We start from the raw sequence: 55,733 nt of genomic DNA, 5'->3' as shown, positions 1-55,733 counted from the left end.
ACAGCGTCGTTGAGGCCGAGGAAACCTTCGATGAAGGGTGTGTAGCTCACCACCTTGTTGCCATCGAGGCGCGCCATCATCACCCGGTAGCCATCCGGCTTGCTGCGGTTCCACGAGCCGTGCTCGGCGATGAACAACGCGTTGCGGTACTCGTCCGGAAACTGCTGACCGCCATAGAAACGCATGCCGAGCGGTGCCACGTGGGCACCCAGGTTCAGCGCGGGCGCCGTGTAGTCGGCGCAGGATTTCCCCTGTCCGAACTCCGGATCGGCAACGCTGCCGCCGTGGCAGTATGGATAGCCGAAGTGCTGCCCCGCCTTCGCGACGCGGTTCAGTTCGCATGGTGGCGTGTCGTCACCCATCCAATCGCGGCCGTTGTCGGTGAACCACAGTTCGCCGCTTTTCGGGTGCCAGTCGAAGCCCACCGTGTTGCGCACGCCGCGCGCGAATACTTCGAGTGCGCTGCCATCCGGATTCATGCGCATGATGTTCGCGTAGCCGTCCTTATCCCGGTCGCAGATGTTGCAGGGCGCGCCAACCGGCACATAAAGCTTGTCGTCCGGTCCGAAGGCGATGAATTTCCAGCCGTGGGACCGGTCTGACGGAAAACGGTCGCTCACCAGTACCGGTGCCGGCGGCGCGTCGAGCCGCGTGTCGATCCCCGGCAGCTTGACGATGCGGTCGACAGCCGATACGTACAGGTCGCCCTTGCGCCAGGCCACGCCGACCGGCATGTTCAGGCCGCTGGCGACCTTCACCGGCGTGCCGGCAGACATGGTGCGGCTGTCGTACGGTACCGCGCTGACGTGGCCCTTGCGCGAACCGACATAGAGCCGACCCGCTTCACCCAGCGTCATCGCGCGCGGATTGTCGACCTTGGCCCACAGTTCGATGCCGAAGCCGGGTGGCACGCTGAGATGTTGCGGGGCTTGCTGCGCTTGGGCGACGATCGGACTCAGCGCGAAGGCGCAGGCGGTCAGCAGGGTTCGGATCATGGGGTTCTCCTGTAGCAGAATCGGCGGACTGAACCGGATCGACCGATGCGGTCGCCCGGCGTTCCGCACAATGATTCCGTCGCAAGCGGAAGAGGAAGGACCAACGATGAAGCTGGTGAGCTGGAACATCCAGTGGGCGCGCGGTTGCGACGGTCGCGTCAGCACCGCACGGATCGCTCGCGCGCTGAACGATTTCGGCGATGCCGACGTGATCTGCCTGCAGGAGGTCGCGCGCGGCTACGACGATCTGCCCGGTCTGACGGGCGATGACCAGGTGGCGCAGTTCGCCGCGCAGTTTCCCGGTCACTCGCCGATCTTCGCCCCCGGTGCCGACAGTCTGCGCCCGGATGGCACGCGCAGGCAGTTCGGCAACCTCACGCTGAGTCGCCTGCCGGTGCTTGCCGCCTGGCGACATCTGCTGCCGTGGCCGGCAGACGGTGCCGTCCCGAGCATGCAGCGCGCGTGCGTCGAAGTCGTGCTCGACGGCCCGTCTGGCGGCTTGCGCGTGCTCAACACTCACCTCGAGTACTACTCACGGTTGCAGCGCCTGGCGCAGATCGAGGCGCTGCGCGCCCTCGACGCCGAGGCGCAGTCCCATGCGAAGGCGCCGCCGACGGCGAAGGCATCGGGCGCTGCCTTCGCAGCCGTGCCGCGGCCGGCAGCCGCCCTTTTGTGCGGCGATTTCAATTGCGAGCCGGGCAGCGACGAATACATGCGTCTGGTTGCCCCAGGTGCGTCGCCCGAGGCGCGCTGGCAAGACTTGTGGCCGCACTGTCACGGCACGGTGGCGCATGCCGACACGGTCGGGCTGCATGGCTGCGAGTGGCCGGGACGTCGCTTCTGCTGTGATTTTGCGTTGGCCACAGCGCCACTGCTGCCGCGGGTGCAAGCGGTCGAAGTCGATCAATCCACCGCTGCGTCGGACCACCAGCCGGTCTGGATCACTCTCGCCGACTGATTCACTGTTCCGGCCTCAGGCCCGATCGTCCGGTTCCAGCATGCGTTCGATCTGGTCGATGCGGTCGCGCAACAAGAGTTTGCGTTTCTTCAGGCGGCGCAGCAGCAACTCGTCGCTGGCCTGGGCGGCGTGAAGATCGGCGATTGCCTGATCGAGGTCGCGGTGCTCGATGCGCAGCAGCTCAAGCGATGCGCGCAGTTCGTCTTCTTCCATGGGCGGGGCCGAATCATGACAACCGGCGCGCGGCCTGCGCCGTTAAGGGATTGTGGATGTTAGGAGCGTGTCGCAACCGGCGCAAGCTCCCTTCAGCGCCGGGCCCTGCGGCCGTTAAATCACTTGAAAGGCGGCAGGATTGCCCCACCTGCAATACAGGTGTCTTGCAGTGCCGTATCGAACAGCCGGACAACCGTCAGGCTGCAAGCTGGTGAGCCGCACAAGCCAAGGAGATACATCATGCACATCATGTTCAACAATCCGCTGGTTTACGTGGTCGAGTATGCAGGGCTGGAAGCGGTCGAAGTCATCGACAAGCGCGTCGGGCGTGGCGCCCTGATCCGTGACGATGCAGCGAAGCGCTTCCGCGAGGAACTGAAGGCCCTGGTCGACCACGAAGTCGATCATGAAGTCGGAGCGGAAGCGTTCGACGCCTTCATGGTGCCGTGGGAGGCATTGCTGACCCAACCGGCGATCTATCACTGATTCGGTAAGATGCGTGCTCGTCCAACGAGCACGCAATCACTGACATCCGGATGAACAAGGCCTTCACGAAGGAAACCGACACCGAGGAAGAAGACCCCGAAGTCGTCACCGCGCTGCCGCCCGGCAGCAAGAACTACATGACGCTCGCCGGCTACGGCCGTCTGCGGGCCGAGCTTGACCAACTGGTGCGCGACGAGCGCCCGCGCATCGTTGAAACCGTCGCCTGGGCCGCCTCGAATGGCGATCGCTCGGAAAATGGCGACTATATATATGGCAAGAAGCGGTTGCGCGAGATCGATCGCCGCATCCGTTTCCTGATCAAGCGCCTCGAATCCGCCACGGTGGTCGATCCGCAGGACCAGCAGAACGCCGACCAGGTGTTCTTCGGCGCCACCGTGCGCTACGAGGACGAAGATGGCAGCGAACAGACGGTGCAGATCGTCGGTGTCGATGAAGCCAACGCCTCGGAAGGTCGCATTTCCTGGATATCGCCGCTCGCCCGCGCCCTGTTGAAGGCGCGTGAAGGGGACACAGTCCGCGTGCAGAGCCCGGCCGGGTTGCGCGAGATCGAAGTCACGGGAATTTCCTACCGTTAGGCGTACTCCACGGAGGTCGTCGCGCCGTTCACTGCACACCCACACCCCGTTTTTCAACCACAGGAAACCACCATGCGTCGCTTGCTGACTGCTGCACTGCTCGCCTTGATTGCCGCACCCGCCATCGCTGACATCACCGTCAAGGACCCCTGGGTCCGCGCCACCGTGCCGCAGCAGAAGGCGACTGGCGCCTTCATGCAGATCACCGCGCCGAAAGCCGCCCGACTGGTCGAAGCCAGTTCGCCGGTGGCCGGCGTCACCGAAATCCATGAAATGACGATGGACAAGGACATCATGCGCATGCGCGCCATCCCGGGCATCGACCTGCCGGCCGGCAAGGCGGTGGAACTCAAGCCGGGCGGCTATCACGTCATGCTGATGGATCTGAAGGCACCGATCACCGAAGGTCAGGACGTACCGGTGACACTGGTCATCGAGGGCGCCGACAAGAAGCGCGAAACCATCGTCATCAAGGCGACCGCGCGCGCGCTCGGCGCCAGCGGTGCAATGGATCACAAGCACTGAGCCGGGCTTCGCCGATCGCGCGGCGGGCGCGCAGGGCCGGCTATAGTCCGGCTTTGCAAACCGGATTGCGCACCGCATGCCTGTCAGCCTGACCGACCCTGCCGTCCTGATCGCGCTTCTGGTGGCCGCGCTGCTGGGCGGTGCGCTGAGCGCCATCTGGCTGCGCAGCCGCACGGCACTGGTGGTCGAACGTGCGCAGACAGAACGCGCAGCCGAACTGCTGACCGCGCAGGAACGGCTGCGCGCCGCATCGCTCGACATCGATCGCCTGCGCGCCGAACTGAAGGTGAGCGGTGCCGACCGCGCCACGCTCGACCTTCACCTGCAGCAGGAGAAAGCGATGCGCGTGCGCGCTGAAACGCAGGCGCAGCGTCTGCCGGCGCTCGAACAGGCGCTCGCCGAGTCGCGGCTCGCGCTCGACCGTGCGCTGGCCGAAGGCGCGAAGCAACGCCAGTCGTTGGCCGAGGCAGTGGCCGAACTGCGCACCCAGCTCGACGCCGAACGCAGCCAGACGACCGAAAAGCTCGCGCTGCTGGACGCTGCGCGCGAACAGATGGGGTTGCAGTTCCAGGAGGTGGCGAACCGCATCCTGGAAGAAAAGAGCCAGCGCTTTACCCAGCAGAACCACGACAACCTCGGTCTGCTGCTCAATCCGCTGAACGAGAAGATCAAGGCCTTCCAGGACCAGGTCGCGCTGACCTACGACCGGGAATCGAAGGAGCGGCTGACGCTGAAGAACGAGATCGAGCGGCTTGCGCTGCTCAATACCCGGATCAGCGAAGACGCGGTCAATCTCACCCAGGCGCTCAAGGGCAGCAACAAGTCGCAGGGCATCTGGGGCGAAATGGTGCTGGAAAAGGTGCTCGAATCGTCCGGTCTGCGGCGCGGTCACGAGTATGTTGCAGAAGAGAGCTATTCCGCCGATGACGGCAACCGGCGCCGGCCGGACGTGGTCATCCAGCTGCCGGAAGGCCGCCACATGATCATCGACGCCAAGATGTCGCTGCTCGGCTACGAGCGCTACTGCAGTGCCGACAACGATGCCGCGCGCGCCGCGGCGCAGCGCGAGCATGTGCAGTCGATCCGCGCCCATATCAAGGGGTTGTCGGACAAGAACTATCCGACGCTCGACGGGCTGAAAGCGCCCGATTTCGTGCTGATGTTCGTGCCGGTCGAACCGGCGTTCATGCTGGCCGCCACCAGCGACAACACGCTGTTCGAGGACGCGTTTGCGCGCAACGTGCTGCTGGTCAGTCCGAGCACGCTGCTGGCGGTACTGCGCATGGTGGCCAACGTCTGGCGACAGGAAAGCCAGGGCCGCAACGCCCAGCAGATCGCCGACCAGGGGGCGCGGCTGTACGACAAGTTCGTCGGCTTCGTCGAAAGCCTCGAAGAGATCGGCAAGCGCATCGACCAGACGCAGAAGGCCTATCAGGACGCACACGGCAAGCTGTCATCGGGGCGCGGAAACCTGGTGCGACAGGTCGAGAACCTGCGCCAGCTGGGCGTCAAACCGGCGCGGCAACTGCGCGCCGGCCTGCTGCCCGACGAGTTGGCGATCGAGGGGTCACCGCCGGATCCCGAGCTGCCCGACTGAGGCGCACGCAGCGTCGGAGCGGCCTCCGCCTGAGTGTGAAGGCCGGGCGTGCGAGAACGGTCGCAAGGGCGCCTGCCGGCGTCAACATTTAGCGTGGTCCGCGGCAGTTTTCAGGATTATTTGCGCACTCAGGAAACCTGACGCGCCCTTCACCCCACAAAGCAGCAGTGGCTTGCCTTGACCGGTTCGCGCGGACAGCGTCGGCCGAACGGCATGGCCGAGGTCTGCAGCATGGCGGGCAGACCGCAGGACGCCGCCCCATCGACGCGTTCGCCATGCGCGACAGACCAGGAGATTCCGAATGAAACACCGGATGCTCGCCCTCATCTTTGCGACGGCTGCGCTCGCCGGATGCGCCGCCGTGCCCCCGCACGACACCCGCGCCGACACGCTGCCCGGCGTGGCCGAAGTCAGCCCCGGCAAAGCAGGTGTCTATGTTTTCCGCACCGGCTACAGCAGTCCCGCACTGCCGATCGACGTGCTGCTCGACGGCGAGCCGATCGGCTCGACCGTGTCGCAAACGCATCTGTTCAGGGAAATCGAACCGGGCCGGCACACACTGGGCTCACAGCTTCAGTTCACGTCGAAACTCGAGTTCGACGCCAAGCCGGGCCAGATCGTGTATGTGCGGCAGGACCTGTGGCTGGGTTACCTGCAGGTCCACACGCGGCTGCGCAAGGTCCATCCGGACGATGGCGCACGAGCGGTGCGCACCACGAGGCTCGCCGTCTCCCGCTGAGAGGCCGTGCGGCGCGGACGGTCGCCGCGTTCTTACAGCGTGTCGCCCGGACGGCATGGACAGGATCGGCCATGACGCGCGCCGGACCTGTCTATGCGGGCACCCCGGCCGATTCGCCCGCGCATTCCCCGTCGCGGGTCCTACAGGGTGTGGGAGCCCGACTACATCGAACCTCTCCGCAAGAACTAGGCTGAAGTCATGGGCATCCGTTCGATGCCTGCCACCCCATGGAGGTCCAGAATGACTTTAACCCGAACAGCCGTTGCACTTGCGATCGCCGCATTTTCCGTGTCGGTCAGCGCCCAGCCGTCGTATCCGAGCAAGCACCAGAAGGAGGTGGTGCCGGAGGCGCAGCAATCCGAAAGTCAGAAGAAGTACAAGCCGGAACAGGATCAGGCTCGTCAATCGAAGGAATACCCGAGCGAGCATGCCAACGACGTGGTGCGCGACCGGGACACCAAGCAGAAGGCGTCCGAGCGTGCGGATGAACGCGAACGCCGCCCGGAAGGCCAGACCACCCCCGAACCGCGCAACTGAAGATAGAAGGCCCACGCGGGCCGCCCACCGCCAAAAGCGGTGTGCGGCCAGATTCCGTTGTCGTTCGCAACGGGCACGGAGGGCAAGGACGGCCCGCGATTCTCCGTGAGTCGTGCCGCTTCGCCGCGAGGCTTTTCCGGACTCAAAATGCGCCGTGCGATCGACGTCAGTCGCTTTCAGGATCGCCAACGAAACCACATCGGGCTCGGTGCATCGACCTGCGATGGGTGCCGTCACCGGGTCCGTGCGACCTTCCGGTCCAGGAAGTCCAGGATTACCGGGCCGATCTCGTGCACGTGGGTCTCCAGCGCAAAGTGCCCGGTGTCGAAGAAGCGGACCTCCGCGTCAGGTACATCGCGCTTGAAGGCCTCGGCGCCTTCGTTCAGGAAGAACGGATCGTTCTTGCCCCAAACCGCGAGGACCGGCGGGCGGTGCTTGCGGAAGTAGGCCTGGAACTGCGGGTACTGGGCCACGTTGTCGGCGTAATCGAGGAACAGATCCAGCTGGATGTCTACATTTCCCGGGCGCGCTGTCAGCGCTGCATCCAGCAGGTAGCTGTCGGGCGCGACACGGCTCAGGTCCTTGACGCCGTGCGTGTACTGCCACTTGATCGCTTCCGGTGTCACGAACTGGCGCACCGCTTCACGGTTGGCGGGGGAGGGATCCTTCCAGTACCTCTGGATCGGGATCCATCCTTCGGCCAGGCCCACCTCATAGGCGTTGCCGTTCTGTGAAATCAGCGCGGTCACGCGTTCAGGACGGGCGGCGGCAAGACGCCAGCCGACCGGCGCGCCGTAGTCGAACACCTGGAGCGCATAGCGCTCGAGGCCGAGCACGTTGGTGAAACCTTCCATCGTCTTCGCGAGCTGGTCGAAGGTGTACGTGTACTTGCCTTGCTCGGGTGCCTGGGTGAGACCGAAGCCAGGCATGTCCGGCGCGATCACGTTGTAGCGCTTCGCCAGCATCGGGATCAGGTCGCGGTACATGAACGACGAGGTGGGGAAGCCGTGCAGCAGCAGCACAGTGGGCGCGGCCGGATTGCCAGCCTGGCGGTAGAACACCTTGACGTTGTCGACCTGGGCGTAGTGGAACGTGACCGGCGGTGTGGCGGCGGCGCGATAGTCAGCGGCCTGGACGGCGCCGGTCGCGATGGCGCCTGCGGCGCCCGCTGCGGCGATGAGATGGTTGAGCTGCATGGCAATGATCCTCAGAGTGGGGAAGAAGGGCGGGGTCAAAAGGCACGACCCTTTGTACTTACGTTGTAACCTTGAAAAAGGCAAATAAAGGTTACAACCTATGTTGTAACCTGTCAAATGTTTATTTGCAAGTTACAATCATCCTGAGTCCAAGCTGAGACCTGCCATGAGCGAACACAACATCGAAGAGACGGCACCGCGTCTGGTTGGCGATAACCTGGCGCTGGACTTCATCAACACGGAGTACGGGCTGGGGCCACTGCACCGTGAGGTGCTCTCAAGCGACCAGAGCGTGGTGGATTGGCTCAGGATCGTCGGGGCCTTGCCCGTAGAGCCGGAGCGGGTACCCCGGGGTCTGCTGGCGCTTGCGCGCGAGCTGCGTGCAAGCGCGCGGGCCCTGGTGGAGGCTCGCCGAGTCGGCCGGTGGGCTGACCCGGCCGTCGTGAACCAGGTGCTGGCGCGCGGCCAGCGGCCCGCGGAGTTGCGGTGGGATGCGAGCGCCAAGGACTTCCGGATCGAAAGGCAAGCTGGAGCGCTCGATGCGTCCGGCTTGCTGCTCCCGGTGGCGGAAGCGCTCGCCCGGCTGCTAGTGGATGTCGATCCCACCCTCGTGCGTCAGTGCGAGGGTCACAACTGCACGCTGCTGTTCCAGGACATCACGAAGTCGCACCGACGACGCTGGTGCAGCATGGCCGTGTGCGGAAACCGGATGAAGGTTGCCGCTTTCAGAACTCGTCGTCATGCCGGGTGACGCCTGGACGGTTGAAGCCTCGAGCGATTCGAGGGAGTGTTGACGACCATCCAGAATTGACCCATTTGTGGGGGTAAATTGCATCGAAATCTGACCCACCCTTGATTGACTATCCCGCTGCATTTTTAGGCAGGGAGATCGACGCAGGCATAAACCGGTGGGTCAGATTTAGATGAAACCGCCGGGTCAGTTTTACGTGGAAATCAACAGTGGGCATATAAATTCAGTGCTTGCGCCAGAGTGGCCTGCGTGGGGCCGCCCAGTTGAGGTTCGTGCGCCGAGTCGGCGTTGGCACGTAGCTCGGCGAGCCAGTGCACGGCGTCGTCGTGCTGGCCGAGCGGGAAATCGCGCGTGAGCCGCACGCCGTTTTCCAGCGTGAGCTGCGCGCGCCACTTACCGCGGTACCTGAAAGGTTTTGCTGTCTTAGCCACGGTGCCCTCCCGGTGCCTTTTGGGAGCGCGAGGCAGGGTGGATGCCTTGGAATTTTCGAAGGCAGGGTGCAGCGAAGGTGGGTGGTGCAGACACTGGCAGATTCCTCATCGTGGGTGGTTGATGAGGGGTCTAGCCACAGCAGTCATACCTTCCGTGAGGCAGGCGGATGAATTCCTGTCGCACGGGTCGTTTTGGGAACTTGGTTGGTGCGATTTCTGCGGGAGACGATCGCTAGCCGCTGCGCTACCAATATCGCTACCAAAGCGGGCCTGAAGCCGTAAACGACAAAGGCCTTCTTGCGAAGGCCTCTGTTTTCAGCTGTTTGTTCTGGCTCCCCGACCTGGGCTCGAACCAGGGACCTACGGATTAACAGTCCGGCGCTCTACCGACTGAGCTATCGGGGAACAAAGAGGGCGCGATTATAGGTGGTGATCCTGCGCACGTCAAGCGATTGATACGTGACTTTCTTTGCGCTGACTGGCCGCCACTTCAGTGCGCTATCGATTTATGATCGCGTCACCTGAAGGTCACAACAACCTTCGCCGAAGTTCCGACTTACCGCTCGCCCCAAGGCACGAGGCCAGCCTGCCAGCGCAGATCAATGAACGAAAACGCGGTATTCATCAAGACTGAAGCGGGCGAGGATGCGGTTTCGAAACGCACCATCGTTCAACGCAACCTGCGTTCGGTGCTCATCATGATCGACGGGCGCACGCCTGTCGGCAATCTGGCGCAGCAGTTCGGTGATCCGCTGATCGTTGAAGGCCTCGTCGGCGAGCTTGAACACCGGGGACTGGTGCGCCGGGTGGATAGCGCCAGCGTCGAAGAAGACGCCGACCGCTCGGAACTGTCTTCCATCATGGTCGATATCGAAGATCTGGTCAGTCAGCCGATCACACCTGTTGCCGATGACATCCGGCGGGCACACGACCGATCGTCCGCGAAGGAATCGCCGGTGCTGGACGAATTCGCGATGGCCATCCCGGAACTGACCGCTCCGGCAGCGGCTGTCGCGGTCGCGCCGCCGCCGCCGGCTGACAGCGATGACGTCCGCGGTGCGATAAGACGCGCGATGATGACCAGCTCAACGGACGCCGGCGTCGAAGACCGCACATCCGGGCCGCTGAGGCGGCTGTTCGACCTGTTTGCGGGACGCGTCAGCGGGGCCGACCGCAAGGGCCCGCCGAGCTCGCTCGCCAGGCGGCTTGCGGTCGGAAGCCTGCTGCTGGTCGTGCTGCTGGTCGGTCTGTTCTTCTTCTATCCATACAGCAGGCATCTGCCGCACATGGAACAACTGGCGAGCGAGTTGCTCGGTCAGCCAGTGCGCATCGCATCGGTATCGCCCAGCATCTTTCCCGAGCCGTCCATTGCACTCGAGGGCCTGCGCGTCGGTGACGGCGGACAGCTGGACGTCGCCACCGTCAAACTCATCCCCCGCGTCTTGACGCTGCTGTCGGAACGTACGGTCATGCGCGAAGTGCGCATCGAGCGCGCAGGGTTGAACATCGCCTTTCTGCCCGAGTTGTCGAAGCGGCAGGACATCAACTGGGCATCGCGCTGGCTCAAGGTCGAGCGCATCAGCGTCATCGATTCCAGCCTGCTGCTGCTCGACGGATCGATCGGCAACCTGAATGGCACGCTGGACATCAACGAGGACGGCGCGCTCACCCGGCTGTCGCTGGCCAGCACGGATGGCGGACTGAAGCTGCAGGGCAGCATCGAATCCGGTGTGTGGAATGTCGCACTCACGGCGCTGGGCTGGCGTACGCCCGGTCAGCCGTCGCTGCTGCTCGACGTTCTTGAAGCGACGGGAACGCTGAACAGCCAGCGCCTGCAATTCGACAAGGTGGACGTCAAGCTTTATGGCGGGTATGCGGTGGGCAGCCTGTCCATCGGGCTCGCCAGCCCGGCCAGCGTCGAGGGCGAAATGACGACGTCGCGTCTGGCGGTTGCGGATTTGCTCAAGGTGTTTGCGCCCACGCTGCTGCTGACCGGCGACCTGTCTGCGGCGATCGCCGTCCGCGGCGAGGGCGAGACGCTGGAAGGCCTGCGGCGCACGCTGCGTGCGTCGGGCAAACTGGGTGTACAGCGCGGGCAGATCGAGCGCGTCGATCTGGTGCAGGCCGTGCGCATTCCGCGTGCGGATGGCGTGCGCGGCGGCAGCACGCGATTCGATGATCTCGAAGGCGACGTCGTGGCGGATGCCTCCGGCCTCAGCCTGACCGGTGCGACGATGTCGTCCGGACTGGTCGGTGCCCAGGGGGATATCCGGCTGGCCGACGGCCTCATCAACGGTCGTCTGGACGTCAGCCTCCGCGGAAGTGCCACCACGGTACGCGCGCCGGTCAGCATCGAAGGCAAGTACGCCGATCCGGTCGTGCGTCTGACACGTTGAGATTTTCGCAGCCCTGCCTTGTCCCGCATCGCTGAAAACTGCGCTGCCGACACGGTTGCTTAGCGCCCGCTGCGCGGTTGGCAGGGTGCGTTCGATCAATCAACGCCGGCTCAGGTGCCACAAGCTTCGCTGCGGCTGCTATCGTGTGCAGGTGATGTCCCGTTTCAACAGATTCCTGCTGACCGCTCTGCTCGTGATCGCGCTGCCGCTGCAAGGCGGCGTCGCTGCGGCGATGATGTGCTGTGTGCCGGTGCAGCAGCATGCGGTGGCGACCGCGCACGACGTTGCGACCGATGCACACGAACTGCCGGCGCACTGTGCAGAATCGGCTGCGCCTGATGAGGGCGCATCGTTGTCTCCCCAGCCCTGTTCCAGTTGCGCCGCCTGCTGCATCGCCGGTGCGCTGACTCCGGCTGCGCTTCCCCTGTTTGCCGACATCGCGTTCCACGAGCGACCGCTGGCTGATCTCGGCGGCCCGCCGTCCTTCATCGCCGAAAGCGCGGAACACCCACCCAGATCCGCCTCCGCCTGACGAAACGCTGAAGCCCGCATCCCGTGCGGGCATCGATTCACGTCCTGCGCGAGGCCAATATGCTTCATTCCTTTCCTGCGGCGCTGCTCGTCTGCGCAGCGCTTGCCCCGACGGCCGCGTGGCCGTCCGATGCGGCCGATCCGGCCGCCCCTGTGCCGCCCGTCGGCTATCGCTCGATGATGGACGGCTATCGCAGTCATGCGGCAGAGCCCGTTGGTTCATGGCGTGACGCCAACGACCGGGTCGGCCGACAGGTCGGCGCACATGCACATGCGGCAAATGCCGATCAGCCGATGGGCCCGCCGGTCGATGACCCGCATGCGGGTCATCCAGCGCCTGCCGAAGGTGCGCCAGCGCACGATCACTGCATGTCGGCGGCCGACGGCGCCACGCAACCGCCGCCTGCCCGCCCGACGAAGAAGGAGGACGGTCATGCGCATCATTGATCCATCGCGCTGGCGTCTTATGCCTCTTGCGGCTGTGCTGACGCTGCTGGCCGGATGCGCCGGCTTCAGTCCCGACGGCGGCTTCGGCGCGGTCGAGCAGACTGCGCGCGAGCGGCTCGGCAAGGATGTGAAGTGGACGCGCAGCGATGCGGAGCGCGCCGAAGTTGCCGAACGTGTGGCCGGCTTGCTCAGCCAGCCGCTGACGGCCGACGACGCGGTGCAGCTTGCGTTGCTGAACAATCGTGGCCTGCAGGCGGGCTTCCACGATCTGGGCATCAGCGAAGCCGATCTGGTGCGTGCCGGCAACCTGCCGAACCCGCACTTCTCGATGTTCCACGCCAGCAGGAAGGAAAACGGCGTGCGCGACTACAAGATCGAACAGGCCATCACCTTCAACCTGTTTTCACTGCTCACGCTGCCGCAGGCGATCGAGGTCAACAGGCGGCAGTTCGCACAGACCCAGCGTGCGGTGTCGCTGCAGGTGCTGCGGCTGGCGGCCGATGTGCGGCGCGCCTGGACACAGGCGGTCGCCGCCGGCGAAACGCTGCGCTACATGCAACAGGTCATGGACGCGGCCGAAGCCGGTGCCGAACTGGCACGCCGCATGCAGGCCGCCGGCAATTTCAGCGCACTGGCGCGGGCGCGCGAGCAGGGTTTCTATGCCGATGCGGCGCTGAATCTCGCCCGCGCGCAGCAGGTGCATCAGGCAGCGCGCGAACGTCTGACCCGGCTGCTCGGGCTGTGGGGTGAGCAGACCGCGTTCAAGCTGCCTGAACGGCTGCCCGATCTGCCCGCCGCAGCGCTTGATGCGCCGGACATCGAACGTGAGGCGATGGCATCGCGCATTGACCTGCAGATTGCGAAACTCGACGCCGAAGCAACTGCGCGCAACCTCGGACTGACGAAAACCACGCGCTTCATCGACGTGCTCGAGATCGGACCGGCGCGGGTGCTCGAAGGCCGGCGCGGCGAGTCCTACAAGAAGGGCTATGAAATCAGCTTCGAGTTGCCGCTGTTCGACTGGGGCACGTCCCGCGTGGCACGCGCCGAGCATATCTACATGCAATCGGTCGAGCGGGTCGCCGACGCGGCCATCAACGCGCGCTCCGAGGTGCGCGAAGCCTATGGCGGCTATCGCTCCGCCTTCGACATCGCGCGCCACTATCGCGACGAAGTGGTGCCGCTCAGGAAGCGCATATCCGACGAAAACCTGCTGCGCTACAACGGCATGCTGATCGGCGTATTCGAACTGCTGGCCGATGCCCGTTCGCAGGTGGCCAGCGTCAATGGCTACATCGACGCCCTGCGCGACTTCTGGATCGCCCAGGCTGATCTCGACATGGCGCTGATCGGCAAGCCCGACCTTGCGGCGCCCGCATCACCCATCGCCGCCACCACTGCTGGGGCCGGACATTGAGCCCCGGGGCAGCGGCGGCCTGTGGGAGCGGCGGCCTCGCCGCGATGGATGCTGCGATGATCGTTGATCAACGCGCCGATCGCGGCGAGGCCGCCGCTTCCAAAGGACAGCTCCCACAGGACAGCTCACACAGGGTCCGTTTCACCGAGCCGCTTTCCGCTGCATCGAATTCGAAGGACATGACATGACTTCCCGCAGAGATTTCTTCATCAACGCAGGTATCGCGGGCGCCGCGGTGGCGGCCGCCTCGGTCAGCCGTGTGGCGCTGGCGGCCGTGCCGGAACCGGTGATCGAAACTTCGGCCGATACGCGCGGCCCGTTGATGCCTTCCACGGGGCGCCCTTACAACCCGGTCGTCACGCTCAATGGCTGGACGCTGCCCTGGCGCATGAACGCCGGCGTCAAGGAATTCCACCTGGTGGCCGAGCCGGTGGTGCGCGAAATGGCACCCGGTTTCAAAGCCCATCTGTGGGGCTACAACGGTCAGTCGCCGGGCCCGACGATAGAAGTGGTGGAGGGCGACAGGGTGCGCATCTACGTCACCAACCGCCTGCCCGAGCGCACCAGCGTGCATTGGCATGGCCAGCGCCTGCCAAATGGCATGGATGGCGTCAGCGGCCTGACCCAGCCGGCGATTCCGCCCGGCAAGACCTTCGTGTATGAATTCACCGCGCGCCGCCCCGGCACCTTCATGTACCACCCGCACGCCGACGAAATGACGCAGATGGCGATGGGCATGATGGGTTTCTGGGTGACGCATCCCAAAGGGCGGCATCCGCACATCGCCACGGTCGATCGCGACTACGTGTTCCTGCTCAATGCCTACGATGTCGATCCCGGCAGCTACACGCCGAAAACCATGACCATGCTGGATTTCAACCTGTGGTCTTGGAACAGCCGCATCTTCCCGGGCATCGCGCCGCTGGTGGCGCGGAAGAACGACCGCGTGCGCATCCGCATCGGCAACCTGACGATGACCAATCACCCGATCCACATCCATGGCCACGAATTCGAAGTCACCGGCACCGATGGCGGCCCGGTGCCGAAGTCGGCCCGTTGGCCGGAGGTGACCACCGATGTGGCGGTCGGGCAGATGCGGCAGATCGAATTCATCGCCGACGAGGAGGGCGACTGGGCGTTCCACTGCCACAAAAGTCATCACACGATGAATGCCATGGGCCACGACATCCCGAACCTGATCGGTGTCGATCATGAGGGGCTGGCGGACCGCATATCCAAGCTGGTACCCGGCTACATGGCCATGGGCGAGCGTGGCATGGCGGACATGGCCGACATGAAGATGCCGCTGCCGGAGAACACGGCGCCGATGATGACCGGCGACGGCCCTTTCGGATCGGTGGAGATGGGCGGCATGTTTTCGGTGTTCAAGGTGCGCCGCGACCAGAAGGCGGGCGATTACGGCGATCCGGGCTGGTACGTGCATCCCCCCGGCAGCGTTGCGCATGAGGTCGATGGCGCGGCAGTGCCCTCGACCAGACCTGCCGAAGGCCACAACCACGGTGAGTCATCGATGCCACGGCAGCAGCAGCCGGAGCAAGAGATCGAAGTGCAGGTGCGCAAACCGGCAGGCGGCGCGCACGATCACCATTGATGCGGGTGGTCGTTCAGTCCGGCGGGTAGTCGGCGTCGTCGAGTGCTTCGCGGAACAGCGCTTCGTCCTTGGCCGACTCGATGCGTACCCGCTTGCCGGCGATGTCGATGTCGACGGTCGCTTTCGCATCGACTTCGGCAACCGCGCTGCGGATGCGGCCGGCGCAATGACCGCAGGTCATGTCCGGTACGGTGAATTCGATCATTTCTAGCCTCGCGAACAAAATGAAAACCCCTGATGATGGACCTTTAAGCGATGCGCAGGTCAAGTCATGGCGATCCGCTCGAAAACAGCGGTCGTCGCACTCATCTGCGATACACAGTGATGCGGAAGGATGCAGGCGATGAAGCGAGGTCCGGCATGAACGCCAGAGAACCGGATGCGGGCACGACGGCTCGCCTGCAGTCGTGGACAGCCGTGATCGAAGGCATGACCTGCGCCTCGTGCGTGGCACGCGTCGAAAAGGCTGTCGCCCGGCTGCCGGGCGTGGCGCTGGCCAGCGTCAATCCGGCGACCGAGCGGCTGACCGTCAGCGGCGAGCGCGTGCCCGACGCAGCGGCTGTGCGCGCCGCGGTCGAAAAGGCCGGCTACGCCGTCGCGCAGCACACGCTGCGGCTGAACATCGCCGACATGACCTGCGCGTCCTGCGTGGCGCGGGTGGAAAAGGCGCTCGCCAGGGTGCCGGGCGTGCTGTCGGCCGCCGTCAATCTTGCGACCGAGTCGGCAGAAGTGGTCAGTCTGTCGCCGGACGTCGCACCGCTGCTGGTCGCCGTGGCACGGGCCGGCTACCGCGCGTCTTTGCCAGCCGACACGCCTGCCCCTTCGGATGGTTCCGCACGCGGCCTGCCCGAATGGTGGCCGGTCGCACTGGCCATCGTGCTGTCGGCACCGCTCGCCCTGCCGATGGTCGGCATGCTGTGGGGGGGGCACTGGATGCTGCCCGGCTGGCTGCAGTGGCTGCTCGCCACGCCGGTGCAGTTCTGGCTGGGTGCGCGCTTCTACATCGCAGGCGGCAAGGCGTTGCGCGCCGGCGCCGGGAACATGGACCTGCTGGTCGCGCTCGGTACTTCGGCCGCCTACGGCCTCAGCGTGTACCTGTGGCTGACGGCCGATGACGGCGCCATGCCGCATCTGTACTTCGAGGCGTCGGCTGTCGTGATCACGCTGGTGCTGCTCGGCAAATGGCTGGAAACGCGCGCCAAGCGGCAGACCACCGAAGCCATCCGCGCGCTCAATGCGCTGCGTCCGGACACGGCGCGCGTGCGTCGCGACGGGCAGGAGGTCGAGCTGCCGCTGTCGCAGGTCGGCGTCGACGACATCGTCGTCGTGCGCCCGGGCGAGCGGCTGCCGGTCGATGGAGTGGTGATCGAAGGCGCGGGCGAGGTCGACGAGTCGCTGATCACCGGCGAAAGCCTGCCGGTGGCGCGTCAGGCGGGCGATCACGTGACCGGTGGCGCCATCAATGGCTCCGGGCTGCTCATCGTGCGCACCACGGCGATCGGCGCCGAAACGGTACTGGCACGCATCGTCCGACTGGTCGAAAGCGCGCAGGCCGGCAAGGCGCCGATCCAGCGCCTGGTCGATCGCGTCAGCGCGGTGTTCGTGCCGGTCGTGATCGCGATTGCGGCACTCACCTTCGCCGGCTGGTTGTTCGCCGGCTCCGGCGTCGAGCGCGCGCTGCTCAATGCCGTGGCGGTGCTGGTGATCGCCTGCCCGTGCGCGCTCGGCCTCGCCACGCCGACCGCCATCATGGTCGGCACCGGCGCGGCAGCGCGGGCCGGCATCCTGATCAAGGACGCCGCAGCGCTCGAAATCGCGCATCGTGTATCGGTGGTGGCATTCGACAAGACCGGCACGCTGACCGAGGGGCGGCCGCAGCTGGTGGCGGCCGAACCCGTCGCGATCACCCGTGACGAACTGCTGTCACGGGCAGCCGCGCTGCAGGCGGGCAGCGAACATCCGCTGGCGCATGCGGTAGCCCGGGCCGCGCAGGCCGAAGGGCTGGCGGTCCCGCAGGCGACGGATTTGGCTGCGGTCGCCGGTCGCGGCATTGGAGGCCTGCTTGCCAATCGCACGCTGCGCCTGGGCAGCACGCGCTTCATGGACGAGCTTGCGGTCGATGTATCGCCGCTGGCCGCGCGCGCCGCGCAGCTGCAGTCGCAGGGCTGCACCGTGTCCTGGCTGGCCGAGCTGGGTGCTGCGCCGCGGCTGCTCGGCCTGCTCGCTTTCGGGGACTCGGTGAAGCCGTCGGCGAAAGCGGCGATCGCCCGCCTGCAAGCGGGCGGCGTGCGCACCGTGCTGGTCAGCGGCGACAATGCGGGCGCCGCGGCAAACGTTGCCGCGGCACTGGGCATCGACGATGTGCGGGCCGAGGTGTTGCCGGAACTCAAGGCCGACATCGTGGCCGCGCTGAAGCAGGGCGGGGCGGTGGTGGCCATGGTCGGCGACGGCATCAACGACGCACCGGCGCTGGCGGCGGCCGATGTCGGCATCGCGATGTCCACCGGAACCGATGTGGCCATGGCGGCAGCCGGCATCACGCTGATGCACGGCGACCCGGCGCGCGTGGCCGACGCCATCGATATCTCACGCCGCACGTGGGCGAAGATACGTCAGAACCTGTTCTGGGCCTTCGCCTACAACGTGGTCGGCATTCCGCTGGCGGCGTTCGGGCTGCTGAATCCGGTCATCGCCGGCGCCGCGATGGCGTTCAGCAGCGCAAGCGTAGTCGGCAATGCACTGCTGTTGCGGCGCTGGAGGACCGGTGGCCGATGAGGGTCGCGTACATCGGCATGCCGGTCACGCAGGATGGCGGCCCAGCGCACGCAGGGATGCGTCGACTGCCGGCATGGCCATGCGCTGCGTCAAGTCGCGTGGCCGCGCGCAGCGCATAATCCGTCTGCAGCACCCCCTCCGAATGACTTTCTGCAGCGGCCCACCACCATGTCCGACAGCCAGGCGCTTCTCGAATCACGCCATTTCCTGACCCGATCCGTTCCGCTGTTCAGCCCGGTGAACTGGCTGGTCGCCGGCTGGCGCGACTTCCAGCGCTGCCCGCTGCCCGGTCTGCTGCATGGCGTGCTGGTGGCCGTATTCGGTGCTTTCCTGTGCTGGTGGATACCGGATCGCTTCTGGCTGCTGGGCGGGGCCTTCACCGGCTTCCTGCTGGTGGCGCCGGTCATCGCGACCGGGCTGTATGCCATCAGCCGTGCGCTGGAGCGCGGCGAGTCGGCGGATCTGGCCACCGCGCTGACGGTGTGGAAGCCGCGTGACGGTCGCATGGTGACTTTCGGCTTGCTGCTGGCGCTGGCCGGCACCGGATGGGTGCTGACGTCGGCTGCGCTGATCTGGTCGTTCGCTGCCGCACCGGTGGTGACCCCGGAAGACTTTCTGCGCGTCGTCGTGCTGGCCGAACAGGGCTGGCTGTTCGAGGGCTGGCTGCTGCTGGGCGGCCTGCTCGCCGCACCGCTGTTCGCTTCCAGCGTGGTGGCGATCCCGCTGCTGCTCGACCGGCAGATCGGCGTACTGGGCGCGGTGCTGACCAGCTGGCGCGTGGTGATGGCCAATCCGGCGCCGCTTGCGCTGTGGGGCGCGGCGATCGCGTTCTTCACGCTGTTCGGCATGGCGACCGGCCTGCTGGCGATGCCGGTGGTCATCCCGCTGCTCGGGCACGCCAGCTGGCATGCCTATCGCGAGCTGGTGGGCAGCACGGTGCCCCCGGCGTACTGAAGGTCGATCATGTCCGGCATCACCGAAGAACAATTCGCGCAGTTCGGCCTGACCTTCGGTGTCACGGCCTTCATGCTGTACATGCTGTTCATCCTGCTGCAACTGGCGCGCGAATCGAAAGCGGGGCGTTTCGGCACCTTCGTCATCCTGCTCGGCCTTGGCCTGGGCATGATGGGATTCGTTGCCAAGTTCGTCATCAAGTGGATTCTCGACAGCTGATCACCGGTACCTGCCAGGCATGAGCGAAGCACCCGCATCGACCGGCCTGACCGAGGCGGAAGTGGCGGTGCGCCGCGCGCGCGACGGCTGGAACGAACTCGCGGCCGACCGCTCGCGCGGCGTCGCGGACATCGTGCTCGAAGTGGCCCGCGAACCGATGTTCCTGCTGATGCTCGGTGCCGGTGCGCTCTACCTGCTGATCGGCGACCCGCAGGAAGCATTCGTTCTGCTCGGCTTCGTGCTGGTCATCATCGCGGTGACCGTGGTGCAGCAGCGGCGCACCGAAACCGCACTGGCGGCCCTGCGCGACCTGTCGAGCCCGCGTGCGCTGGTGCTGCGCGACGGCAAGGTGATGCGGGTGGCCGGGCGCGAAGTGGTGGTCGGTGACCGCATGCTGCTGAACGAGGGCGACCGCGTGCCGGCCGATGGTGTCGTGCTGTCGGCGCACGACTTCGCGCTCGATGAATCGATGCTGACCGGCGAGTCGGTGGCAGTGGCGAGGCTGCCGGTCGCGGGCGGCCCTGCGCTGCAGGTGTTCGCCGGCACGCTGGTGGTCAGCGGTCAGGCGGCGGTCGAAGTGAGCGCCATCGGCAATGCCACCGAACTGGGCCGCATCGGCAAATCGCTCGGCGCGATCAGCAGCGGTACGTCGCCGCTGCAGATCGAACTGGCGAAGCTCGCGCGCCGGCTGGCGGCGATCGGCGCCGTGCTGTGCGTGCTGCTCGCGCTGCTCTACGCCCTGTTGCGCGGCGGCTGGCTCGATGGTCTGCTGGCTGGCATCACGCTCGCCATGGGCGTGCTGCCGCAGGAATTTCCGGTCATCCTCATCGTGTTCCTCGCCTTCGGTGCCCGACGCATCGCCGCGCACGGCGTGCTGACGCGACGTCTTGCGGCGATCGAAACCTTGGGCCAGACCACGGTGCTGTGCGTCGACAAGACCGGCACATTGACGCGCAACCGCATGGCGGTCGCTGCACTGGTCGCCGGTGACGACACGCTGCTTCTCGATGCCGGCCAGCCGCTGGCCGAACTGCCGGAAACGTTTCACCGGCTGCTCGAATACGCGGTGCTGGCAAGCGAAGCCGATCCGCACGACCCGATGGAAAAGGCCTTTCTGAGCCTTGCCGATGCGCATCTGTCGAATACCGAGCATCTGCACCCGGACTGGCGGCTGGCGCGCGAGTACGAGCTGTCTCCCGATCTGCTGGCGATGTCGCATCTGTGGCAGGTGCCGGACAGCGCTCGCAGCGAGGTGGCGTCGAAAGGCGCGCCCGAGGCGATCGCCGACCTTTGCCATCTGTCGCCCGAGGCGCGCGCGCACGTTGCTCGACAGGCCGGCGTGCTGGCCGACCGCGGCCTGCGCGTGCTGGCGGTGGCGCATGCGCTGCATCCGGGCAGCGAGGCGCCCGCCATCCAGCATGATTTCGAATTCCGCTTCATCGGCCTGATCGGCCTGGCCGATCCTCTGCGTGACGGCGTGCCCGCGGCGGTGGCCGATTGCCGCGCGGCAGGCGTGCGTGTCGTCATGATCACCGGCGACCATCCGCGCACCGCTCAGGCCATCGCCGCGCAGGCCGGCATAGAAGGCGCGCATGTGCTGACCGGCCCGGAACTGGCGGCCATGGACGACGCCGCTTTCGCCGCCGCGGCTGCTCAGGGCGGCGTGTTCGCGCGCGTCAGCCCACAGCAGAAACTGGCCCTGGTCGAGGCCCTGAAGGCGCGCGGCGACATCGTTGCAATGACCGGCGACGGCGTGAATGACGCGCCGGCGCTCAAGGCGGCCCACATCGGCATCGCGATGGGCCGGCGCGGTACCGACGTGGCGCGCGAGGCAGCCGACCTGGTGCTGGTCGACGACGACTTCGCCGCACTGGTGCACGCCATCCGGCTCGGCCGGCGCATCTTCCGCAACCTGCGCCACGCGATGACCTACACGCTGGCGGTGCACGTGCCCATCATCGTGCTGGCTACCGCGCCGGTGCTGTTCGGCTGGCCGCTCGTCCTGGCGCCGGCCCACATCGCCTTCCTCGAACTGGTGATCGACCCCTCGTGTTCGGTGGTGTTCGAGTCGGACGAAGCCGACGCCGGCGTGATGCGCGAGCCGCCGCGCCCAGGCAGTGATCCGCTGCTGCCGTCCGCCCGCATCTGGATCAGCCTGCTGCTCGGCGCCGTGACGTCAGCGGTCGTGCTGGCGGTGCACGCGTTCGCGCGCGCGCAGGGCTTCGACGCGTCGGTCGTCCGCACCTGGGTATTCATCGCGCTGGTGAGCAGCGGCATCGCGCTCATCTTCTGCGCCCGCACCCACGGTGGCGCCTGGCTGGATGCCCTGCGCGGCACCGCACCGGTGGCGCGCGGCATCATCGCCGCCACGGTGCTTGCGCTGCTCGCCGTGACCAGCGTGCCCTGGCTGGCGGCGCAGTTCGGCTTCACGCCGCTGTCGCCGGTCCACTGGCTGGCCGCCTGCGCATTGGGTCTGGCGAGCTTTGTGCCGCTCCAAGTCGTGAAGAGCGTGATGCCGGGCGAAAAAAAACCCGGCACAACGGCCGGGTTTTGAACAACGAGGGTCAGGCAGACGCTTATTACATGCGGCGGCGAGCAGCCATGCCGATCAGGCCCAGACCGGCCAGCAGCAGCGCGTAGGTTTCGGGTTCCGGCACCGGGGTGGCGACGGCCAGATTGTCGAGTACGACGGCATTGCCCTTGAACGAGATCGAGCGGATGTCGGCCGAGGCGCGCGTGATGCCGACGAACTGGCCTTCGTTGACGCCGAAGTCGTCGGTGTCGATGCTCAGCGTGTGCGATTCGATGATCTGGTTGTTGTCACCGTAGGCCGAAATCACCAGGCCGAACGGCAGTACGCCGTCGGCGTAGTGATTGACGAAGGCACCGGCGCCGGCGGTCAGGTCGGCGAAGGTGAAGCGCAGTTCGCCGATGAAGCCGCTGGCGGCGAACGTGCTGCCGGCACCCCAGAGGCCGTTGCTGCCGAGTTCGGCAATGAAGGCACCCAGCTGCGAACCGTCGTCACCGGTGAAGGTGACGCCCGGCGCAACCATTTCCGGACCGCTGGTCAGGAAGCCGTCATACATGTCGAAATCGGCGACGATCGGGGCGTACAGGTCAGCCACGTCATTGGTCAGTGCAGCGTGTGCCGGCAGCATGGCGAACGAGGCCAGCGCGGTGGCGATGAATTTCAGTTTCATGTTGAGTCCTCTCGAAGTCTTGGGGTCACGGAAACGATGCTGGTTCGCTTCCGTGACGTCCGTGTGAAGGTCGTGTGTCTAACGGTGACCGATCAGGTCCCGATCACGCCGCCGTCGTCCTTGGTGATGACCACCACCGCGGAACGCGGCTTGATCGCACCGTTGGCGCTTTGCGTCGTCGGGCCGTTGATGCCGCTGTCCGGCCAGGTGCTGCGCGACGTGAAGCTGCCCGACCAGCTTTCGCCCGGGTGCTGGATGTTGACGAACATGGTCTTGTTGTCCGGCGTGGTGACGACACCGGTCACCTCGCAGCGGATCGGGCTGGTCAGGAAGCGGGTGACCTGACGCGTGGTCGGATCGGCGCAGTACATCGCATTGCCGCCGATGTTGGCGTAGTTGCCGGTAGCGTCGCCCGCCTGGTCAGTCTGGATCCACAGGCGACCGTCGGAATCGAACCACAGGCCATCCGGCGAACCGAGGTCGTCACCGATGATGTTGCCCTGGCGTGCCGGGTTGCTCGACAGCTTGTCGCCGCACTCGGCGAAGATGTCCCACTGGAAGCCGGTGGCTGCGACATCGCCGCCGTTTTCGTTGAAGCGGATGATGTGACCATACACGTTGTTGGCGCGCGGGTTGGCGGCATCGGTGACGGTACGGCCGCTGTTGTTGGTCAGCGTGAAATACACCTCACGCGTGGTCGGATGCACGGCGACCCATTCCGGGCGGTCCATCTTGGTCGCGCCAAGAATGTCAGCTGCCTGACGACACATGATGACCACGTCGCCCTGGTTGTTGAAGCCGTTTGCGGACGTCAGACCGTTCTGACCGTAGACCAGCGGCAGCCAGACACCGGTGCCGTCGGCGTTGAACTTGGCGACATACAGCGTGCCGCTGTCGAGCAGGTCGCGGTTGGCAGCGCGGTTCTTCGTGTTCAGCTTCTTTGCGCAGACGAACTTGTAGATGTAGTCGTTGATTTCGTCGTCGCCCATGTAGAGGGCCACGCTGTTGTCGGCTCCGACCACGCTCCATGCGCCTTCGTGCTTGAAGCGACCCAGCGCGGTGCGCTTGACCGGCATCGAATTCGGGTTCCACGGGTCGATCTCGACCACCCAGCCATGACGGTTCAGTTCATTCGGGTTTTCGCGGAAGTCGAAGCGCGGATCGGCTTCGTGCCAGCGGTAGCCGAAGCCACCCTGGCTGACGCCATAGCGCGCTTCGTGCGGCGTGCGCGGCTGAGCGGCCAGCTTGGCGGCCGTGGTGCCGAAATAGCCATTGAAGTTTTCTTCGCAGGCGAGATAGGTGCCCCACGGGGTGTAGCCGTGCGCGCAATTGTTCAGCGTGCCGAGCACGGTCATGCCGGCCGGGTCGGCTGCGGTGCGCAGCATCGGGTGGCCGGCAGCCGGGCCCGACACCTTACAGGGGGTCGCGCCGGTGATGCGGCGGGCGAAGGCCGACGGACGCTGCACCTTCATTTCGCCGCCGATCTTGCGCACCTCGACCACGCCGACACCGTGCGCCGCGAGCTGCGCGTCGACCATGTCCTGCGTGATGACATCGGTACCGTAGGTCAGGGTGTTGTTCAGCAGACCCGGGTCGACGTATTCGAAATTGGATACGAGCAGGCCGCGGTCGTTGCTCAGGCCGCTGGCACCGACTGCCGGGAACGGGAACAGGTGCATGCCGTCATTGTGCGAGCCCCAGGTCGTCAGTTGACGAGCCTTGGTCATGGCGGTCGACGGGTTCCAGTGCGTGTTGGCCTCCGGGCCGGCCTTGCCGATGGCATCCCCCCAGGAGATGAACACCTTCGCGGTGTAGCCGTTCGGTACGGTGATGCCGTCGGTCATCGGAACGATGTTGGCCGGCACGCCGTTGAAGCCGATGCCGCCATTCGTCGGCGACGGGCTGGGCACGTAGCCGGCAGCGAGGGCTTCAAGGCTGAAGCCACCCATCGAAGCGAGCACTGCCGTGCCGATGGAGCCCTTCATGAAGTTGCGGCGGCCGGTGAATTCGGCCAGGACGTCGCGAATGGTTGCATTCTCGGACGGGTTGATCGTGACGTTGTTGTCGGGGTGCAGATGAGCAGACATGTGTTCTCCTCGGATGGATCGAGATGGTGGTTCGGGGCATCTTCCGGACGCACGGATCGGTGCGCTGCATGGTCGAGCAGAGGGAGTGTGTGCGGCGCGTTTGACAGGGATAAGACGAGGCCGGCGTCCGGCAATGATCCGAACGGACTATCCAGGCCAGAAAGGGTAACGTCGCCGTGCGTGGTGCGTGGTGCCGCGGTGCGGACGCCGGACCCGCAACAAAAAGGGCGGCACCCGTATCGGACGCCGCCCCTGACAGGCGAGACGAGGACAGAAAGCTTACTTGCCCGAACGCAGCCTGCGACGAGCCACGCCACCGACCGCAAACAGGCCGGCCAGCATCAGCGCCCAGCTTTCGGGCTCCGGCACGGCGGGGGTGATGGTCACGCGGTAGGCCAGGAACATGGTGTCGATGTCCTTGCCGTCGTTGTAGGCGGTGCCGACCTGGAAGCCGTCGGTGGTGGCGAAGTCATTGTCGTTGGCGACGAACAGGAAGTAGTCGTTCGGGCGGCCTTCCTCAAGCGTCGGCAGCAGCACCAGGCCTTCCCACTTTTCGGACAGGTTGTCCAGACCGGGCTGCACGCCATTCACCAGACCGAAGCGCGCCAGTTCGGCGTCGTCGTTGATGTCCAGGAAGGGCGTGTAGAGCGCCGGCGTGATCGCCGGGTTCAGCACGCCACCCGGCGCGATCTGACCCTCGTAGCTTTCGTTCAGGATGTTGGTCGCGTCGCTGATGTCGATCACGTCGACACGGCGCAGATTCGATTCCTGTGTGCCGACCAGAAAACCGTTGCTGTCGCGCGGCAGGATGAACAGCTGGGTGTCGGACACGGCCAGGATTTCGCTCTGTGCGGCCACCAGCGTGCTCGTGCCCTGCTGGAACTTGGGCAGTTGCACCGCGTATTCGCCGGTCAGCGTGATCTGGTCCAGATCGCTGACGTCGTAGGTGAACAGGCGTGTGTTGTTGCGCGTGGCGGCATTGGCGAGATCCTGACGTGCCGCGCTCTGCAGGGCGACGAACAGCGTCTTGCCATCGGGCGACAGCGACAGGCCTTCGAAGCCCTGGTTGTTCGCGCGGCCGGCGGTCGGGTTCGCCGGAGACGGGCCGGTCTGACCTTCCGTGGGATTGTTCGAACTGTAGTCGGTCACGCCGTTGCGAATCGGGCGCACCGATGGCGCCACCGGCAGTGCACCGATGAATTCGCCGGCGGCCGAAAAGCGATAGATCGACGGGCCGTATTCGTCGCTGATCAGGCGTGAGCCGTCGGCCAGGATGACGATGCCTTCGGCGTCGAGCGACAGCTTGCCGTTGTAGCCCTGGGGCAGTTCCGGCAGCAGCGAAGTGGCCGGACGCGCGCCACCCGTGAGGACGCCACCCGGTACCGGGTCGATGCCGCTCAGCGGGCGCGAGGCGCCGGTCAGCGTTTCGTACAGCAAGGTCGATTGCGTCAGCGCGAGGCCGATCTGGTTCTGGCCCAAACCGGTGCTGCCTGCAGCGGCGGGCGTGAAGTCAACGGCGATGCGGTTGATGCGCGCCGTATAGTCGATCGTGCCGGCGACGTTGTAGCCGCGGTCGGGTGAGGCGTAGAAGATGCCGGAGTAGCTGTTGCCGGTGCGCGTCCAGGTCGAGGCATCGGCCACCAGGCCGGAAATCGAGCCGAAGGTTTCACCGTGTTCGTCGCGCAGATTGGCCGCCAGCCGGCCGACGCCGACCAGTTCGTGCAGCGTGAAGGACGTGCCATTCACGAGTGTCTGCGCGAAGGAAACCTGTACGCCGCCGAGCAGCAGCGCGCTCGCCAGCGTCAGGCGGGACAGATGGATCAGGGATTTTTTCATATGACCTCTTGGCGGGCGGCGCCCGTTGCTGTTGTAGGTGGAAAAGGAGTTTGGTCAGGCTGCGTGACAATGAGGTGACGCAGGGATGACAGCGGGGCCGGCGCCTTGCGGCGACGGCCCCGGTACTCGTCATTCAACCGCGATTCAGGCGCGACGGCGCGCCGCGAAACCGACCAGCGCGAGACCGGCCAGCAGCATCGCGTACTCGGCCGGCTCCGGCACCGCAACCACCTGACCGGCGCCATTCAGATAGACGGTCACGACGTCGTCGTACACGCGCCGCTGCGTTTCGATCAGGTTGTATTCGCTGTCCAGCACCGGAAACAGATACACCGGCGTGAAGGTGACCTTGGCGTAAAGGCTTTCGGTGCCCAGATATTCGACTTCGACCTCGAGGTGCCCGTAGTGCTTGCCGCCATCGACCAGTTGCAGCACGCCATCGACCATGGCCCACTGTTCCGGTGCGGACTGATCGGCCGTCCATTGGCTGAATTCGTTGTAGTCGAGTGCCGGGTCGCTCAGCAGGCTGCCGTTCTTCTTGCCGCTGCGCAGGCCGTCGCCCGACACGCCGACGTCGTAGTACTGCACGCCGATGCCGTCACCGTTGCTGTCGACAAAGCTGCGTTCGAACATTTCGCTGTGACCGGACAGCACGGCGGCGACGCCGAACTGCTCGAACATCGGGTGGTATTGGCGCATCGGCGTGCCGCCCTGGCCGGTGGTCAGCGCGTGATCCATGCCGACACCATGTTCGCCGTTGCTGAACGGCACGTGGTGAAACTGCACGAACACCACCTGACCGTCGGCGCGCGCGTCGGCCAGTTGCTGCTCGGCCCAGTTCCACTGCGCACTGCCCGGGTTGAAATCGGACAGATCGGTGCCGCCGGCCGCTTCGTACTGTTCCTTCGTGTAGTTGTTCTGCGTGTCGGTACCCGGACCGTTGTACTGCGTGCCGGTGAGCTTGTTGGCGTAGTTCTGCGGGCGATCATCCGGCAGGCCGTTCGAGCTGTCGAGCGTGATGATGGTGATCGGGCCGTAATCGACGCGGTAGTAGTTGTCGCGGTGTTCCGGCGTACCGTTGTCCGGTGCGTCGAAATAGACGTGGTACTTGTCGCGGCCGAACTTCGGGCCGAAGCGGCCGTCGGCATCGTTGCCGTAGCCGCCGTTGAGCGCACCGAAGTTTTCCCAGTTGCCCAGCGCCGGCAGGATGGGGTGGCTTGACAGGCCGCTGGCTACGCTACCCGCGTTCTGGCGGAAGAATTCATCCCAGCCCGGCTGATAGCCGCCGCCCTGAACCAGGTCGCCCGGCATCATCAGGAAATCCGGCGTACGGCTGTTCACCATTTCAACGTTGCGGCGATAGCCCTCGTCTTCGGTCAGCACGTAGTTCAGCGTGCGCACGCCGGCCTGCACGCGGGTGCCGAACTTCTGGTCCCAGGTGCCACCTACGGCAGCCGACGGACGGTCAAGGCCGCCCGCGGCCAGCGCGCCCGGCTGCCATTCGCGACTCGATACCCGACCGGCCGGCTCGGTTTCGGAATCGGACATGGCGATGAAGCGGATCGACGACCAGGCATCACGCGTCGGCGCCGTCTTGAAGGATGACTGGAACACCGAGCCGCCCTGCGTCACCGTGTACTGATAGGTGGTGTTGGCCTGCAGCGAACGCACGTCGACGGTGTGCTTGTAGTTGTCGCCGGCGATCAGCCATGAGCCCTTGTCCAGCCCGCTGATGCTCTGATTCAGTTCTGCGTTGGTGTAGGCGAGCGTGCTTTCGAGCGTCGGCAGGCTGTTCAGCACGATGGGCGACGCAAGGCCGGGGCCGCTGATGGCCAGCGAACCCGCATCGGCCGACGTGGTGAACCACGTGAAGTACATGCCGTCGCTCGACGGGTTCTGCAGATACGGATTGATGCGGAAATCGGCTGCGGCGGGCAGTGCGATGAACGATGCACTGAGCGATGCAATGAGGGCGGCGATGGGGCGCATGCGCATGATTCGGGCTCCGGGTCGGGGCGAGGACATTCCTCGCGGCGAGCGAAAGGTAGCGCCCTCACGTTACGGAATAGATCACGCTGAAAGGCCGAAGTTAGGCCGAAAGGACTACGTCGCCCGGAACCGCCCGCAGCCGCGGTTGTCTGGCGTCAAGTCGAGTGACGCACGGGCGTGCAACACTTTCCTCTTCCACTCACCGGGTTTCCGATCAGAGTGCTGCCGATCGAACTGTTTGTCGCCGGTCTGGCATTGGCCGTCAGCCTGATGCTGCGCCCCTGGCGCATGTTGCGTGGCCCGCTCGGGGCGCCCTGGGTGGCGTCATGGGTGCTGCTGTCGCTGCTGTGGGTGCTGCCGCAGAACCTGCCGGCCGGCATTTCGATCCAGCTGTCCGGCGCCTGTCTGCTGGTGCTGATGTTCGGCTGGCCGCTGGCGGTGATCGAACTGCTGCTGATTGCGCTCGTGGTGTGGCTGTTCGGTCAGCTGGGCTGGGCCGCGGTGCTGTCGCAACTGGTGTGGATCGGTCTGGTGCCGGCGACGCTGGCACTGGGGCTGGGCGAGGTGTTGCGGCGCACGCTGCCGCCGCATCCCTTCATCTACGTGCTGGGCCGCGCCTTCATCGGCACTGCGGCATGTCTGTTCGTCGCCGGCGTGGCATACGAGTTTGCGCACCACCTGATCGGCGGCGTGGCGATGGAACATGCGCTGGTGGCGCGCTGGCTGATGGCCTGGGGCGATGCCTTCATCACCGGCATGCTGGTGTCGATCTTCGTCGCCTTCGTGCCCGAATGGCTGGCGACCTGGTCCGACCGGCGCTACCTCGGACCCGGCGGTACCTGATCGCGCGGACGACGCCGGACGGTCGTCATGCAGTGAGCGCTCCGCCCGCCTGCAGCGCGCGTTCGGCACGCAGTGCATCGGCCAGTGATTGCTGGCCGTCGCGTGCCGCCGCCTCGATCAGGGTCAGGTCGATCACGTCGCGCTGGGCGTGGCTGCCACCGAAGCGGTGCGCGATGTGGCGGATAGGACGCAGCAGCTCGACTGTCTGCGCGTAGTCGCCGTCGGCGAACGCCGCCATCGCGGCAGTCGCCGCGCGGCCGACCTCGGCGGTGAACCCTGCGTTGTCCGCACCGCTTTCACCCTTGTCCGCGATGAGCGCCTGCTGCGCATCGGCGACCGCCCGGATCAGGTCGGTGCGGCCTGCCGCCGCAAAGGCCATCGTCGCATGCATGTCGTTGAAGGCGTAGCGGCCAGTGGTGGCGATCGGTGCCCAGCGGTCGGCCAGCGCCTGCCAGCGCGACCCGACATCGACACCGCGCAGAACCCTTGTCCGCGATGAGCGCCTGCTGCGCATCGGCGACCGCCCGGATCAGGTCGGTGCGGCCTGCCGCCGCAAAGGCCATCGTCGCATGCATGTCGTTGAAGGCGTAGCGGCCAGTGGTGGCGATCGGTGCCCAGCGGTCGGCCAGCGCCTGCCAGCGCGACCCGACATCGACACCGCGCAGATGCAGCCGCCACAGCAGTGCGGACTGGTCCACCAGATCGAATACCAGGCCGGGCGCGTCGGCGCACACCGGCCCGTCGTACAGCGCCAGCACGGCGTCGATGTCGTCGAGTCCGAGATGGAACAGCGCCAGATGCCAGTGGTTGTGCACCGACAGGAAGCTGTCCTGCGCCCACGCCTTCGGTGCGGCGCGCATCCACTCGATGCCGTCATGCCGCCGATTCTGCATTTCCATCACGTGCGCGACGGCGTGCTGTGCCCAGCCGTCGCGCGGCTGGCGCTCGACCGCCCGCCGGCCATAGCGCTCGGCACGTGCGTAGTCGCCGGTTTCTTCGAGGCCGAATGCCAGCATGCCGGCCACCGCATGCCAGGCTGGCATGTCGGTGTGCCATGCGGGCAGTGCGCGCGCGATGCGGTCGCGCAGCATGCGCGAATCGCCGAGCAGGAAGTCGGTCTGGTGGCCGGCCTGCAACGCCAGCGTATCGAGCGGATGATCGATGGTGAGGTCTTCGAGCACGCGCGCGGCGGCGCGCAAGCGGCCGTCGACCAGCAGGCCGACCGCCCTGACGTGGCGTGCTTCGCGTTCATCGGCGGGCAGCGCCTCTGCGCTGCGCCAGGCGGCCGCAGCGACCGGAAGCCCTGCCGGTTCCGTACCGAGCAGCATCAGGTAGGCGAGCAGCACGTGACCCATGACCATGTCCGGGCTGTCTTCGAGTGCTGTATTCACGGTGGCGACCGGGTCGCCGATGAAGCAGCGGAACTGGTGTTCCGCCAGTTCGAGCAGTTCGAGGCCGCGAGGGCTGGCGCCGCTGACGGCCAGGCCTGTGGTGGTGCGCAAGGTCATGGGCAGACTCCCGTATGGTCGGGCGATACCGGACTCCGTCAGGGACCTGCGCGCCCGTCGCAGGTCACCATGGCTGTCGTTACCTGTTGATGGTAGGCAATTTCGATGTCGGTATCGAGCCCGGTCAATGGGACGATCGACTGGCGCGTCGAGCGACGTTTGATCGGCAGCACTGCCGGCACGCCCTTGCGCGGATATGGCAACCCGATGCTCAGCGCCTGCCCGCAGGCAGGCGCTGAGCGGGCAGGGGTCTCAGAGGTTGCCGCGTGCCCAGGGGCCGGTGATGGCGACCGTGATGCCGGGGCGGTAGATATTGACGAACAGCACGCGGCCGGTCGGATCGAAGCAGGCGCCGGCGAATTCGGTGCCGCGGTAGTCGCCGGCGGCGACCTGCTTGCCGGCCGCACCGATCTGCGCGGCATCGAGCACGACGTTGTGCTTGCCGAAGATGAAGGCTTCGCCGGCCTTGTTGAGGCCAAGCAGGCGTGCGCCGGTGCCGAAGGCATCGGTCGAGCCGCCGCCGTCCTCGCACAGCACGATGCCGCCGCGCGGGCTGACGGTGATGTTGTCCGGGTTGTTGCCGACGGTCTGGCCACCGCTGACGAAGATGGCGCGCAGGCGCATCGTCGAAAGGGTCAGTTCCCACACGCATCCTTCGCCCTGACCCGGACGACCCGAACCATCGACGCCGGCAGCCGTGTCGATCATGAACATCTTGCCGCCGGCATACCAGATGCCTTCGCCGCGGCTCATGCGGACGCAGCCCTGACTGCGGGCCTGGAAAGTCGGGCCCGCCATGAAGGCGAGGCTGACGCCGCCCGGCTGACCGACCACGACGACCGGGTCGGCGTCCGGGTCGGCGATGTCCACCCATTCCAGTTCGTATTCATCGCCGATGTCGGGATTCAGCAGCCCCACGTCATTGGCCTGTTCCAGCGTGGCGGCGGTGGCCTTGCGCACGATGGTCTTCACGCGAGCCGCCTGCAGCGTGCCGCCGTTGTGCAGGCTGCCCGGTTCGCCGCTGGTGTCGCTGGGTAGATAGCGGAAGAAGCCCGCCACATTGCGGTTGTCTTCGGTTTCATAGACGTAGCCGGTGGTCGGATCGACCGCCACGGCTTCGTGCACGAAGCGCCCCATGCCGACGATGGGGTCGGCGATCGTTTCGGCCGGTTCGGCGCCGACTTCGAATACATAGCCGTGCTTCTTGCCGCCGATCAGCGAAAAGTCGAACACCGTCTCTTCGCAGGTGAGCCAGGTTCCCCAGGGGGTCGGTCCGCCGGCACAGTTGCCGAGCGTGCCGCCGAGCGAAGAGGTGGCGCCGGCCCACTTGTTGTCGCGGAACAGCAGATTGGTGGTGCCGCCCGCGGCGAAGCCGTCGAACGGCAGTGGCGCAGGACCGGCCGGGTTGGTCTGCACGGCAAATCCGCCCGCGCCATTGCTGCCGATGCGGATGGGCACGCTGCCGTAATAGGCGGTGATGATGCCGTTCACGCGGGTCGTCGAGTAGTTGTGCGGCGCGTTGATGGCGTCGTCCAGCGAGAGGGCTACGCCGCGCTCGTGGTTGCGCACCAGCACCAGTTCTGTGCTGCGCCCGGTGCGGCGCGAGGTCACCACGGCCATGCCGTCGGGAAGGTCCGGTGTGCTGCGGCCATCGTCCATGGCGTCAGCCGCCCAGCCGAATGACCGGTAGGTGAAGCCCTTCGGCAGCTGCAGCAGGGGCAGGCCGGTGGTCAGATCATTGACCGGTGCAATCAGGCCGTAAGGCGACGGGGCCGAAACGGTCTGCTTGGCGGTGGCTGCCAGCGCGTTGCTGCTGTACAGCGCGGCCATGACCCCGGTGAACTGGGTTGCGGCGGCGACGCCTGAGCTCTTGAGCAGCAGGCGACGGGCGGGCGAAAATTCTCTGGACGACATCTGCGTTTCCTTCTTCCGGGCGCGCCGCACGGACCATCCGGGCGATCATGCATTCGGAAGCTTGTACGCAGGCTGTTGCAGCGCGTTGACGCGCCGGACCTTCAAAATACGCCGATCGGACTATGCAGGCCGAAGTGCGTCCCGCTCGATCATCGATGGCTGGCCGTGCACCGATGTACGAGCCGCACAGGCAAAAGGTGGCGGAAGGTCTGAGGGCGAAAAGTCGGCGCCACGAGGCGCCCTACACGCCTTACTGGTGGTAGGCGATCTCGATGTCGGTATCGAGTTCAGTGACGCAGTCGAGCACTTGGCTGGTCAAGGTCTGGTCATCATCGCTCCACAGCGCTTCCGGGTCGTCCTCGCGCGTGGACAGCGGCGTGATGTCGAAGTCGATGAACTGGTCGCCGACCTTGAGCACGGTGACGCCCGAGGCGTGGTCCACCAGGGTCCAGTCGTCGGGCACCTGCAGTTCGGCGGTGAGGTGTACGGTCAATGTCTTCATTGCATTCTCCAGTTGGGATGGCCGCACTGTAACGCGCCGGTCGGGTGGTGGGGCGATTGATCTGCAGCGGATCCATGCCGCCTGACCGGCCGGCGCGCAGGCGCGTTCGGTACGATGCGCATCCGGGGCGCGCTTTCGGTTCAGCGATTGCCCGGTCCTCGAAAACGATTTTCCGGAGCTGGAACATGGCGGTGAACCTGATCGAACTTGAATCCGGCCCTGCGCCGACCGCAACCCTCATCGTGCTGCACGGCCTGGGTGCCGACGGCAACGACTTCGTGCCGGTGTGCCGCGCACTGGATCTCGATGCCGTCGGTCCGGTGCGCTTCGTGCTGCCCGACGCGCCGGAACGCCCGGTCACGCGCAATGGCGGCTACATCATGCGCGCCTGGTTCGACGTGTTCGCGCCGGGCTCCGGTATTGATGACGAAGCGGGCATCCGCGCGTCGCAACAGATCGTCGAGGCGCTGATCGCACGCGAAACCGCACGCGGCATGCCGGCGTCGCGCATCGTGCTGATGGGGTTTTCGCAGGGCTGCGCGATGGCGTTGGTGGCCGGCCTGCGCCAGACCGAGCGTCTCGCCGGCATCGCCGGGCTGTCGGGCTATCTGCCGCTGGCCGGCAAGACCGCCGCCGAGCGCAGCGTCGCCAACCGCGATGTGCCGGTTTTTCTGGCGCACGGGCTGAACGACAGCGTGGTCGACATCGACCGCGCGCTGGCAGCGCGCGCCGTGCTCGACGATCTGTCGGTGTCGTACGACTGGCACACCTATGATATGGATCACGAGGTCAGCCCGGACGAAATCGCCGATCTGAACCGCTGGCTGCTGAGGGTGCTGGCCTGATGCCCGGATGACGCCTCACCCCGGCTTCGGCTGACGGGCGGCCAGCAGCTGCGCCAGCTCGACCGCCGAGCGCACGCCCATCTTGTCGAAGATGCGCGCCCGATGCACTTCGACCGTGCGCATCGTCACCCCGAGATCCATCGCGATCACCTTGTTCATCTGGCCGGCCAGCACGCGCTCCATCACTTCCAGCTCGCGGCTGGTGAGCTGGGCGAGGCGCTCATCGATCTCGCGCGCCGCCGCCTGGCGGCTCGACCGCTGATGGTGAATGTCGAGTGCGGCCAGCGCACGGTCGACCAGTTCGTTGTCGTTGAACGGCTTTTCGACGAAATCGAAGGCACCTTTTTTCAGTGCGGCGACCGCCATCGGCACGTCGCCGTGCCCGGTCAGGAAGATGACCGGGATGTCGTGGCCGTTTTCGCGCAGCCATCCGAACAATTCGAGCCCGCTCATGCCGTCCATCCGTATGTCGAGCAGCAGGCAGCCGCAGCGCCCGATCTCGCCACCGGCGATCAGCGCCTCGGCCGATGACCACAGCCGCGCGACATGGCCACGCGAGCGGAACAGCCAGCCGAGCGCATCGCGGATGGCGTCGTCGTCGTCGACGATGAATATCTGGCTCGTGCTCATGTCGACAGTGCCTCGGCGTCGGCCGCCGGCAACTTGAGGATGAACACCGTGCCGCCGCCATCGGCCGCTTCGAACCACAGCCGGCCGTGATGCAGCTCGACGATGGAGCGGCAGATGTTCAGTCCCATGCCCATGCCGTCCGGCTTGGTGGTGAAGAAGGGTGCGAAAAGTTTCTCCGCGATGTCGGGCGGAATGCCGGCGCCGCTGTCGCGCACCGCCACCTGCACGTCCTCGCCGTCGGCCCGGGTATCGATCTGCAGCCGCCGCTTCTCCGCCGAACTGCCGGCCATGGCGTCCATGCCGTTGCGGATCAGGTTCAGCAGTACCTGTTCGATCATCACGCGGTCGGCCAGCACGTCGGCCAGATCCGGTGCCCGAGACGTGGTGATGTGGATGTTGCGCTTGCGGGCATCGGCTTCGATCAGCGCCACCGCGTCATCGACGATGTCGTTCAGCGTGCAGCGCACGCGCTGCGGTTCGGACCGGCGCACGAATTCGTGCACGCGGCGGATGATGGTGCCGGCGCGGCGCGCCTGCGTATTCATCTTCGACAGCGGTTCCCTGAAGTCGGACAGATGTCCGTGGCCGGTTTCGATCATGTTCAGGCAGGCCGTGCTGTAGCTGGAGATGGCCGACAGCGGCTGGTTCAGCTCATGCGCCAGCGTGGACGCCATTTCACCCATCGTGATGAGGCGGCCGGTGAATTGCAGCTGCTCCTGCTGCTGCCGGTACAGCGCCTCGGCCTGCTTGCTTTCGGTGACGTCGAGCACCGAACTCATCCAGCCGACGTGCCGACCCTCGGCATCGACCAGCGGTGCTTCGGAAATCAGTACATCGAAGCGTTCGCCGTCGCGCCGCATGAAGGTCAGTTCGATCGCATCGCGCTTTTCCGCATTGCCGGCGAGGATGCCGTCGTGCAGCGCCCGTATGTGTTCGGCGTGTTCGGGGGCCCAGTAGGGCATCGGAGGGCGCATCGCCATCAATTCCTCGGCGCTCCAGCCCACCATGCGGCAGAACGCCGGATTCACGTGCGTGATGCGGCCTTCGAGGTCGCGCGCGCGCAGGCCGATGATCAGCGAGTTTTCCATCGCGGTGCGAAAGGCGTGTTCTTCGCGCAAGGCGTGTTCGGCGGCGAGCCGGCGATTGAGGTGGCGACGCAGCGCCCACAGGCTCCACAGCATGGTCAGTGCCAGGCCGACCAGGGTGACCACCAGCAAAGCCGGCAGCAGGCGGGTTTCGCTGCGATAGGCGGCGACGCGCAGGCGCAGCCCGTGGCCGGGCGGGTCGAAAGCCACCGAATAGCCCAGGTCGCTGTTGCCGGACGACACCTTCGACTTGCTGGCCAGTACGCGCTCGGTGTTGTCGATCACCTCGACCGCATAGCGCTCGGCAAACCACCAGGGCACCGAGCGCACGAGCATCTGCGACAGCGAGTAGCGGCCGCGCATCCAGCCTCTGCTGGCGCCGAGCGGCACCAGCACGTCGAACTGCACCTCGCCGTCCTGCAATGCCCGCGGCGGCAGATAGACCGCCTGTCCGATCCGGTCCGCCAGTCGGGCCGGTGCGGCGAGTGCGTCATCGGCCGGGTCGATCGCGAGCAGACGTTCGACGCTCAACAAGCCCTGGCCGTTGCTGACGAGGCTGCGCGCGCGCAGTTCGAGGGCCGCCGCGTCAAAACTCTTCTCGGCGGCCTCGCGACCCAGTTGCCCGATCAGTTCCGCGTTGCGATCGAGGTGGAAACGCAAATCCTGTTCCATCCACAGCACGTCGCTGATCAGCGCGGCGCGCTGGTCCTCCTGATCCGTGCTGTGCAGCAGCCAGACCAGCGCCGCGATGGCGGCGAGGAACAGCAGCAGCGCCACGCGCGGCACGACCCAGTACCAGCCCGGCGCCGCGACAGGCGTGGCGCGAGTGCGGAATGCGGATGGAAACGAACGGCTGGTCATTTCTGCAGGGTCCGGAACGGTCCTGGCCGGGAGGAGATCGGCTTTCAATGATACGTCCGACAAAGGTTTCAGCGGCTTCGGATATCCACAGTAAGGTTGTTTCCGAGGTATTCATAAGGCATTGAACGGCGTCTTCCGTGCGACGCCGAAGTCGCATCGGAAATGTAAAAAAAATCACGCTCGGCTCAAGGTACCGGGCCGTTTTCCGTTAAGCCACACAAGTGGCAGGCTTACCTGTCGCGACCTGAATTCAGTGCAGCACACTCCGGGAGAGTGAAGTGACAAGAACAACGGTCTGTGCCCTGCACACGGTATCTGCGGTATTGCTTGGTGCGTGGAGTCTTGCACCGATCGATGTGCCGCTGTGGGTTCGTATGGTGGTTGGCGGTCTTGCCGTGTGCGCCATCGGGTGGACGGCCGTCGTGCTGTGCCGGCGCGAAGCCGTCGCACTGCAACCCACCGAACTTGACACTGCATCACCCGATCCGCTCACACACGCGATGCACGGCAGCCTGGTGCTGGTGTCGTCCGAAGCGGCGCCGATCTGGAAGAGGCAGATCAACAGCGTGCGCAAGCAGGCGGAGGTGGCCATCGGCGAATTGATTCAGCGCTTCTCGGGGCTGGTGGACAAGCTCGACGCCGCCGTGGCGGCTTCGTCGGGCAGCGGACTGTCGGCGGCCAAGGGTGGCGTCGATGGCGTGCTCAAGTCTTCCCAGCTGCAGCTCACCCAGGTACTCGACGGCATGTCGGGCGCGCTGAAGGACAAGAATCTCATGCTGGTGCAGATACGCGAACTGGCCAGTTACGCCGACGATCTGCGCGGCATGGCGAAGTCGGTGCAGCAGGTTGCCGATCAGACCAATCTGCTGGCACTCAACGCCGCCATCGAAGCAGCCCGCGCGGGTGAGGCGGGTCGGGGCTTCGCGGTGGTGGCCGACGAAGTACGCAAACTGTCCACCGCGTCGGGCGATACCGGCAAGAAGATTGCCGAAAAGGCCAAGCTGGTCAGCGACGCCATCCTCACCTCGGCACGGCTGGTCGAAACGTCGACCAGCCGCGACATCGACTCCTTCAAGGTTTCGGAAGCGAGCATCCAGGGTGTGCTTGGCGACTTTTCCCATCTGCTCGACGAATTGGCGCGATCGAACGAAGAACTCCGTCATCAGGCGGAAGGCATCCAGCAGGAAATTTCGGCATCCCTGCCGCACCTGCAGTTTCAGGACCGCATCGACCAGGTGCTCGCCCACGTCTGCGAAAGCTTCGATGAGCTCACGCAGTACGTGTCGGCCAGCCCGGCCGACCAGGCGCCCGACCTGCGTCCGCTGGTCGAGCACCTCGAGCGCCGCTACACGACGCAGGAAGAGCGCGACAACCACGGCGGCTCAGGCCGTGTGGCCAGCAAGTCCAGCGACGATCTCGTTTTCTTTTAGGAGCAGTGACACATGGCAAAGACAATCATGGTGGTGGACGATTCGTCGTCACTGCGCCAGGTGGTCAGCATCGCGCTGAAGAGCGCCGGCTATGACGTATTCGAAGCCTGCGATGGCAAGGACGCACTCGCCAAGCTCACCGGCCAGAAGGTGCACCTCGTGGTGAGCGACGTGAATATGCCGAACATGGATGGCATCACCTTCGTCAAGGAAATGCGCAAGCTGCCGGCCTACAAGTTCACGCCGGTCATCATGCTGACGACCGAAAACCAGGAGTCGAAGAAGGCCGAAGGCCAGGCAGCGGGTGCCAAGGCGTGGATGGTGAAACCGTTCAAGCCTGACCAGATGCTGATGGCCGTATCCAAGCTCTGCCTGCCCTGAACCGAGGCGGAGCGACGACATGGAAATCGAACGCACGGACGACGGTGACGTGACGGAACTGCAGGTGGTGGGTGAGCTCACCATCTTCGGCGCCGCAGACGCCTATGGGTTTCTGACGCGCGTGCTGTCGGAACGACGCGATCTGCGCGTCAACCTTGCCCGGGCCACCGAGGTCGACAGCAGTGGCGTGCAGCTGCTGCTGGCCGCCAAGCGCGCGGCCGAGACGCATGGCCACAGCTTCGAACTGGTGGCGCACAGCGCAGCCATGCTCGAAGTGATGGAACTGCTGCAGCTGAGCCAGATGTTCGGCGATCCGGTCGTCATGCCGGCGCTGGCAGCCTGAACAGAACCAGGACTTCAATCATGAATCTCGAACCCGCCCTTGAGGCCTTCTTCGCCGAAGCGGACGAACTGCTGACCCGGATGGAGGAATCGCTGCTGCAACTGGAAAGCGAGCCGGACAACACCGAACTGATCAACGACATCTTCCGCGCGGCGCACACCATCAAGGGCACCGCCGGCGTGTTCGGATTCGATGATGTCGTCCATTTCACGCACGAAGTCGAAAGTGTGCTGGACCGCGTGCGTGACGGTCAGATGATGGTCAGCAACGATGTGATCGGACTGCTACTTCGCAACAAGGACCATATCGGCGTGCTGGTGCACGCGGTGGCCGACAAGCGCGTGCTCGACGCCGCCCAGCGCGCAGAGGGGAACGCCCAGATGGCGGCATTGCTCGCCTTGCTGGGCAAACAGTCCGGCCAGCCCGCCGCAGGCGTGGTGTTGTCAGCGCCTGCCGACGTGAGCCGCAGCGAGCCGGTCATCGAAGACAGTTGCGAGAACGGAAACTGGCACCTGTCGATCCGGTTTGGTGCCGACGTGCTGCGCAGTGGCATGGATCCGACGTCCTTCCTGCGCTATCTGCGCACGCTGGGCGATATTGTCCATCTCGACACCCTGGTCGACGCCCTGCCTTCCTGGCTGGAGTTCGATCCGGAGTCCTGCTACCTCGGATTCGAAATCGATTTCCGCAGCGACGCCTCGAAGGCGGACATCGAGGGTGTGTTCGAATTCGTGCGCGAAGATTGCGTGCTTCACATCATTCCCCCCTATTCACAGGTTTCCGAGTACATCCGCGTGCTGCGTGCGTTGCCCGAGGACGATCTGAAACTGGGCGAAATGCTCGTGCTGAGCGGTGCGCTGACCCGTTCCGAACTCGAGCGCGGCCTGTCGCTGCAGTCGGAGGCCGCGGCGATGCACGCCGAGGTGCAGGCGACACCGCAGCCGATCGGCGAAATACTCATCGAAGGTGGTGCGGTCAGCGCAGGCGTGGTCGATGCCGCGCTGGCGAAGCAGAAGCAGGTCAAGGACACGAAGGCGCAGGAGGCTCGCTCGCTGCGCATCGACGCCGACAAGCTGGATCAGCTGATCGAACTGGTGGGCGAGCTTGTGGTGGCGAGCGCCGGCGTGCAGAACGTGGCGCAGATGCTTGCGCAGGGTCAGCTGACCGAAGCGAGCGAAGTGCTCACGCGTCTGGTCGAGGAAGTGCGCGACCAGGCACTGTCGCTGCGCATGGTGCAGATCGGCGCCACCTTCCAGCGCTTTCAGCGCGTGGTGCGCGACGTCAGTCGCGAACTGGGCAAGGACATCGAACTGCAGATCAGCGGCGGCGAGACCGATCTCGACAAGACGGTGGTGGAACGCATCGGCGATCCATTGATGCACCTGATCCGCAACTCGATGGACCACGGCATCGAAACAATCGATGACCGGCTGGCCGCAGGCAAGCCGGCGCGCGCGAAGGTGATGCTGAATGCCTACCACGAAGCCGGTGGTGTCGTGATCGACGTGGCCGATGATGGTGGTGGCCTGAACCGCGCCAAGATTCTGCGCAAGGCGGTCGAGCGTGGGCTGGTGTCCGGGGACGCCCAGTTGTCCGAGCGTGAAATCGACCGCCTGATCTTTGCGCCGGGCTTTTCGACCGCCGACCAGGTGAGCAATCTGTCCGGCCGTGGTGTCGGCATGGACGTGGTCCGGCGCGACATCGAAGCGCTGCGCGGCACGGTAGATATCGATACCGAGCCGGGCAAGGGCACGCGCATCCGGATTCGCCTGCCGCTGACGCTGGCCATCATCGACGGCTTCCGGGTCGGCATCGACAAGGCCAGCTTCGTGCTGCCGGTCGACATGATCGTCGAATGCGTCGAACTGGCCGGCGCCATCCGTGACGCTGCGCGCACGCGCGGCTACCTCGACATGCGCGGAGAAGTGCTGCCGCTGCTCTGGTTGCGCGAAGCTTTCGATATGGACAGCGCTGCACCTGAGCGGCGCGAGAACGTGGTGGTCGTGCAGTTCGGCCAGACCAAGGCCGGCATCGTCGTCGATCAGCTGATGGGTGAGCACCAGACCGTCATCCGGCCGCTGGGCAAGCTGTTCAGTGCGCTGCGCGGCGTCAGTGGATCGACCATCCTGGGCAGCGGCGAGATCGCCCTGATTCTGGACGTGCCGGGATTGATGAAGCTGGCCGGCAGCGCGGGTACAGCGGCGGCAGGCATTACTGAAATGCAGGGGCAGACACCGCGCCAGGTGGCGACGCCTGCCTGATGGTGTCACGCACGCCGTATTGACACGACGCGTGCGGGTTGAGGCCGGCCGGTTGGCGGGTGGAAAACAGGGATGCGGAAGAGCTTGGACCCGATTTCAGTGATGCATTGACGCTCGGGGTCGATTCGGAATGTTGTCAATTTAAGGAGTACTTGTCGTGTTTTCCAATATAAAGATCGGTGTACGGTTGATTGTCGCCTTCATGGCGCTCGCGATCATCACTGCGGTTGTCGGATGGGTGGGCATATCGAATTCGGGCAGGATCAATTCGATGGCGGATGATCTCTACAACAAGGAATTGCTCGGTCTGTCTTACATCAAGGAGGCGAACATCAACCTCATCTACATCGGCCGGGCGCGCGGCAACGCGCTGCTTGCCGAGACCGCGGAGGACCGCGAGCAGCGTCTGGCTTCGATCGAAAAGTACTCGGCTTCGATCCAGGACTACATCCAGAAGGCGAGGCCGTTGTTCTACACCGACGAAGCGAAGCGGCTGTTTTCCGTGTTCGACACCTCGTGGGCGACCTACCAGCAGGAAATGCAGCGCATGGCGGTCATGATCCGCAAGCAGCCCCTGGCGACCAAGGACGCCGAATTGACGGCCATGCTGGAAAGCGGGCGCCAGAATGCGAACGTGCTCGACGAGACGCTGACCGCGCTGACCAAGGTCAAGGAGGGCCGTGCCCTCGACGCGTCGAACGAAACGACGCGTATCTATGAAAGCGGTCGCATGAACATGATCATATTGATCGTGGGCGGCATGCTTGCCGGGCTGGCTTTGGGCTTTCTGATCAGTCGCAGCGTGACCAAGCCTCTGGGCGTTGCGGTCGATGTTGCAAATCGTCTGGCGGGTGGTGATTTGACGGTGTCCATCGACGTGACATCGAAGGATGAGACCGGGCAGCTGCTGCAGGCGCTGAAGAGCATGGTGGTCAAGCTCGAGTCGGTCGTGTCGGAAGTGAATGGCAGTGCGGACAGTCTGGCGAGCGCCTCGGAAGAGGTGTCGGCGACCGCGCAGTCGCTGAGCCAGGGGGCGAGCGAACAGTCGGCAGGTGTCGAGGAAACGTCTGCGTCGGTCGAACAGATGTCTGCGTCGGTCAACCAGAACAGTGAAAACGCCCGGGTGACCGATGGCATCGCGACGCAGGCTTCACGCGAAGCGGCCGAAGGCGGCGAAGCGGTGAAGCTTACGGTCGAAGCAATGCGCAAGATTGCCGAGCGCATTTCCATCATCGACGACATCGCCTACCAGACGAATCTGCTGGCGCTGAATGCGGCGATCGAGGCCGCGCGCGCCGGCAGCCATGGCCGCGGCTTCGCGGTGGTGGCGACCGAAGTGCGCAAGCTGGCCGAGCGCTCGCAGATCGCGGCGCAGGAAATCGGCAGCGTGGCGAACGAATCGCTGAAGGTTGCAGCGCGCGCCGGTGACGTGCTGGAACAGCTCGTTCCGTCGATCCAGCGCACGTCGGATCTGGTGCAGGAGATTTCGGCCGCTTCGGGCGAACAGGCCAGTGGCGTGTCGCAGATCAACAGCGCGATGAGCCAGTTGAGCCAGACGGTGCAGCAGACGGCGTCGGCGTCGGAAGAACTGGCCGCCACGGCAGAAGAAATGAGCGGCCAGGCGCAGCAACTGCAACAGGCGATGAGCTTCTTCCGCCTGAACAACAGCTCGCCGGCCCAGTCGCAGTCGTCAAATCGCTCACCTGTCAGGTCGTCGCGGGCACGTCCGGCGACGAACGCGTCCGAGGCGCCTTCAGAGACCGACTTCTCACGCTTCTGAGGACTTTCCGCTGACGGTCGCACATCAGTTGCGACCGCGAATGGTCCGGCTCGTGCTCCGACTTCGGCCGCTGCGACAGACCACGACGGTGTCTGGCGGCAACGCCCGCATGTGCGGGCAGGAGCGCGCGGATCGAGCGCAGCGGTGATGACGATTTCACACGTTTCTAGGGAGTGGGCGACATGAATTCACGCCATGCATTGGCACTGGCAGTCGTAGATGAAGACGACTCTGCGGCGGAGCAGCAGCAGCAGTACCTGACCTTCAGGCTGGGCGACGAAAGCTATGCGCTGGGCTTGTTGTCGGTGAAGGAAATCATCGAATACGGCGGTGTGACGCAGGTGCCGATGATGCCGGGCTTCGTACGCGGGGTGATCAATCTGCGCGGGCGGGTGGTGCCGGTGATCGATCTGGCGAACCGGCTGCGCAGCGACAGCGCTGCGGTGACGCGACGGACCTGCATCGTCATCGTGGAGGTGACGAACGACGGTGAGGCGCAGGACATGGGGATCATCGTGGATGCGGTGAGTCAGGTGGTCGACATTCCGCCGCAGTCGGTGGAGCCCGGGCCGTCCTTCGGTGCGAAGGTGAGGGCGGACTTCATCGCCGGCATGGGCAAGCTGGATGACGGCTTCGTGATCATGCTGGACATCGACCGCGTGCTCGCCGGCGAAGACATGGTGGCGGTCAATGACATGAAAGCCGCTGGCTGACCACGGGAGCCCTTGCATGAGCGCTGCAGTCCCGGCTTTTGCCGGCAGCCCGCCCGGGAGACCGGCGGCTGCATCCTTCCCGCCGCCGATCAGCGATGCCGATTTCCGTTGCTTCCAGCGCTGGTTGCATGAGGTGGCGGGCATTGCGCTCGCCGACCACAAGAAGACGCTGCTCATGGGACGCCTGGCCAAACGGCTGGCACCGTGTGGCGCAGGTGGCTGGAGTGCCTACTTCGAACTGCTGATGGAAGGAAGCCGACCGGGTGAATTGCAGGTCGCGATCGATCTTCTGACCACGAACGAAACCTATTTCTTCCGCGAACCGGCCCATTTCAGCTTCCTCCGCGATCACCTGCTGAACGGCTTCGAGGGCAGCGAGCCGCTGCGGATATGGAGCGCGGCGAGTTCGTCCGGCGAGGAGATCTACACGCTGGCGATGGTGCTGGCCGATACGCTGGGCATGGGACGTCGCTGGGAAATATTCGGCTCGGACCTGAGTACGCGGGTGCTCGAAACGGCCCGCCGTGCTCACTATCCGATGGCGCGTGCAGAGAAGATTCCGCCCGCTTTCCTGAAGCGCTTCTGCCTCAAGGGCACCGGTCCGCAGGAAGGGACCTTCCTCATCGACCGGTCCCTGCGCGAAAGGGTGTCGTTTGCCCAGATCAACCTGAACGAGAACTTGCCCGACATCGGCATGTTCGACATCGTGTTCATACGCAATGTGATGATCTACTTCGACCCGGAGACAAAGCGTCAGGTCATGGCACGCGTGCTGTCGAGGCTGAAACCGCACGGCCATGTTTTCGTGAGCCATTCTGAAAACCTGCACGGCGTGACTGGCCGCGTGGAGATCGTCAAGCCCTCGATCTACAGGCTCAAATGATGATATGTGCATGACGCGGCTGACGCCGATCGAGATTTATCTGAAGCCCGGAGAGCTGTTCTTTGGTGATGAAACGACACGCCTGCGCACCATACTGGGTTCGTGCGTCGCGATCACGATGTGGCATCCAGGCCGCCGGATGGGTGGCATGTGTCATTTCATGCTGCCCGGCGGCGGCCATCCGGATCGGGCTGGCGATGGACTGAGTCCGCGATTCGCCGAAGGCGCCTTGAATTCCATGATCCGGGAGGCAAGACGCTTGGGCACGCGCGAGCTTGACTACACTTTCAAGCTGTTCGGCGGGGGCAACATGTTTCCTGGCATTGCCGGGCGCCAGCAGGTTCCGATAGGCGAAGCCAATGTGCAGCGCGCGCGGACATTGCTTGGTGAATTGGGCGTGCGGCCGGTGGCCGAACACACGGGCGGATACGGCCAGCGTGTGCTGGTGATGGACGTGAGCAACGGGGTGGTATGGATGCGTCATGACGACACCCGCTCCGGCGCTGGCGTGAACACCCATGGAGAACTTGCATGCTGAGCCAGACTGCCGCCAAGACGCCGGCACCGGTCGGCGCCCGTATTCGCGTTCTGATCGTCGATGATTCGGCAGTGGTACGCCAGGTGCTGTCGGAACTGCTGTCCGCCGACCCTCAGATACGCGTCATCGCGACCGCGTCCGACCCGCTGGTGGCCTTCGAACGATTGAAGGTCGAGTGGCCGGATGTCATCGTGACGGACGTCGAAATGCCCCGCATGGATGGCGTCACCTTCGTGCGCCGCATCATGTCGGAACGCCCGACGCCCATCGTCGTCTGTTCGTCGCTGACCGAGAAGGGCGCGGAAACGACGATGGAAGTGCTGGCCGCAGGCGCCATCAGCGTGGTGACAAAGCCGAAGATCGGGATCAAGCAGTTCCTGCACGAATCGGCCCATGCATTGACCGATGCCGTGAAGGCCGCAGCGCGCGCGCGCGTCGGCAGGCCGCGTGTCGCACCGGTACCCGGCCCGAAGGCCGGTCCCAAGCTGACGGCCGACGCCATGTTGCCGCCGGTCATGGGCGAAGCCATGCGCATGACGACCGACAAGCTGATCGCACTGGGTACCTCGACCGGCGGCACGCAGGCGCTGGAAGCCGTGCTGACGCAGCTGCCGCGCGTGTCGCCCGGCATTGTGGTCGTGCAGCATATGCCCGAACGCTTTACCGCAGCGTTCGCGGCGCGTCTCGACAGCATCTGCGAAATCCACGTCAAGGAGGCCGTGAACGGCGATCGCGTGATCCCGGGTGTGGCGCTGATTGCGCCCGGCGGGCGCCACATGATGCTCAGGCGCAATGGCGCGCAGTATGTTGTCGAGGTCAGCGACGGCCCGCTGGTGAATCGCCACAAGCCGTCGGTCGACGTGCTGTTCCGATCGGTTGCCAAGTACGCGGGCAAGAACGCGCTGGGCATCATCATGACCGGCATGGGCGACGACGGTGCCCGCGGACTGAAGGAAATGCGCGACGCCGGCGCCACCACCTGCGCCCAGGATGAGGCCAGTTGCGTGGTGTTCGGCATGCCCAAGGAGGCGATCAAGCTCGGCGCAGCCGAGCACGTGATCGCGCTTGAGCAGATTCCCGGAATGATCAATCGCTACGGCAAGTGAGGCGGATCGCCGGCGCGCCCGTGTCCGGCGCTTTCCGATCGGTTGCGCAGATCCGCAACGCGGTTGCGGATATCCACAATGGCCTTCGTGCAGTGACGCGCCCAGAATTTGGGCATCACACGGGCGGTTCGCGTCCGGTGCATCCATAAAGGAGGAGACCTCATGAAACTTCATTCGATGTTGTTCGGCCTGATTGCGCTCGGCCTGACCCCGTTTGCCGCTGCACAACAGCCCATCGTGATCAAGTTCAGCCACGTCGTGGCGACCGAAACACCGAAGGGCAAGGCGGCCGACTTTTTCAAGAAGCGCGCCGAGGAACTGACCGGCGGCAAGGTGAAGGTCGAGGTCTATCCGAACAGCCAGCTGTACAAGGACAAGGAAGAGATGGAGGCGTTGCAGCTGGGTGCCGTGCAGATGCTGGCACCGTCGCTGGCCAAGTTCGGCCCGCTGGGCGTCAAGGAATTCGAGGTGTTCGACCTGCCGTTCATCTTCGACGGCTACGCCGACCTGCACAAGGTGACCAAGGGCCCGATCGGCGCCGGCATCCTGAAGAAGCTCGATTCCAAGGGCATCATCGGTCTGGCGTTCTGGGACAACGGCTTCAAGTCCTTCTCGGCCAATACGCCGATCAGGACGCCGGCCGACCTGAAGGCGAAGAAGTTGCGCATCCAGTCGTCCAAGGTGCTTGAAGAGCAGATGCGCAGCATCGGTGCGCTGCCGCAGGTGATGGCGTTCTCCGAGGCCTATCAGGCGCTGCAGACCGGCGTGGTCGATGGTACCGAAAACCCGCACTCCAACATGTACACGCAGAAGATGCACGAGGTGCAGAAGCACATGGCGGTGACCGACCATGGCTATCTCGGCTACGCGGTCATCGTGAACAAGAAGTTCTGGGACGGTCTGCCGGCCGACGTGCGCGGCCAGCTTGATGTGGCGATGAAGGAATCGACCGAGTACGCGAACAAGATCGCCAAGGAAGAGAACGACGCCTCGCTCGAAGGCATCCGCAAGAGCGGCAAGACGCAGGTCTATGTGCCGACGGCCGACGAGCGCCTGGCGTTCAAGCGCGCCATGGTACCGGTGCACAAGAAGATGGAAGGCCGCATCGGTCGCGAACTGATCGATGCCATCTACAAGGAAACGGCATTCGATCCGTCGAAGCTGTAAGCCGCTCGATCCGGTTGCTGCCCGGTCGGGTGGCAACCGCCTGATTCGCCGGGCGCAGGGCTCTCTGCGCGCCTTTCAAACTTTCGGGGAGACCGCCGTGCTCCGCTTGCTCGACCATATCGAGGAGTGGCTGATCACGCTGCTGATTGGCGTCGCCACCATCGTCATTTTCGTTGCGGTTGTCCATCGCTACGCCAGCGGATACAGCATCCCCGGCCTGCAGGACTGGCTGCTTTCACTGAACCTCAGCTGGGCGCAGGAACTGTGCATCATCCTGTTCGTCTGGATGGCCAAGTTCGGCGCCGCCTACGGCGTACGCACCGGCATCCACGTCGGTGTCGATGTGCTGATCAACCAGCTGCAGCCTGCGCTGCGCAACAAGTTCGTCATTTTCGGGCTGGCGGCCGGCGCGCTGTTCACCGGCATCGTCTGCGTGCTGGGCAGCCACTTCGTGTGGGAGAACGGCGCCGCCTACGCCGTACGCAGCACGATCGGCCTGGACATCGGCGATCTGTATGAAGGACCGACCACGCCCGACCTGGAGTGGCCGACCTGGATGGTCTACATGGCGATCCCGCTCGGTTCCGGCCTGATGTGCTTCCGCTTCCTGCAGGTGATGACGACCTTCATCCGCACCGGTGAATTGCCGCATCACGATCATGCGCACGTCGAGGGCATGGACGAGGTCAAGCCCATCCTGGTGGGCGAGGCGGTCGAGAACGCTGAAGAAGCCGAACATGCGAAGGGAGGCCGCAAATGAGCGCCGCCATCATCTTCGTCATGCTGCTGGTGCTGATGCTGACCGGCATGCCGGTATCGATCTCGCTCGGTCTGACGGTACTGACCTTCCTGTTCACGATGACCGACGTGCCGGTCGAGTCGGTGGCGCTGAAGCTGTTCACGGGTATCGAGAAGTTCGAAATCATGGCGATTCCGTTCTTCATCCTGGCCGGCAACTTCCTGACCCATGGCGGCGTGGCGAAACGCATGATCAATTTCGCCACCTCGCTGGTCGGTCACTTTCACGGTGGTCTGGGCATGGGCGGCGTCGTGGCCTGCGGGCTGTTTGCCGCGGTGTCGGGTTCCAGCCCGGCGACCGTGGCGGCGATCGGTGCCATCCTGCTGCCGGCCATGGTGAAGCAGGGCTTCCCGATGAAGTTCGGCGCCGGCATCGTCGCCAGTTCGGGCGCGCTGGGCATCCTGATTCCGCCGTCGATCGTCATGGTGATGTACGCGGTATCGACCAATTCGTCGATCGGCGCGCTGTTCATGGCGGGCGTGATTCCAGGCGCGGTGCTGCTGTTCATGCTCGGCTTCACGACCTGGTGGTTCGCGAAGAAGAACAACTATCCGCGCATGGCGAAGGCACCGGTGGCCGACCGCATCAAGGCCTTCCGCGAGTCCTTCTGGGGCCTGATGCTGATCTTCGTCGTGATGGGCGGCATCTATACCGGCATCTTCACGCCGACCGAAGCGGCGGCGATGAGTGCGGTGTACGCCTTCATCGTGGCGGTATTCGTCTATCGCGATCTGCCGCTGAAGCGCATCCCCAAGGTGCTGCTCGACTCGGCCAACATGAGCGCGATGCTGCTCTACATCATCACCAACGCCATCCTGTTCTCCTTCCTGCTCACGTCGGAACAGATTCCGCAGGCGGTGGCGGCCTGGCTGGTGGACAGTGGTCTGGGTGCACTGGGCTTCCTGCTGGTGGTGAATATCCTGCTGCTGCTGGCCGGCAACATCATGGAGCCGTCGTCCATCATCCTGATCACCGCGCCCATCCTGTTTCCGGTGGCGATGGCGCTGGGCATCGACCCGGTGCACTTCGGCATCATCATCACGGTGAACATGGAGATCGGCATGATCACGCCGCCTGTGGGACTGAACCTGTATGTGGGCAGCGGCATCGCGAAACTCGGCATGACCGACATGACCAAGGCGGTCACGCCGTGGCTGATCACCATGCTCATCTTCCTGATGATCGTCACCTACTGGCCGTCGATGTCGCTGTGGCTGCCGCGCACGCTGGGCATGATGAGCTAGCAGGCATCGAGCTGTTCGATGCTGCGCCCTGAGAAAAATGCCGCACCACTCTGGTGCGGCATTTTGCTTTCTCATTATTGATTCAAGCCAGGCTCGCCACCGGTCGTTATCTGCTGAACGAGTCGGACGGCGCATCGCAAACGAAGTCAAAACTACACAAGCGTCGCTCCATTTCTGGCCATCAATCTTGCTTCCGAGGAGGAATACATGAGAAATCAGCTCAGCGTGCGAAAGGCGTTCATATTTCATTCATTGCTGGCGAGTGTCGTCAGCGTGACCACACTCGGCGTACAGCAAACCTTCTTTCCGGGCACGGCCGGCCTGCTGGCGGCAGGTGCGATCAGCTTCGCGGCAATCCTCGGCGTCGGTTTCTGGTTCGGCAACGGCTTCGGCCGGCGTGCCGAAATGGTCGTCAATGCGCTGCACAGCCTCGCCGAGGGGAAGCTTAACCACAAGCTCAGCCTGTCCGGCAAGGATGATTTCGCCTGGCTGGGCTATGAGTACAACCAGGCCTGCAAGTCCTTCCGCAAGCTGATCGAGAAGATGACGGTGCTGTCGTCGACGCTCACGCAGTCGGCCGAAGAACTGTCGCAACTGACCATCACGGCGAACCAGAATGGAACCAAGCAGGCGGACCGCATTCGCACGGTCGCCGAGGCGATGGAGGAAATGACGGCGTCGGCGCGTCAGGTCGCTGCCCTGTCGGCGGACATGGACAGCATCGTGCGCAGCACGGGTGACAGCACGCGCAGTGGCAAGACCGACCTCGAGCACTCGATGGACGGCGTCAGCCGCATCGCGGTCGAGATGGAAGAGTCGCTGACCGTGATCGAACGTCTGGTCAAGGATTCCGAAGAGATCGCCAAGATCAACGACGTGGTAAAAGAAATTTCGGACCAGACCAACCTGCTGGCACTGAACGCCGCGATCGAAGCCGCACGTGCCGGTGAACAGGGCCGTGGCTTCGCCGTGGTGGCCGACGAGGTGCGCAAGCTGGCACAGCGCACCCAGGGCTCGACTGCCGACATCGAACACATCGTCGCCAAGATCCGTCACGACGCGAAGGAAACGGTTGAGCGTGTCGGCCAGGCGAGCGAGCGGGTCAGCGGCGCGGTCAAGACCTCGCGCGGCGCGGTCGACACCTTCACCAACATCCTGCAGCGCATGGACGAACTGGTCAGCAAGTCCGGCGAAGTCGCACTGAGCATGCAGGAACAGGACACCACGGCGCACGCCATCCTGCGCAATGCGGGCGAACTGTCGGCGCTGTCGGAAGACAATGCACGCGGTGTGTCGATGACCGCCACGCAGGGCGAATCGCTGGCCGCGTCGGCACGCGAACTCGAAGGCAGCCTGCGTACCTTCCAGATCTGATCCGCTCCCGCCCGACACAAAGGCCCGCCGGCATGCACCGACGGGCCTTTTTGCTTGCCGCGGCCTCTTTGTCGGGGCCGCTCAGCGGCTACGCGAATCGACGTAGGTCTTGATGGCCCACACGGCTTCCTGCTTCAGGATGCCGTCCCATGCAGGCATGTGTTCCACACCCAGGATGTATTTGCCCTTCAGCACCGTGGTCACGAAATAGTGGTCCACGTCGGCCAGACAGCGCGCTTTCAACGCGGCGTCCTGCACCTTCCTGCAGTAGCGCTGCAGCCGGCGCAGCGGCGGAGCAGGGTGGCCCTTCGCATTCATTTCCGGGCCGTGGCACTTCGAACAGGTTTCGTTGTACAGCGTGCGCCCGACCGCGGCGATCGCCGCGTCATCGCGATAGGGATTGGCGTCGCGCCAGGCAGCGCCCAGCATGGGCAGGGACGATGTGTCGGTCAGCGGTGCCGCAGGCCGCTCGGCGAATGCGGGGTCCGCCAGCAGGAACAGCGCACTGGCGAGCAGCGGGGCGAGCAGTCGTTGTGTCATGTCGGATCTCGGCATCATTGATCGGGCTTACCAGTCGACCGGACAGCCGTCGCAGCCTTCGAAGCTCACGTCCAGGAATACGGCAAAGCGGGTGAAGCAGTTCTTCATGACGGCGTTGCGGAAGTCGGCTTCCTGGAACTTGGTTTCCTGCATGTTCACGTCGATCAGGCGCGCGCCATTCAGTCGCACATGGGTGGCGCGGGCGGCTTCCATGTTCGCCATCGACAGGTCGGCATTGCTGAGGTCGGCGCGGAACATGCGAGCGAATTCCAGATTCGTGGCGATGAGCCTGGCGCCACGCAGCGACGCGGCGGGAATGTTCGCCTTCTGCACATTTGCTGCGCTCAGATCGGCACCGTCCAGCATGGCGCCGGCCAGATTGGCGCTGCGCAGGTCGGCGCGGACCAGTCTTGCACCGGTCAGGTCGGCACCCGCAAGATCGCGCAGCGACAGGTCGGCGTGACTGAGATCAACGCCGGGACAGCGGGTGTAGGGCCAGATGGGGCAGCCATTGATGACCAGCACTTCTTCGTGCGCCTCCTCGACGGAAGAAGCATCGACGGCATGGGCCGGGGCAGTCAGGCGTCCAAGCAGCACACAGAAGGCGACGATGCGCGAAAGCTTCATGGGCAGATCCGAAAAATGACCTGATCGCCACGGCCTCCGGGCGCGGGAAGTGGCACCCGTATGCTTCCGACGGGTAGGCGAGCGGAGGAGTGGCCGCTGTCTTCCCCCGGCTCGGGCGTGTCGACCAGGAATAAAGGAGCGGACCGCCGACCGAGGCGGCCCGCCTGAGGAGGAAACGTCGGGGTACATGGGCCCCGCTGAATCAGCGCTTCGGCAGCTTGAAGGCCCAGAATGAGCCGCCCTGATTCACCTGTTTGGTCAGCTCCGCCATGTCACCCCCCCACAGCGGCACGGCGCCGCCGTAACCGGAGGCGATACCGACGTACTGTTCGCCGTCCTGTTCCCACGTGATGGGTACCGATACGACGCCGGAACCGGTCTGGAATTTCCACATTTCCTTGCCGGTCTTTGCGTCGAAGGCCTTCACATAGCCGTCGGACGTACCCGTGAACAAAAGGCCGCCGGCGGTGGTCAGCGTACCGGCCCACAGCGGGAACTGCTCCTTGTGTTCCCAGGCGATCTTGCCGGTCTTCGGATCGATCGCGCGCAGGATGCCCACATGGTCGTCGAACAGCTTCTTGATGCGGAAGCCCTGGCCGAGGTAGGCCGCACCCGCCTTGTAGGTGACGTTTTCCGCCCAGTAGTCCATCGCCCAGTGGTTGCCTGGAATGTAGAACAACTCGGTCGCAGGGCTGTAGGACATGGGCATCCAGTTGGTGCCGCCGAGGAAGGGCGGTGACACGAAAATGCTTTCGCCCTTTTCTTCACCGGCCTTCGGCTTCGGCGGGTACTGGCTTTCGACCACATTGGGCATGCCGGTCTTCAGGTCGAATCCCTTGGTCCAGGTGATGCCATCTACGAACGGCCAGGCGCCGATCAGCGCCGTCTGCTTCCACGGGTAGCCGGCACCGGTCGCGAGCTTTTCGCGGTCGGTCACGAAGAAGTAGCCGTTGCGGTCGGCGTGTGCCGATGCCTTGATCTGCTTGCCGGTCTTCGGATCCTTGTATTCGAACAGCAGCACGGAATTGTTGCCGGAGAAGTCCCAGGCATCATTCGGCGTGTGCGAGAAGAAGCCCTTCAGCTCGCCGCTCGAGGCATCGACATAGGCCTGACCGGACGTGAACAGGCTGGGCCACTTGCTCGGGCTGTCGCCTTCCTTGGTGCGCTTCCAGGTGTTCCACGGCGCCGGGTTGCCGGTACCGATCACGACCATGTTCTGCTCGACGTCGAACGAGGCGGTCTGCCAGGGGGCACCGCCGCCATGACTCCAGGCTTCGACCTTGCCGGTCGGCGAGCTCGGGTCATCCGGCCAGCTCGGCGCCTTGGCGTCGCCGGTCGGTGTGCTGTCCTTGCCGTTGAGCCGGCCCATGTGGCCTTCGACCATGGGGCGCGCCCAGATTTCTTCGCCGGTGTCGACATCGCGTGCGAACAGATAGCCGATCACGCCGAATTCGTCACCCGACGAGCCGTGCACCAGCATGACGCGGCCGCTCTTCTGGTCCTTCACGACAAACGGTGCGCCGGTCATCGTGTAGCCGATCTTGTGGTCACCCCACTTCTTCGACCAGACGACCTTGCCGGTATCCTTGTTCAGCGCGACCATGCCGGCGTCCAGCGTGCCGAAGTACACCTTGTCGCCGTAGATGGCGGCGCCCCGGTTGACCACGTCGCAGCAGGGGCGGATATCGTCGGGCAGGCGGTGCTCGTAGGTCCACAGCCGCTTGCCGGTTCTGGCTTCGACGGCATACATGCGCGAGTACGAAGCGGTGATGTAGATGACGCCGTCGTGCACCAGCGCCTGCCCCTGCTGGCCGCGCTGCTTTTCGCCACCGAAGGAATAGGACCAGGCGGGGGAGAGCGCCGATACGGTTTTCGTATTGATCTGCTTGAGCGGGCTGTGACGCTGGGCCTTCATGCCCAGGCCGTAGGTCAGCACGTCGCCGGTTGTCTTGTCGTCATTGACGATGTCTTCCCAGCTCACCGTCTTCGCGGCGTGGGCCGGGCTGGCCAGCAGCGCGCCGAGCGCGATGCAAAGTGCCGGGTTCTTCAGTGAAAACGTTTTCATCCTGACTCCTCTTTCAGTGTGATGTGTCGTGTCGGCATCGCTGCTCGCCATGGCATCCGGGTGACGGGCTGCGACACGCACTGCAGCGTAGGCAGGCAGGCCGCAAGCTGTTGGTAGAAAATGCCCGCTGAAGCAGGGAGTCGGTCCCGGTGTTGCCGGGTGTTCCACGGTTGAACACCTTGATGTCGCGCCCTGAGACAGCCGCATGGCGTTAAGCTCGCGCTTCGCCTACCGGTGGCCGCAGCGTCGGACAACAAGCGCAGCCGATGGCCCTCGTCTTGCTTCGTGGAGCGGGACAGTGCAGTGATCCAAAGATCGATAACGAGGAGTAGATCCCGATGAAGCAGTTACTGATGGCCCTCTGGCTGGCGCTGGGGCTTGGCGCAGCCGCGGGCGCAGCCGACCCCCTCGGGTCGTCGCGCTGGCCCGACCTGCAGCGCGAATACGCCGGCGACGCGCCGGTTACCTTCGATTCCCGTGTCGAGGTACTGGCGCCCAAGGTGGCCGAGGATTCGATGAACGTGCCGGTCACGATCAAGTTCCGGGACCTGCCCGATGTGAAGCGCGTGCTGGTGGTCGCGGACTTCAACCCCATCGTCAAGGTGCTGGACTATCAGCCGCTGCTGGCGCAACCCGGGTTGTCCTTCCGCATCAAGCTGCAGCAGGCCAGTCCGATCCGCGCGCTGGTGCAGACCGGTGACGGAAAATGGTATGCGGGCGGCGTGTGGGTCGATGCTGCGGGTGGCGGCTGCACGGCGCCCAGCACGGGTCGCAGCGCGCCTGACTGGGCCAGCACGCTGAACCAGGTGCAGGCGCGCGTATTCCACGACGGGCAGAACCAGCGTGTGCGGCTGCGCATCATGCATCCGATGGATACCGGCCTCGCGCCGGGCATTCCGGCCTTCTACATAGAGCAACTGGCGGTCGAGGACGCCAGTGGCGAGGCGATGCTGCGTATGGAAACCTTCGAGCCGCTGAGCGAAAACCCGGTGTTTTCGTTTGATCTGCCCGATACAGGCAAGGCGGCGCTGCGTGTGGTCGGCCGCGACAACAACGGCAACCGCATCGACGCGATGGTGCAGCCATGATCCGGCGGTTCCTGCTCGCACTCGTGCTGGCCGGTGGAACGTTGCTGGCGCAGGCGGCCGACAAGACGGGCTCCGACCGTTTCGACTACGGCCTCGTGCCGCAGAAGATCGCCGACAACAGCTGGGTTTTCGTCGGTCGGACCGAAGACATCACTCGGGAGAACGGCGGCAACATCGTCAATACTGCTTTTGTCGTGACGGCCGAGGGCGTTGTGGTGATCGACACCGGTCCGTCGCGTCGCTACGGCGAACAGATGCGGGCGGCCATCGCCCGCGTGACCGACCGTCCGGTCATCCGCGTGTTCAACACCCACCAGCACCCCGACCATTTCCTCGGCAATCAGGTGTTTGCCGGCATACCCACTGCAGCGTTGCCGGCTGCGCAGGCGGGCATGCGGGAGCAGGGCGGGGCGTTCGCCGACAACATGTACCGCATGGCCGGTGACTGGCTGGCCGGCACCGAGGTCACGGTAGCGGATCAGGCTGCGCAGGCGGGCCGGCTGACGATAGGCGGCCACGAATTCGAGCTGATCGCGCTGGAAGGTCATACCGGCGGCGATCTGGCGATTTTTGACCGCACCACCGGCGTGCTGTACGCCGGTGACCTGATCTTCCTCGACCGGGCACCGACCACGCCGCACGCCTCGCTCACCCACTGGCGCGCCGCGCTCGACACGCTGGCCGCACTCCCGGTGAAGCGCACGCTGCCGGGTCATGGC

At 65.0% G+C, this 55,733-nt stretch carries 51 protein-coding genes, 1 tRNA gene and 1 pseudogene (2 of these 53 cut by a window edge); 33 read left to right on the top strand and 20 right to left on the bottom strand.

Translation table 11 applies throughout. The annotated features are described in order from the left end of the window. Positions 1-995 carry the 5' portion of a PQQ-dependent sugar dehydrogenase gene (locus BSY238_RS03320; RefSeq protein ID WP_083223905.1) on the bottom strand. 133 nt of this gene lie to the left of the window's left edge, so 995 of the gene's 1,128 nt are visible here — the first part of the coding sequence; its start codon is at positions 993-995; the stop codon falls past the left edge of the window. A gap of 70 nt (positions 996-1,065) precedes the next feature. Here BSY238_RS03320 and BSY238_RS03315 point away from each other — a divergent pair, with 70 nt between their 5' ends. Next, positions 1,066-1,953, top strand: coding sequence for an endonuclease/exonuclease/phosphatase family protein (locus tag BSY238_RS03315; protein ID WP_223300254.1), 888 nt, complete (start codon positions 1,066-1,068; stop codon positions 1,951-1,953). Positions 1,954-1,968: 15 nt separating this feature from the next. Here the strand turns inward: BSY238_RS03315 and BSY238_RS03310 are convergent, their stop codons facing one another. Further along, positions 1,969-2,166, bottom strand: coding sequence for a DUF465 domain-containing protein (locus BSY238_RS03310; RefSeq protein ID WP_069037891.1), 198 nt, complete (start codon positions 2,164-2,166; stop codon positions 1,969-1,971). Positions 2,167-2,406: 240 nt separating this feature from the next. Between BSY238_RS03310 and BSY238_RS03305 the strand changes: the two genes are divergently transcribed. From BSY238_RS03305 to BSY238_RS03280, 6 genes are all read left to right on the top strand, one after another. Then, positions 2,407-2,652 (top strand): hypothetical protein, encoded by a 246-nt coding sequence (locus tag BSY238_RS03305; RefSeq protein ID WP_069037890.1) that lies wholly within the window; start codon positions 2,407-2,409, stop codon positions 2,650-2,652. 50 nt (positions 2,653-2,702) lie between these two features. Then, on the top strand, positions 2,703-3,248 hold the full coding sequence (gene greB / locus BSY238_RS03300; RefSeq protein ID WP_069037889.1) for a transcription elongation factor GreB: 546 nt from the start codon (positions 2,703-2,705) through the stop codon (positions 3,246-3,248). Positions 3,249-3,320: 72 nt separating this feature from the next. Next, the gene (locus tag BSY238_RS03295) at positions 3,321-3,773 is read left to right on the top strand and encodes a copper chaperone PCu(A)C (protein ID WP_069037888.1); all 453 of its coding nucleotides are present in this window, start codon (positions 3,321-3,323) and stop codon (positions 3,771-3,773) included. A gap of 76 nt (positions 3,774-3,849) precedes the next feature. Then, positions 3,850-5,370, top strand: a complete 1,521-nt coding sequence (rmuC, locus tag BSY238_RS03290) for a DNA recombination protein RmuC (protein WP_069037887.1) — start codon at positions 3,850-3,852, stop codon at positions 5,368-5,370. A 301-nt stretch (positions 5,371-5,671) separates the two neighbouring features. Continuing rightward, entirely contained in the window at positions 5,672-6,109 is a 438-nt protein-coding gene (locus BSY238_RS03285; RefSeq protein ID WP_083223904.1) for a DUF2846 domain-containing protein, read from the top strand. A gap of 240 nt (positions 6,110-6,349) precedes the next feature. Further along, entirely contained in the window at positions 6,350-6,646 is a 297-nt protein-coding gene (locus BSY238_RS03280; protein ID WP_150123872.1) for a hypothetical protein, read from the top strand. 233 nt (positions 6,647-6,879) lie between these two features. On the opposite strand, the gene BSY238_RS03275 is transcribed toward BSY238_RS03280, so the two are convergent. Beyond that, the gene (locus BSY238_RS03275; protein WP_069037884.1) at positions 6,880-7,842 is read right to left on the bottom strand and encodes an alpha/beta fold hydrolase; all 963 of its coding nucleotides are present in this window, start codon (positions 7,840-7,842) and stop codon (positions 6,880-6,882) included. A gap of 166 nt (positions 7,843-8,008) precedes the next feature. Between BSY238_RS03275 and BSY238_RS03270 the strand changes: the two genes are divergently transcribed. After that, positions 8,009-8,593, top strand: a complete 585-nt coding sequence (locus BSY238_RS03270) for a CGNR zinc finger domain-containing protein (protein ID WP_069037883.1) — start codon at positions 8,009-8,011, stop codon at positions 8,591-8,593. A gap of 203 nt (positions 8,594-8,796) precedes the next feature. Here the strand turns inward: BSY238_RS03270 and BSY238_RS18285 are convergent, their stop codons facing one another. Both BSY238_RS18285 and BSY238_RS03265 read right to left on the bottom strand, forming a co-directional pair. Beyond that, positions 8,797-9,024, bottom strand: coding sequence for a hypothetical protein (locus BSY238_RS18285; RefSeq protein ID WP_150123871.1), 228 nt, complete (start codon positions 9,022-9,024; stop codon positions 8,797-8,799). 329 nt (positions 9,025-9,353) lie between these two features. Further along, positions 9,354-9,429, bottom strand: a tRNA-Asn gene (locus BSY238_RS03265). Between the two features lie 197 nt (positions 9,430-9,626). Here BSY238_RS03265 and BSY238_RS03260 point away from each other — a divergent pair. Both BSY238_RS03260 and BSY238_RS03255 read left to right on the top strand, forming a co-directional pair. Then, on the top strand, positions 9,627-11,420 hold the full coding sequence (locus BSY238_RS03260) for an AsmA-like C-terminal region-containing protein (RefSeq protein WP_069037882.1): 1,794 nt from the start codon (positions 9,627-9,629) through the stop codon (positions 11,418-11,420). A gap of 154 nt (positions 11,421-11,574) precedes the next feature. After that, the gene (locus BSY238_RS03255; protein ID WP_069040421.1) at positions 11,575-11,952 is read left to right on the top strand and encodes a hypothetical protein; all 378 of its coding nucleotides are present in this window, start codon (positions 11,575-11,577) and stop codon (positions 11,950-11,952) included. A 218-nt stretch (positions 11,953-12,170) separates the two neighbouring features. Here BSY238_RS03255 and BSY238_RS18280 read toward each other — a convergent pair whose 3' ends face one another. Next, on the bottom strand, positions 12,171-12,395 hold the full coding sequence (locus BSY238_RS18280) for a hypothetical protein (RefSeq protein ID WP_150123870.1): 225 nt from the start codon (positions 12,393-12,395) through the stop codon (positions 12,171-12,173). Here BSY238_RS18280 and BSY238_RS03245 point away from each other — a divergent pair. Both BSY238_RS03245 and BSY238_RS03240 read left to right on the top strand, forming a co-directional pair. After that, positions 12,385-13,815 (top strand): TolC family protein, encoded by a 1,431-nt coding sequence (locus BSY238_RS03245; protein WP_069037880.1) that lies wholly within the window; start codon positions 12,385-12,387, stop codon positions 13,813-13,815. The genes BSY238_RS18280 and BSY238_RS03245 overlap by 11 nt on opposite strands. A 184-nt stretch (positions 13,816-13,999) precedes the next feature. Next, positions 14,000-15,427 carry a multicopper oxidase family protein gene (locus BSY238_RS03240; protein WP_069037879.1) on the top strand — a complete coding sequence of 476 codons (1,428 nt, stop codon included), beginning with the start codon at positions 14,000-14,002 and terminating at the stop codon, positions 15,425-15,427. 13 nt (positions 15,428-15,440) lie between these two features. Here the strand turns inward: BSY238_RS03240 and BSY238_RS03235 are convergent, their stop codons facing one another. Further along, entirely contained in the window at positions 15,441-15,632 is a 192-nt protein-coding gene (locus tag BSY238_RS03235) for a heavy-metal-associated domain-containing protein (RefSeq protein ID WP_069037878.1), read from the bottom strand. A gap of 155 nt (positions 15,633-15,787) precedes the next feature. Here BSY238_RS03235 and BSY238_RS03230 point away from each other — a divergent pair, with 155 nt between their 5' ends. The 4 genes from BSY238_RS03230 (at position 15,788) to BSY238_RS03215 (ending at position 21,929) form a co-directional block, all read left to right on the top strand. Further along, positions 15,788-18,202 carry a heavy metal translocating P-type ATPase gene (locus BSY238_RS03230; RefSeq protein ID WP_069037877.1) on the top strand — a complete coding sequence of 805 codons (2,415 nt, stop codon included), beginning with the start codon at positions 15,788-15,790 and terminating at the stop codon, positions 18,200-18,202. Positions 18,203-18,370: 168 nt separating this feature from the next. After that, positions 18,371-19,156, top strand: a complete 786-nt coding sequence (locus BSY238_RS03225; protein ID WP_069037876.1) for a DUF2189 domain-containing protein — start codon at positions 18,371-18,373, stop codon at positions 19,154-19,156. Positions 19,157-19,165: 9 nt separating this feature from the next. Continuing rightward, a complete protein-coding gene (locus tag BSY238_RS03220; RefSeq protein WP_069037875.1) occupies positions 19,166-19,375 on the top strand; it encodes a DUF2788 domain-containing protein in 210 nt (69 codons plus the stop codon). A 19-nt stretch (positions 19,376-19,394) separates the two neighbouring features. Further along, positions 19,395-21,929 (top strand): cation-translocating P-type ATPase, encoded by a 2,535-nt coding sequence (locus tag BSY238_RS03215; protein WP_069037874.1) that lies wholly within the window; start codon positions 19,395-19,397, stop codon positions 21,927-21,929. A 25-nt stretch (positions 21,930-21,954) separates the two neighbouring features. Here BSY238_RS03215 and BSY238_RS03210 read toward each other — a convergent pair whose 3' ends face one another. From BSY238_RS03210 to BSY238_RS19000, 4 genes are all read right to left on the bottom strand, one after another. Then, the gene (locus BSY238_RS03210; RefSeq protein WP_069037873.1) at positions 21,955-22,575 is read right to left on the bottom strand and encodes a PEP-CTERM sorting domain-containing protein; all 621 of its coding nucleotides are present in this window, start codon (positions 22,573-22,575) and stop codon (positions 21,955-21,957) included. 92 nt (positions 22,576-22,667) lie between these two features. Then, positions 22,668-24,662: a PhoX family protein gene (locus tag BSY238_RS03205; protein ID WP_069037872.1), complete on the bottom strand. Its 1,995-nt coding sequence runs from the start codon at positions 24,660-24,662 to the stop codon at positions 22,668-22,670. 279 nt (positions 24,663-24,941) lie between these two features. Next, entirely contained in the window at positions 24,942-26,498 is a 1,557-nt protein-coding gene (locus BSY238_RS03200) for an esterase-like activity of phytase family protein (RefSeq protein WP_069037871.1), read from the bottom strand. 144 nt (positions 26,499-26,642) lie between these two features. Further along, the gene (locus tag BSY238_RS19000) at positions 26,643-28,493 is read right to left on the bottom strand and encodes a metallophosphoesterase (protein WP_150123869.1); all 1,851 of its coding nucleotides are present in this window, start codon (positions 28,491-28,493) and stop codon (positions 26,643-26,645) included. Between the two features lie 213 nt (positions 28,494-28,706). Here BSY238_RS19000 and BSY238_RS03190 point away from each other — a divergent pair, with 213 nt between their 5' ends. Continuing rightward, positions 28,707-29,330, top strand: coding sequence for an energy-coupling factor ABC transporter permease (locus BSY238_RS03190; RefSeq protein WP_190295047.1), 624 nt, complete (start codon positions 28,707-28,709; stop codon positions 29,328-29,330). 25 nt (positions 29,331-29,355) lie between these two features. Here BSY238_RS03190 and BSY238_RS18275 read toward each other — a convergent pair whose 3' ends face one another. From BSY238_RS18275 to BSY238_RS03170, 4 genes are all read right to left on the bottom strand, one after another. Next, positions 29,356-29,709, bottom strand: a complete 354-nt coding sequence (locus tag BSY238_RS18275) for a hypothetical protein (protein WP_223300253.1) — start codon at positions 29,707-29,709, stop codon at positions 29,356-29,358. After that, the gene (locus BSY238_RS03180) at positions 29,627-30,838 is read right to left on the bottom strand and encodes a tetratricopeptide repeat protein (protein ID WP_223300252.1); all 1,212 of its coding nucleotides are present in this window, start codon (positions 30,836-30,838) and stop codon (positions 29,627-29,629) included. The genes BSY238_RS18275 and BSY238_RS03180 overlap by 83 nt, the downstream gene beginning before the upstream one ends. 252 nt (positions 30,839-31,090) lie before the next feature. Beyond that, on the bottom strand, positions 31,091-32,752 hold the full coding sequence (locus BSY238_RS03175) for a PhoX family protein (protein WP_069040419.1): 1,662 nt from the start codon (positions 32,750-32,752) through the stop codon (positions 31,091-31,093). Positions 32,753-33,002: 250 nt separating this feature from the next. After that, positions 33,003-33,254, bottom strand: a complete 252-nt coding sequence (locus BSY238_RS03170) for a hypothetical protein (protein ID WP_069037868.1) — start codon at positions 33,252-33,254, stop codon at positions 33,003-33,005. A gap of 185 nt (positions 33,255-33,439) precedes the next feature. Here BSY238_RS03170 and BSY238_RS03165 point away from each other — a divergent pair, with 185 nt between their 5' ends. Continuing rightward, complete coding sequence (locus BSY238_RS03165; RefSeq protein WP_069037867.1) at positions 33,440-34,099, top strand: alpha/beta hydrolase; 660 nt, start codon at positions 33,440-33,442, stop codon at positions 34,097-34,099. A gap of 15 nt (positions 34,100-34,114) precedes the next feature. Here the strand turns inward: BSY238_RS03165 and BSY238_RS03160 are convergent, their stop codons facing one another. Further along, positions 34,115-34,729 (bottom strand): response regulator transcription factor, encoded by a 615-nt coding sequence (locus BSY238_RS03160; RefSeq protein ID WP_069037866.1) that lies wholly within the window; start codon positions 34,727-34,729, stop codon positions 34,115-34,117. Beyond that, on the bottom strand, positions 34,726-36,675 hold the full coding sequence (locus BSY238_RS03155; RefSeq protein ID WP_083223902.1) for a sensor histidine kinase: 1,950 nt from the start codon (positions 36,673-36,675) through the stop codon (positions 34,726-34,728). The genes BSY238_RS03160 and BSY238_RS03155 overlap by 4 nt, the downstream gene beginning before the upstream one ends. An 824-nt stretch (positions 36,676-37,499) precedes the next feature. On the opposite strand from BSY238_RS03155, the pseudogene BSY238_RS19040 reads away from it, so the two are divergent. The 13 genes and pseudogenes from BSY238_RS19040 to BSY238_RS03090 all read left to right on the top strand — a co-directional run. Next, positions 37,500-38,105, top strand: a pseudogene (locus tag BSY238_RS19040) (methyl-accepting chemotaxis protein); the annotation flags it as partial. A 12-nt stretch (positions 38,106-38,117) separates the two neighbouring features. Then, positions 38,118-38,486, top strand: a complete 369-nt coding sequence (locus BSY238_RS03145) for a response regulator (protein WP_069037865.1) — start codon at positions 38,118-38,120, stop codon at positions 38,484-38,486. 19 nt (positions 38,487-38,505) lie between these two features. Next, on the top strand, positions 38,506-38,829 hold the full coding sequence (locus tag BSY238_RS03140; RefSeq protein WP_069037864.1) for an STAS domain-containing protein: 324 nt from the start codon (positions 38,506-38,508) through the stop codon (positions 38,827-38,829). A gap of 20 nt (positions 38,830-38,849) precedes the next feature. Continuing rightward, positions 38,850-41,090 (top strand): chemotaxis protein CheA, encoded by a 2,241-nt coding sequence (locus tag BSY238_RS03135; RefSeq protein ID WP_069037863.1) that lies wholly within the window; start codon positions 38,850-38,852, stop codon positions 41,088-41,090. 157 nt (positions 41,091-41,247) lie between these two features. Further along, positions 41,248-42,870: a methyl-accepting chemotaxis protein gene (locus BSY238_RS03130; RefSeq protein ID WP_069037862.1), complete on the top strand. Its 1,623-nt coding sequence runs from the start codon at positions 41,248-41,250 to the stop codon at positions 42,868-42,870. Between the two features lie 182 nt (positions 42,871-43,052). Then, entirely contained in the window at positions 43,053-43,583 is a 531-nt protein-coding gene (locus tag BSY238_RS03125) for a chemotaxis protein CheW (protein ID WP_190295046.1), read from the top strand. A 16-nt stretch (positions 43,584-43,599) separates the two neighbouring features. Continuing rightward, complete coding sequence (locus BSY238_RS03120) at positions 43,600-44,466, top strand: CheR family methyltransferase (RefSeq protein WP_083223900.1); 867 nt, start codon at positions 43,600-43,602, stop codon at positions 44,464-44,466. 10 nt (positions 44,467-44,476) lie between these two features. Next, positions 44,477-45,004, top strand: a complete 528-nt coding sequence (locus tag BSY238_RS03115) for a chemotaxis protein CheD (RefSeq protein ID WP_150123868.1) — start codon at positions 44,477-44,479, stop codon at positions 45,002-45,004. Next, on the top strand, positions 44,998-46,110 hold the full coding sequence (locus tag BSY238_RS03110; RefSeq protein ID WP_069037860.1) for a protein-glutamate methylesterase/protein-glutamine glutaminase: 1,113 nt from the start codon (positions 44,998-45,000) through the stop codon (positions 46,108-46,110). Before BSY238_RS03115 ends, BSY238_RS03110 begins: the two co-directional genes overlap by 7 nt. 162 nt (positions 46,111-46,272) lie before the next feature. Further along, the gene (locus BSY238_RS03105; protein ID WP_069037859.1) at positions 46,273-47,277 is read left to right on the top strand and encodes a TRAP transporter substrate-binding protein; all 1,005 of its coding nucleotides are present in this window, start codon (positions 46,273-46,275) and stop codon (positions 47,275-47,277) included. Positions 47,278-47,374: 97 nt separating this feature from the next. Continuing rightward, the gene (locus BSY238_RS03100) at positions 47,375-48,037 is read left to right on the top strand and encodes a TRAP transporter small permease (protein WP_069037858.1); all 663 of its coding nucleotides are present in this window, start codon (positions 47,375-47,377) and stop codon (positions 48,035-48,037) included. Further along, positions 48,034-49,320 (top strand): TRAP transporter large permease, encoded by a 1,287-nt coding sequence (locus BSY238_RS03095; RefSeq protein WP_069037857.1) that lies wholly within the window; start codon positions 48,034-48,036, stop codon positions 49,318-49,320. The genes BSY238_RS03100 and BSY238_RS03095 overlap by 4 nt, the downstream gene beginning before the upstream one ends. Before the next feature lie 207 nt (positions 49,321-49,527). Then, on the top strand, positions 49,528-50,694 hold the full coding sequence (locus tag BSY238_RS03090; protein WP_069037856.1) for a methyl-accepting chemotaxis protein: 1,167 nt from the start codon (positions 49,528-49,530) through the stop codon (positions 50,692-50,694). 81 nt (positions 50,695-50,775) lie between these two features. Here BSY238_RS03090 and BSY238_RS03085 read toward each other — a convergent pair whose 3' ends face one another. From BSY238_RS03085 to BSY238_RS03075, 3 genes are all read right to left on the bottom strand, one after another. Next, entirely contained in the window at positions 50,776-51,234 is a 459-nt protein-coding gene (locus tag BSY238_RS03085; RefSeq protein ID WP_083223899.1) for a c-type cytochrome, read from the bottom strand. Between the two features lie 27 nt (positions 51,235-51,261). Beyond that, positions 51,262-51,861, bottom strand: coding sequence for a pentapeptide repeat-containing protein (locus tag BSY238_RS03080; RefSeq protein ID WP_069037854.1), 600 nt, complete (start codon positions 51,859-51,861; stop codon positions 51,262-51,264). Between the two features lie 202 nt (positions 51,862-52,063). Then, entirely contained in the window at positions 52,064-53,926 is a 1,863-nt protein-coding gene (locus tag BSY238_RS03075; protein WP_069037853.1) for a methanol/ethanol family PQQ-dependent dehydrogenase, read from the bottom strand. Between the two features lie 338 nt (positions 53,927-54,264). Between BSY238_RS03075 and BSY238_RS03070 the strand changes: the two genes are divergently transcribed. Both BSY238_RS03070 and BSY238_RS03065 read left to right on the top strand, forming a co-directional pair. Continuing rightward, a complete protein-coding gene (locus BSY238_RS03070) occupies positions 54,265-55,014 on the top strand; it encodes a quinoprotein dehydrogenase-associated SoxYZ-like carrier (protein WP_069037852.1) in 750 nt (249 codons plus the stop codon). Next, positions 55,011-55,733, top strand: the 5' portion of a protein-coding gene (locus tag BSY238_RS03065) for a quinoprotein relay system zinc metallohydrolase 1 (protein WP_069037851.1). The gene runs 249 nt beyond the window's last position; 723 of the gene's 972 nt are visible here — the first part of the coding sequence; its start codon is at positions 55,011-55,013; its stop codon lies off the right edge, out of view. Before BSY238_RS03070 ends, BSY238_RS03065 begins: the two co-directional genes overlap by 4 nt.

Origin of the sequence: Methyloversatilis sp. RAC08 (genome assembly GCF_001713355.1) — a bacterium.
Taxonomy (GTDB): domain Bacteria; phylum Pseudomonadota; class Gammaproteobacteria; order Burkholderiales; family Rhodocyclaceae; genus Methyloversatilis.
This window is presented reverse-complemented; position numbering and strand designations above follow the sequence as displayed.

What these genes read in the sequence shown, in the direction of transcription:
- BSY238_RS03315 (WP_223300254.1), top strand. Translation starts at nt 1,066, where the DNA reads ATGATTCCGTCGCAAGCGGAAGAGGAAGGACCAACGATGAAGCTGGTG.
- BSY238_RS03310 (WP_069037891.1), bottom strand. Translation starts at nt 2,166, where the DNA reads ATGGAAGAAGACGAACTGCGCGCATCGCTTGAGCTGCTGCGCATCGAG.
- BSY238_RS03305 (WP_069037890.1), top strand. Translation starts at nt 2,407, where the DNA reads ATGCACATCATGTTCAACAATCCGCTGGTTTACGTGGTCGAGTATGCA.
- greB (WP_069037889.1), top strand. Translation starts at nt 2,703, where the DNA reads ATGAACAAGGCCTTCACGAAGGAAACCGACACCGAGGAAGAAGACCCC.
- BSY238_RS03295 (WP_069037888.1), top strand. Translation starts at nt 3,321, where the DNA reads ATGCGTCGCTTGCTGACTGCTGCACTGCTCGCCTTGATTGCCGCACCC.
- rmuC (WP_069037887.1), top strand. Translation starts at nt 3,850, where the DNA reads ATGCCTGTCAGCCTGACCGACCCTGCCGTCCTGATCGCGCTTCTGGTG.
- BSY238_RS03285 (WP_083223904.1), top strand. Translation starts at nt 5,672, where the DNA reads ATGAAACACCGGATGCTCGCCCTCATCTTTGCGACGGCTGCGCTCGCC.
- BSY238_RS03280 (WP_150123872.1), top strand. Translation starts at nt 6,350, where the DNA reads ATGACTTTAACCCGAACAGCCGTTGCACTTGCGATCGCCGCATTTTCC.
- BSY238_RS03275 (WP_069037884.1), bottom strand. Translation starts at nt 7,842, where the DNA reads ATGCAGCTCAACCATCTCATCGCCGCAGCGGGCGCCGCAGGCGCCATC.
- BSY238_RS03270 (WP_069037883.1), top strand. Translation starts at nt 8,009, where the DNA reads ATGAGCGAACACAACATCGAAGAGACGGCACCGCGTCTGGTTGGCGAT.
- BSY238_RS03260 (WP_069037882.1), top strand. Translation starts at nt 9,627, where the DNA reads ATGAACGAAAACGCGGTATTCATCAAGACTGAAGCGGGCGAGGATGCG.
- BSY238_RS03255 (WP_069040421.1), top strand. Translation starts at nt 11,575, where the DNA reads ATGTCCCGTTTCAACAGATTCCTGCTGACCGCTCTGCTCGTGATCGCG.
- BSY238_RS03245 (WP_069037880.1), top strand. Translation starts at nt 12,385, where the DNA reads ATGCGCATCATTGATCCATCGCGCTGGCGTCTTATGCCTCTTGCGGCT.
- BSY238_RS18280 (WP_150123870.1), bottom strand. Translation starts at nt 12,395, where the DNA reads ATGATGCGCATGACCGTCCTCCTTCTTCGTCGGGCGGGCAGGCGGCGG.
- BSY238_RS03240 (WP_069037879.1), top strand. Translation starts at nt 14,000, where the DNA reads ATGACTTCCCGCAGAGATTTCTTCATCAACGCAGGTATCGCGGGCGCC.
- BSY238_RS03235 (WP_069037878.1), bottom strand. Translation starts at nt 15,632, where the DNA reads ATGATCGAATTCACCGTACCGGACATGACCTGCGGTCATTGCGCCGGC.
- BSY238_RS03230 (WP_069037877.1), top strand. Translation starts at nt 15,788, where the DNA reads ATGAACGCCAGAGAACCGGATGCGGGCACGACGGCTCGCCTGCAGTCG.
- BSY238_RS03225 (WP_069037876.1), top strand. Translation starts at nt 18,371, where the DNA reads ATGTCCGACAGCCAGGCGCTTCTCGAATCACGCCATTTCCTGACCCGA.
- BSY238_RS03220 (WP_069037875.1), top strand. Translation starts at nt 19,166, where the DNA reads ATGTCCGGCATCACCGAAGAACAATTCGCGCAGTTCGGCCTGACCTTC.
- BSY238_RS03215 (WP_069037874.1), top strand. Translation starts at nt 19,395, where the DNA reads ATGAGCGAAGCACCCGCATCGACCGGCCTGACCGAGGCGGAAGTGGCG.
- BSY238_RS03210 (WP_069037873.1), bottom strand. Translation starts at nt 22,575, where the DNA reads ATGAAACTGAAATTCATCGCCACCGCGCTGGCCTCGTTCGCCATGCTG.
- BSY238_RS03205 (WP_069037872.1), bottom strand. Translation starts at nt 24,662, where the DNA reads ATGTCTGCTCATCTGCACCCCGACAACAACGTCACGATCAACCCGTCC.
- BSY238_RS03200 (WP_069037871.1), bottom strand. Translation starts at nt 26,498, where the DNA reads ATGAAAAAATCCCTGATCCATCTGTCCCGCCTGACGCTGGCGAGCGCG.
- BSY238_RS19000 (WP_150123869.1), bottom strand. Translation starts at nt 28,493, where the DNA reads ATGCGCATGCGCCCCATCGCCGCCCTCATTGCATCGCTCAGTGCATCG.
- BSY238_RS18275 (WP_223300253.1), bottom strand. Translation starts at nt 29,709, where the DNA reads ATGGCCTTTGCGGCGGCAGGCCGCACCGACCTGATCCGGGCGGTCGCC.
- BSY238_RS03180 (WP_223300252.1), bottom strand. Translation starts at nt 30,838, where the DNA reads ATGACCTTGCGCACCACCACAGGCCTGGCCGTCAGCGGCGCCAGCCCT.
- BSY238_RS03175 (WP_069040419.1), bottom strand. Translation starts at nt 32,752, where the DNA reads ATGTCGTCCAGAGAATTTTCGCCCGCCCGTCGCCTGCTGCTCAAGAGC.
- BSY238_RS03170 (WP_069037868.1), bottom strand. Translation starts at nt 33,254, where the DNA reads ATGAAGACATTGACCGTACACCTCACCGCCGAACTGCAGGTGCCCGAC.
- BSY238_RS03165 (WP_069037867.1), top strand. Translation starts at nt 33,440, where the DNA reads ATGGCGGTGAACCTGATCGAACTTGAATCCGGCCCTGCGCCGACCGCA.
- BSY238_RS03160 (WP_069037866.1), bottom strand. Translation starts at nt 34,729, where the DNA reads ATGAGCACGAGCCAGATATTCATCGTCGACGACGACGACGCCATCCGC.
- BSY238_RS03155 (WP_083223902.1), bottom strand. Translation starts at nt 36,675, where the DNA reads ATGACCAGCCGTTCGTTTCCATCCGCATTCCGCACTCGCGCCACGCCT.
- BSY238_RS03145 (WP_069037865.1), top strand. Translation starts at nt 38,118, where the DNA reads ATGGCAAAGACAATCATGGTGGTGGACGATTCGTCGTCACTGCGCCAG.
- BSY238_RS03140 (WP_069037864.1), top strand. Translation starts at nt 38,506, where the DNA reads ATGGAAATCGAACGCACGGACGACGGTGACGTGACGGAACTGCAGGTG.
- BSY238_RS03135 (WP_069037863.1), top strand. Translation starts at nt 38,850, where the DNA reads ATGAATCTCGAACCCGCCCTTGAGGCCTTCTTCGCCGAAGCGGACGAA.
- BSY238_RS03125 (WP_190295046.1), top strand. Translation starts at nt 43,053, where the DNA reads ATGAATTCACGCCATGCATTGGCACTGGCAGTCGTAGATGAAGACGAC.
- BSY238_RS03120 (WP_083223900.1), top strand. Translation starts at nt 43,600, where the DNA reads ATGAGCGCTGCAGTCCCGGCTTTTGCCGGCAGCCCGCCCGGGAGACCG.
- BSY238_RS03115 (WP_150123868.1), top strand. Translation starts at nt 44,477, where the DNA reads ATGACGCGGCTGACGCCGATCGAGATTTATCTGAAGCCCGGAGAGCTG.
- BSY238_RS03110 (WP_069037860.1), top strand. Translation starts at nt 44,998, where the DNA reads ATGCTGAGCCAGACTGCCGCCAAGACGCCGGCACCGGTCGGCGCCCGT.
- BSY238_RS03105 (WP_069037859.1), top strand. Translation starts at nt 46,273, where the DNA reads ATGAAACTTCATTCGATGTTGTTCGGCCTGATTGCGCTCGGCCTGACC.
- BSY238_RS03095 (WP_069037857.1), top strand. Translation starts at nt 48,034, where the DNA reads ATGAGCGCCGCCATCATCTTCGTCATGCTGCTGGTGCTGATGCTGACC.
- BSY238_RS03090 (WP_069037856.1), top strand. Translation starts at nt 49,528, where the DNA reads ATGAGAAATCAGCTCAGCGTGCGAAAGGCGTTCATATTTCATTCATTG.
- BSY238_RS03085 (WP_083223899.1), bottom strand. Translation starts at nt 51,234, where the DNA reads ATGACACAACGACTGCTCGCCCCGCTGCTCGCCAGTGCGCTGTTCCTG.
- BSY238_RS03080 (WP_069037854.1), bottom strand. Translation starts at nt 51,861, where the DNA reads ATGAAGCTTTCGCGCATCGTCGCCTTCTGTGTGCTGCTTGGACGCCTG.
- BSY238_RS03075 (WP_069037853.1), bottom strand. Translation starts at nt 53,926, where the DNA reads ATGAAAACGTTTTCACTGAAGAACCCGGCACTTTGCATCGCGCTCGGC.
- BSY238_RS03070 (WP_069037852.1), top strand. Translation starts at nt 54,265, where the DNA reads ATGAAGCAGTTACTGATGGCCCTCTGGCTGGCGCTGGGGCTTGGCGCA.